Origin of the sequence: Pseudomonas sp. PWP3-1b2, assembly GCF_049896045.1 — a bacterium.
GTDB lineage: Bacteria > Pseudomonadota > Gammaproteobacteria > Pseudomonadales > Pseudomonadaceae > Aquipseudomonas > Aquipseudomonas antarctica_B.
The window spans coordinates 1-54,685 of record NZ_JAFCTN010000014.1; the positions used below are offsets into that span (position 1 = coordinate 1).

Below are 54,685 nucleotides of genomic sequence, written 5' to 3' on the forward strand. Positions count from 1 at the left end.
ACCCGATCCTTAACACCATCAAGGACCTGTCCGAGCGCTCCGAAACTATTCGGGGGTATCTTTGACTACGATCAAAAGCATGAGCGTCTGACCGAAGTCAATCGCGAGCTTGAAGATCCGGCTGTCTGGAACAAACCTGAATACGCCCAGGAGCTGGGCCGCGAGCGCGCTGCGCTGGCGCAGATCGTCGACACCCTCGACGAACTGAACACCGGTCTGGGCGATTGCCGCGACCTGCTGGACATGGCCGTTGAAGAAGACGACGAAGGCGCAGTGGGCGATGTCGTCGCCGAGCTGGCCCGTCTCGAGGAAAACCTCGCCAAACTCGAATTCCGCCGCATGTTCAGCCATGAAATGGACCCGAACAACGCCTACCTGGACATCCAGGCCGGTTCCGGTGGCACCGAAGCCCAGGACTGGGCCAACATTTTGCTGCGCATGTACCTGCGCTGGGCCGACAAGCGCGGTTTCGACGCGACCATCATGGAATTGTCGGCCGGTGAAGTCGCCGGTATCAAAGGCGCGACCGTGCACATCAAGGGTGAATACGCCTTTGGCTGGCTGCGTACCGAAATCGGCGTACACCGCCTGGTGCGCAAAAGCCCGTTCGACTCCGGCAACCGTCGTCACACCTCGTTCAGCGCGGTGTTCGTCTCGCCAGAGATCGACGACAAAGTGGAAATCGAGATCAACCCGGCGGACCTGCGCATCGACACCTACCGCTCTTCCGGTGCCGGTGGTCAGCACGTAAACACCACCGACTCGGCCGTACGTATTACTCACGTACCGACCAACACCGTGGTGAGTTGCCAGAACGAGCGTTCCCAGCACGCGAACAAGGACACCGCCATGAAAATGCTGCGGGCCAAGTTGTACGAGCAGGAAATGCAGAAGCGCAACGCCGCTTCCCAGGCGCTGGAAGACACCAAGTCGGATATCGGCTGGGGCCACCAGATCCGTTCTTATGTGCTTGATGCGTCGCGGATCAAGGATCTGCGCACTAACATCGAACGCAGCGACTGCGACAAGGTGCTCGACGGCGACATCGACGAATACCTGGAAGCCAGCCTGAAATCAGGCCTGTAACCCTCTGTAGGAGCCGGTACGCCGGCGATTCCCAGGCCGCAGGCCTGGGGGCAACGAACCTGTGATGGAATTTCAAAAGACATGAGCGACCAACAACTCGACCCGCAAGCCCTGCAACAGGAAGAAAACTCCCTGATCGCCCTGCGCAAGGAAAAGCTGGCCGCTGAGCGCGCCAAGGGCAATGCCTTCCCCAACGACTTCCGCCGCGAAAACTACTGCGATGCCTTGCAGAAGCAATACGCGGACAAGACCAAGGAAGAGCTGGCAGACGCGGCGATCCCGGTCAAGGTGGCAGGTCGCATCATGCTCAACCGTGGCTCGTTCATGGTGATCCAGGACATGACCGGTCGCATCCAGGTCTACGTCAACCGCAAAACCTTGCCTGAAGAAACCCTGGCCTCGGTGAAAACCTGGGACATGGGCGACATCATCGCTGCCGAAGGCACCCTGGCCCGTTCCGGCAAGGGCGATCTGTACGTGGAAATGACCAGCGTGCGCCTGCTGACCAAATCCCTGCGCCCGCTGCCGGACAAGCATCACGGCCTGACCGACACCGAGCAGCGCTACCGCCAGCGCTACGTTGACCTGATCGTCAACGAAGACGTGCGTCAGACCTTCCGCGTGCGTTCGCAAGTCATCGCGCACATTCGCAGCTTCCTGATGAAGCGTGACTTCCTGGAAGTGGAAACGCCGATGCTGCAAACCATCCCCGGTGGTGCTGCAGCCAAGCCGTTCGAAACCCACCACAATGCGCTGGATCTGGAAATGTTCCTGCGCATTGCGCCGGAGCTGTACCTCAAGCGCCTTGTTGTCGGCGGCTTTGAGAAAGTGTTCGAGATCAACCGCAACTTCCGTAACGAAGGCGTTTCGACGCGTCACAACCCTGAATTCACCATGTTGGAGTTCTACCAGGCGTACGCCGACTACGAAGACAACATGGACCTCACCGAAGAACTGTTCCGCGAGCTGGCGCAGCTGGTGCTGGGCAGCACCGACGTGCCGTACGGCGACAAGGTGTTCCACTTCGGCGAGCCGTTTGTGCGTCTGTCGGTGTTCGACTCGATCCTCAAGTACAACCCTGAGCTGACTGCCGACGACCTGAACGACATCGACAAGGCCCGCGCCATCGCCAAGAAAGCCGGCGCCAAGGTGCTGGGCTTTGAAGGCCTGGGCAAACTGCAGGTGATGATTTTCGAAGAGCTGGTCGAGCACAAGCTGGAACAGCCGCACTTTATTACCCAGTACCCGTTCGAAGTGTCGCCACTGGCCCGTCGCAACGATGACAACCCGAACGTCACCGACCGTTTCGAGCTGTTCATCGGCGGCCGTGAAATCGCCAACGCCTACTCTGAGTTGAACGACGCGGAAGACCAGGCCGAACGCTTCATGGCTCAGGTGGCCGACAAGGACGCCGGCGACGACGAAGCCATGCACTACGACGCTGACTTCGTTCGCGCGCTGGAGTACGGCATGCCGCCGACGGCCGGTGAAGGTATCGGCATCGACCGCCTGGTGATGTTGTTGACCAACTCGCCGTCGATTCGGGATGTGATCTTGTTCCCGCACATGCGGCCACAAGCGTAAGCGTAGCGAAATCCGAAGCCGCCTTTTATAAGGCGGCTTTTTTGTGTGGCGTATTCAGCCGTCAGGCGTGATCGTTCCCACGCTCTGCGTGGGCATGCATCTCGTGACGCTCTGCGTCACCAACGGGCGCGGAGCGTCCAAAGCGGTATTCCCACGCGGAGCGTGGGAGCGATCATTCATCGGTGTATAGGAAGGTCCGTTTGAACCGCGTAATGGCTCAAGAAGGCGCCGCCGGCATTGCTGCAGCCGTGGCTGAAAGTGTCCAGTACCAGGGCCGCAAGGCCAGTCGCCGGGGCAGCGAACAGCGCCGGCAAGAAATTCTCGATGCGGCCATGCGCATCGTGGTGCGTGATGGCGTGCGGGCCGTGCGCCATCGCGCAGTGGCGGCGGAGGCCGGGGTGCCGTTGTCGGCCACCACCTACTATTTCAAGGACATCGATGATCTGCTCACCGATACCTTCGCCCAATACGTCGAACGCAGCGCTGCCTTTATGGGCAAGTTGTGGGTGCGCAACGAGGGCCTGCTGCGCGAGATGGTTGCCTACGGCGATGGCAGCCCGCAGTCGCGCTCACAGTTGGCCGATGACATCGCACGGCTGACCGCTGACTACGTGCAGCGCCAACTGATCAACCGCCGCGAGCACCTGATGGCCGAGCAGGCCTTCCGTCAGGAGGCGTTGCTGAACCCGCGCCTGGCCGAACTGGTACGGTCCCATCAACAGATCCTGCTGCAAGGCACCGGGCAATTTTTCCAGATGCTGGGTTCCCGCGAGCCACAACAGGATGCCAAAGTGTTGACGGCGATTATCGGTCGGATGGAATATCAGGGCCTGCTTGGCGGCCCAGAGCCTCTGACCGGGGAAGACATGCTTGAGATCCTCAAGCGCTACATGCATTTGGTACTGGCCTCGGTCTAGCCCTGTGCGCACTCTGCTTTAGGTGGGACCTGGCTTGCCTGCGATAGCATCACCTCTGTCTGCCAGAAGTACCGAGGTGCCTGTATCGCAGGCAAGCCAGCTCCCACAGCTATGGGGTATTGGATGAAAACCTGGCGTGTGTTTGTAATCACCTTGTCATTCCTGTTGCTCAGCGGTTGTCTGGTGACATTTAAAGACCCATTGCCAGCCAGCCAAGCTGCGCCCGACGCCTTGATCGGCCGCTGGTCGAGCAAAAACGCCTGGGGCGAACCGCTCAACCTGCAGATTACCCGCGCCGGTGAGCACCGCTACAAAGCCGTGAGCTACCCTAAGGCCAAACCGGGCCAGCGTGACGAGTACCTGTTTACCGTGTCGCACCATGGCGGCCGCTGGTATCTGTCGGCGCCGTTGCCGGCCAAACTGGGTGGGCATTTCATCCTGGCCGGTTTTGAATTCGACGAAAAACGCGAATTGGTGGTCTACAACCTGGACCTGGAACAGATACAGCAAGCCATAGGCCAACAGTCATTGCACGGCAGTACCTTGGAAACCGTCGAAGGCGACGGCGTACTGGTCGATAGCCCCATGAGCCAGGTGTTTGCCTACCTGGATGATCCGGCCAATGCCGATGTGTTCGTTGAAGCCGTGCGCTACAAGCGTACGGGCCAATAACGTTTAAAGAGGAAACACCGGGTGGACGATTACCAGCAGACGATACGCACTTTGTCCGATCGCATTGTGCTGGCGCAAACACCGATTCGCGTCCTCGACGCCGTGAAGTGGGACGAGAATATTCGTCAGGGTTTCCTCAAGGCCAAGGGCAAGGAAATGCCTGCCGTGAGCCGCGATTACTACCTCAACCGGCCTTTGTCATTCGACTCCAGCGCGGTGAAACTGGAGTTCCAGAACATCGAGCGTGACATCACCCGCCGCCTCGGCCAGTTCAGCCCGGTGGGGCAGATCATGCGCCGCATGTGCCGGGAATACCGCATGGTGGTGCGCATGCTCGAAGCGCGCGGCACCGAGGACTTTGGCCTGATCTCGCAAGAGCTGTACGGCGCTGCTTCCGATGCGTTTCACGCCGGCGACCCGACCCTGGCCGACTTGGGGCTGATGCTTTCCGACTACTTGAATAACATCGACGGCCGTGGCGACCTCAAAGACGAACCCAAGACCCTCACCGCCAAAGATGCCGTCGCGTTGCTGCAAACCCGTTTGAACAAGGTGTTTGGCGAGGCTGAAGAAACCATCCGCGTGTTTGAGTCCGATGGCATTGTTGCCGACGCCGCGGCGGGCGCCGACTACATCAAGATCCGCGCCGACGCGATGTTCAACGACCGTGACGTGCGCGCCCTCGAAGTGCATGAGGGCCTGGTGCACGTCGGCACCACGCTCAACGGCCAGAACCAGCCGATCTGTACGTTCTTGTCCAAGGGCCCGCCGTCGTCCACCGTGACTCAGGAAGGCCTGGCGATTCTCATGGAGATCATCACCTTCGCTTCCTACCCGAGCCGCCTGCGCAAACTGACCAACCGCACCCGCGCCATCCATATGGTGGAAGAGGGCGCCGACTTCCTGCAGGTGTTCGAGTTTTTCCGCGAGCAAGGTTTTGAAATGGCTGAAAGCTACGGCAACGCCAGTCGCGTATTCCGTGGCTCAGTGCCGAACGGTCTGCCATTTACCAAGGATTTGTCCTACCTCAAGGGCTTTATCATGGTCTACAACTACATCCAGCTCGCCGTGCGCAAGGGCAAGCTGGAACAGGTGCCGCTGCTGTTTTGCGGCAAGACCACGCTGGAAGATATGCGTACCCTGCGCCAATTGGTCGACGAAGGTTTGGTGGTGCCGCCCAAATATTTGCCGGAGCAGTTCCGCGACATGAACGCGCTGGCGGCATGGATGTGCTTTTCCAACTTCCTTAATCACCTGAGCCTGGACCGGATCGAAGCGGATTACTCGAATATCCTCTGAAGAAACCGGGTTCAGAATGTGGGAGCTGGCTTGCCTGCGATAGCTCACTATCAGTTGATACATCTGTGACTGATACACCGCCATCGCAGGCGAGCCAGCTCCCACATTGGAATCTCTGTCACTCTGAAAAACAGCGAGGCTTCAACGGATGAGAATCCTCGGCATTCTTTGCCTGCTACTCACATTGAACGGTTGCAGCTCTCTGCTGTTCTACCCCGAGCCCGGCCTGCCGTTCACGCCGCAAAAAGCTCACCTGGCGTATCGCGACGTCACCCTCACCACCGCCGACGGCGTAAAACTGCACGCCTGGTGGCTGCCGGCCAAGCCCGGCGTGCCGCTCAAGGGCACGGTGCTGCACCTGCACGGCAATGGCGGCAACCTCGCCTGGCACCTCGGCGGCAGTTGGTGGTTGCCGGAGCAGGGCTACCAAGTGCTGCTGCTGGACTATCGCGGCTACGGGTTGTCGGAGGGCAAGCCGTCGTTGCCGGCGGTCTATCAGGACATCGACGCCGCCTTCAGCTGGCTCGATAAAGCCCCGGAAACTCAGCATCAGCCTTTGATCGTGCTCGGCCAAAGCCTGGGTGGCGCATTGGCGGTGCATTACCTGGCGGCCCATCCCGAGCGCCAAACCCAGCTCAAGGCGCTGGTGCTGGACGGCGTGCCCGCCAGTTATCGTGACGTAGGACAATTCGCCCTCAGCACCTCCTGGTTAACATGGCCGTTTCAGGTGCCCCTGTCGTGGCTGGTGCCCGATGGCGACAGCGCGATTAACGCCATGCCCCGGCTGACCGGTGTGCCCAAATTGTTGTTCCACAGCCTGGATGACCCGATCGTGCCGCTGGCCAATGGCATCCGCCTATACCAGGCCGCGCCGCCGCCGAGGGTGCTGCAACTGACCCGTGGCGGGCATGTACAGACGTTCGCCGACAAAACCTGGCAGACCGTCATGCTGCGCTATCTGGACGATCCGCAGCACTTCAACGGCCTGCGCCGCCTGGGCGAAATTCCGAATTATCCGACTCCAAAAGTTGATTCATCAGAGAGCCCGCAATGAGCGAAGAACGCAACATGATCCCGCTGATCCTCACTGGCATCGGTACCATTATCGGCACGGTAGGTTGCCTGTGGTTCTACGGTTACCTGCATTTTGCCAAGCCTGAAGACGCGTTGCTGCTCAGCGAGTTCACCATGCTCAAGACCGTGCCGGGCGAGGATTACAAGGTCTCCCTGACCCCGGCCGCGCAAGTGGCGCAATGCGTCGACGGCGTGCTGGTGATGTTCGACACCGAGCAAAAAGGCTTGAGTGGTGTGCTGGTCAATAGTCGCAAGCAGGCCGTGCGTTGCATGGGCCAGGAAACACCGCAATTGCAGCAATAACCTTCGGGTTGGAAATATCTGGAACCGTATCCCGTAAGAAGCCACTGACTGGGTTGTCAGCGTTGCTGATAGCCAACTTACGTAGTGCGAATCTGGGAGCGGGATCATGGATATTGCTGCAATTGGCAAGATGTTGGGCATGGCCAGGGGCCAAAGCGAACTGGATCAGGGTGGCGCTCAGGAAGTTGAGCAGCAGGAAAAACAGGAACCCGACCTGATCAAGAGACTGATGGAAATGTTGTCAGTCGCTGGTGCTCAAGGCGCCGGTGCCTCAGGCTCTGATTCTTCGGACAGTCAGAAGAGCCCCGAGGAGCTTGAACAACTCGCCGCGGGTCGCCAAGGCCTGGAGGCCATGATGCCGGGCAATGATAACGGTCGCCAAATCAACGTCTGACCGGCAATAAAAAACCCCACCATGAAGGTGGGGTTTTTTTATCCAGCGTCAATCAATCAGTTGGCCATCGACGAACGTGGCTTAACCGGCTGGTTGTCGTTGGAGATGGTCACTTCAACGCGACGGTTCATGGCACGGCCCGACACGCTGCCGTTATCGGCAACCGGGTATTCCTTGCCGTAACCCTGGGTCACGATGCGCGAGATATCCACGCCTTGCTGAGCCAGTGCACGTTGGACGGAAGCCGCACGACGCTCGGACAGGCTCTGGTTGTAAGAGTCTGAACCGGTGCTGTCGGTGTAGCCTTCGACGATCACTTTACGGTCCGGGTTGTCGCGCAGGAACTGAGCCAGCTTGGTGATGTTAACCAGGCCGGTGGATTTCAGGTCGGACTTGTTGGTGGCGAACAGTACGTCACCGAACGTTACCAGCGTGCCGCGCTCGGTCTGCTTGGCGTTCAGGCTGTTTTGCAGTTGCTTGATCTGCGCATCACGGGCGTCAAGCAGTGCACGGGCGCGTTCGTCACCGGCGTTTTTCAGCTTGGCTTCGGACTCGCGCAACACGATGGTGTCTTTCGCCACTTCAACGCGCTGGTTGGTCAGGTAAGCGAGTTGGTCGACTTTCTTCTCGTCTTCCTTGTCGCGGTAAGCCTTGTCAGCCTTGTCCAGCCAATCGCTGGCGTCTTTGGTTTCCAGGGCCGCAAGCTTGGTGGCTTGTGGGTTGGTTTGCAGGGCCGAGTAGTTGGTCCGTGCGTTTTCCAGGTTCGCGTTAGGCGGGGTGGAGCAGGCCGCCAGGGCAACGCTCATCGCCAGCAAAGCAGGGATCATCACTTGTTTACGCATAATCGTGTCGTCCTTTCAATTCGTTATCAGGTGCGATGCAGTCAAGAGGCAGTGGCTTATTGCTGTTGGATAACAGCAGGGCGCATGCCTTCCTTGCGCAGCTCATCGACGGCTTTCTGAGAATCTTTTACCGCCTGTTGAGCCTTGGCGGCCTGAGATTTGCGCTCAGCGACGCGAGCATCCCACTCGGCCTGTTCAGACAGCTGACGGGCCTTTTCGTAGTTCTTGTCGTGCATGGCGATTTCGGCTTCTTTGAACTTGTCCTGAGCCGACTTCATTTCTACAGGTGCGTACTCGGTGCCGCCGGCGCTGACTGCGCTGTTCACCGCAGACTGGGTTACAGCGTACTGTTCGGTTGGCGGGTTGCCGGCGCAGCCTGCCAAAACAAAGCTGGTGCCGATTGCCAGCGCGGCCAACTTAAGCCCGCGCAGATGGTTAAACGAGGATTTGGCAGTGCTGGTCTTCATCGTCTTCAACTCCATTAGATAACTCCTGAAAAACATCAAAATCCATCTGGATGGGGGCGGTTGCGGGTCCGGCGGTTAAGCACATGACGCCTATTCAAACGGCCGTTCCAATGTGATGGCTTACCTGCTGTGACCGGAGGCTTTTTTCAAAAGTTCAGCGAAGATGGCGAATTGCCTAAAAAAATATCTGACTGAATGGTCAGCATAATTTCGGAGGAACTTTTGCCGTGCGAAAAGGTACGCCGATTCCCCGCGAGGCCCGGAATATTTGGGTCGAATCGGCTTTTTGGGTGTTTATCAACGGCTCTTATCCTCTGCACTGTCTGACAAATCATGCAGATAGCGGCGCGATAAAGTCAGAAAGCGCGGAGTAGGGCCGACGTCTTCGTACAGCGGATCGCCTTCTTCATCCGTCGCAACCACATGCTGGCCCTTAACGTACGGAAAGCTCGCTTCAAGCTCTTCAAGCGCGGCGCCGATCAGCTCGCCGAGCAGCTCATCGGTGGTGCGCTTGGGGTACATCTCGGAGATGGCGGCCAGTCGCGCGGCGGACTCCACATCCAGATGAATCGCGTATTCGGTTTGGGTCAGGCGACCCTTGGCATTTTCTTCCCAATGCTGGGCCAGCTCTCGAATTTTCATGGCAACCTCAGTTAAGCCCACAGGTTGCGGGCGATGATGAGTGACCAGCCGCTCGCGTGCATAAACGCGGCGACTCAGTATTGAGACTAGCGGTAAGTCACAAGGTTTAAAGTCTTGTCAGAAATGGAAGCTGGCGGCACTCTGAACCCCCTGCGCGTCCCGGATTTCTGGCTGGAGATTGGCTGATGAGTGATATCGATGCACGCTTGCGTGAGGATGTTCACCTGCTGGGTGAGCTGTTGGGCAACACCATTCGAGAACAGTACGGCGATGATTTTCTCGACAAGATCGAGCAGATCCGCAAAGGCGCCAAGGCCGACCGGCGTGGAACCGACTCGGAGAAAGCCGCTGGCGATGAGCTGAGCGCGAGCCTGAATCAGTTGCAGGAAGACGAGCTGCTGCCGGTGGCGCGGGCTTTCAACCAGTTTCTCAACCTGGCTAACATCGCCGAGCAGTACCAGTTGATTCATCGGCGCGATGAGTCGCAACCGGCGCCGTTTGAATCCCGCGTCTTGCCGGAGTTGCTGGCCCGCCTGCAAAGCGAAGGTCACAGCGATGAATCCCTGGCCCGGCAGTTGGCGCGGCTGGAAATCGAACTGGTGCTCACTGCCCACCCCACCGAAGTGGCGCGCCGTACCCTGATCCAGAAATACGATGCGATTGCCGCGCAACTGGCGCTGCAGGATCACCGTGACCTTACCCCAGCCGAGCGCGAGCAAATCCGCGAGCGCCTGCAACGGCTGATCGCCGAAGCCTGGCACACCGAAGAAATCCGCCGCATCCGGCCCACTCCGGTGGACGAAGCCAAGTGGGGCTTTGCGGTGATCGAGCATTCGCTGTGGCACGCCATCCCCAATTACCTGCGCAAGGCCGACAAGTCCCTGCATGCTGCGACGGGCCTGCGTTTGCCGCTTGAGGCAGCACCGATTCGCTTTGCCTCGTGGATGGGCGGCGACCGTGACGGCAACCCGAATGTCACCGCCCCGGTCACCCGCGAAGTGCTGTTGCTGGCGCGCTGGATGGCGGCAGATTTGTATTTGCGCGACATCGATCACCTGGCCTCCGAGCTGTCGATGCAACAGGCGAGCCCGGCGTTGCAAGCCAGGGTCGGCGACAGCGTCGAGCCTTATCGCGCGTTGCTCAAGCAACTGCGTGAACGCCTGCGCGCCACCCGCCAGTGGGCCCACGCTTCATTGACCGCCAGCACCCCGGCACCGGCGGAGGTGTTGCAGGACAACCGCGACCTGCTCGACCCGCTGGAGCTGTGTTTCCAGTCGCTACACGAATGCGGCATGGGCGTGATCGCCGACGGCCCGCTGCTCGATTGCCTGCGCCGCGCCGTGACGTTTGGCCTGTTCCTGGTGCGCCTGGATGTGCGTCAGGATTCCAGTCGTCACTCGGCGGCCATGACCGAAATCACCGATTACCTGGGCCTTGGTCGTTATGAGGACTGGGACGAAGAGGCGCGTATCAGCTTCCTGACCCAGGAACTGGCGAACCGCCGACCGTTGTTGCCCGGTTACTTCAAACCGTCGGCAGACACCGCCGAGGTGTTGAACACCTGCAAGGAAGTCGCCGCTGCGCCTGAGGCCTCATTGGGCTCGTACGTCATTTCCATGGCGGGCGCCGCGTCCGATGTGCTGGCGGTGCAACTGCTGCTTAAAGAGTCGGGCGTGCAGCGGCCGATGCGGGTGGTGCCACTGTTCGAAACCCTGGCCGACCTGGACAACGCAGGGCCGGTAATGGAGCGCCTGCTGCAACTGCCGGGCTACCGCGCGCGCTTGCAGGGCCCGCAGGAAGTGATGATCGGCTACTCGGACTCGGCCAAGGACGCCGGCACCACCGCTGCGGCCTGGGCGCAGTACCGCGCCCAGGAACGTCTGGTGGATATCTGCCGCGAACAACAAGTGGAACTGCTGTTGTTCCATGGTCGCGGCGGCACCGTCGGCCGTGGCGGCGGCCCGGCCCACGCGGCCATTCTGTCGCAGCCGCCAGGCTCGGTGGCGGGGCGTTTCCGCACCACTGAACAAGGCGAGATGATTCGTTTCAAATTCGGCCTGCCGGACATCGCCGAGCAGAACCTCAACCTTTATCTGGCAGCCGTGCTCGAAGCCACACTGTTGCCACCGCCGCCGCCCGAACCGGCATGGCGTCATTTGATGGACGAATTGGCGGCAGACGGTGTCAGCGCTTACCGCGCCGTGGTGCGGGAAAATCCGCAGTTCGTGGAATATTTCCGCCAGTCCACACCGGAGCAGGAGTTGGGCCGGTTGCCGCTGGGCAGTCGCCCGGCCAAGCGGCGTGCTGGCGGTATTGAAAGCCTGCGCGCGATTCCGTGGATCTTCGGTTGGACCCAAACCCGCCTGATGCTGCCAGCCTGGCTGGGTTGGGAAGCCGCACTGAGCAAGGCGCTCGAACGCGGCGAAGGTGAGCTGTTGGGGCAGATGCGCGAGCAGTGGCCGTTCTTCCGCACGCGCATCGATATGCTGGAAATGGTGCTGGCCAAGGCGGATGCGGATATCGCGCGCCTCTATGACGAGCGCCTGGTGCAGCCTGATTTGCTGCCGTTGGGTGCGCACTTGCGCGACCTATTGTCGCAGGCATGCGGCGTGGTGCTTGGCCTGACTGGCCAGTCGCAACTGCTGGCCCACAGCCCGGACACCCTGGAGTTCATCCGCCTGCGTAACACCTACCTCGACCCCTTGCACCTGTTGCAGGCCGAATTGCTGGCGCGCTCGCGTGAGCAGCAAGCGGCGCAGGACAGCCCTCTGGAACAGGCGCTGCTGGTGTCCGTGGCCGGTATTGCCGCAGGGTTGCGCAACACTGGTTAAGGTTTTCTGCGTAATCTCAAAGGCTTGCAGCTGAACCGCGATGGCCGCCCTGAAATGGGCGGCCATTGTTTTTATGGCCGGGTTGCGCCTGGAGACACCCCGGCAATGGGCAGGCACAGCATGGGTTCCTGCGACTTTCGGCGGCTTGTGTGGTTTGGGCCTGCTGTGTATCTTGATCAGCCTTTGGCCGTTTGATCGGCCTGGACCCATATTTACGAGATTTGCCCCCATGCGGTGAATCCGAGCGTCATCTCTATAAAAAATTGAGGAGCACATCAATGCGCGTCATTCTGCTGGGAGCTCCCGGGGCCGGTAAAGGTACTCAGGCAAAGTTCATCACTGAAAAGTTCGGCATTCCACAAATCTCCACCGGCGACATGCTGCGTGCGGCTGTAAAGGCTGGCACCGAGCTGGGCCTGATCGCCAAGAGCGTGATGGACAGCGGCGGCCTGGTTTCCGATGACCTGATCATCAACCTGGTCAAGGAGCGCATCAGCCAGGACGACTGCAAAAACGGTTTCCTGTTCGACGGCTTCCCTCGCACCATTCCCCAGGCTGAAGCCCTGGTGAAAGCGGGCGTTGAGCTGGACGCAGTGGTCGAAATCGCGGTTGAAGACGAAGAAATCGTTCAGCGTATCGCTGGCCGTCGCGTTCACGAAGCCTCGGGCCGCGTGTACCACACCGTCTACAACCCGCCAAAAGTGGAAGGCAAGGACGACGTCACCGGCGAAGACCTGGTGCAGCGTAAAGACGACACTGAAGAAACCGTGCGTCATCGCTTGTCGGTCTACCATTCGCAGACCAAGCCACTGGTGGATTTCTACCAGAAGCTGTCCGCTGCCAATGGCAAGCCGAAGTACAGCCACATCCCAGGTGTTGGCTCGGTGGAAGCAATCACCGCAAAAGTAATGCAAGCACTCAGCTGATTCAGTAGTCAGCGGTGTACACAACGGCCCGCTTGCGGGCCGTTGTTGTTTATACTGGCGCACTTTTTTTCGACTTGGACACCCACACCGATGAGCACCCTGCTGGCCCTGGACACCGCGACTGAAGCTTGCTCCGTTGCCCTGCTGCACGATGGCAAGGTCACGAGCCACTACGAGGTGATCCCGCGCCTGCACGCGCAGAAGCTGTTGCCGATGATCAAGCAATTGCTCGAAGACGCAGGCACTACGTTGTCTGCCGTGGATGCTATCGCCTTCGGCCGTGGCCCCGGCGCGTTTACCGGTGTGCGCATCGCCATCGGCGTGGTGCAGGGGTTGGCGTTCGCGCTGGAGCGCCCGGTGCTTCCGGTCTCCAACCTGGCGGTGCTGGCACAGCGCGCGTTGCGTGAGCACGGCGCTGCGCAGGTTGCGGCGGCGATTGATGCGCGCATGGATGAAGTCTATTGGGGCTGCTACCGCGAAACCGCTGGCGAAATGCGCCTCGTGGGCGTGGAGGCCGTGCAGCCTCCGGAGTCTTCCGTGCTGCCTGCGGACGCCAGCGGTGACTGGTTCGGCGCAGGCACCGGCTGGGGCTACGGCGAGCGCATCGGTGTGAACCTCGCTGGCCAGGACGCTGCCATGCTGCCACACGCCGAAGACCTGCTGACCCTGGCGCGATTCGCCTTCGAACGTGGCGAAGCCATCCCGGCCGATCAGGCTGCGCCCGTGTACCTGCGTGACAAAGTTGCGCAAACCAAGGCCGAACGCGGCCTCTAAGTGTCGCAAGCGCGCCTGTTGTGGCGAGCGGTCTTGCTGTGGCAGGCAGGCTTGCTGTGGCGAGCGGGCTTGCCCCGCGTTGGGCTGCGAAGCAGCCCCAAAAAAGACGCCTGCGGTAAGTCAGGTATACATAATTAGCTGATTCAGGGCCGCTTCGCAACCCAACGCGGGGCAAGCCCGCTCGCCACAAATAATCGCCAATCGTCAGAATTTGCCCGCGCGCTTAAACCTTTTTCAAAATATGTGTTCTAGTTATCACCAGAGCATTTGCGCACTATGGATTGCGCCACTAAAATGCCATTACTGATACCGAGTTTGTGTCCATGCGTATAGATGGCTTTTCCTCACAGTCCTACCCTATCAAGCGTAAGCCGCGTAAGGCGAACGTCACGGTAGACGAGTCCGTTGAGGATTCGCCGGACTTCATCGAGGTCCATTCCGATGCGCAAGCTTCTACTCAAGCACGTATCAGCGGTCTTCCTGCCCGCCAGCAAGACATGATCTTCCCCCGCTCCATGAGCAAAAGCGTTGCCACCGCCCTGGCCAGCTACCTGACCACCGCCGGCTTTGTGGAATGGGATATGGAAGTGCTGGGTCTCGACATCCATATCTGATGCGCCTGCCTTACTTTATTGGTTGCCCGTCCTGGAGTGAAAACGCCTGGCGCGAGTACCTGTACCCGGCCGATGCACGCTCCAGCGATTACCTCGCCCTGTATTCCCACGTCTTCAACGCCGTTGAAGGCAACACCACGTTTTATGCTCGACCCTCGGCCGCCACGGTGCAGCGCTGGGCTGAAGTCATGCCCGACCATTTTCGCTTCACCGCCAAATTCCCCGGCGACATCAGCCACGGCGGCGACCTGCGCGAGCAGTTGCCGGCTGCCGAGAGTTTCATCGGCTTGATGAGCCCGTTGGGGGAGCGCGTTTCGCCCCTGTGGCTGCAACTGTCGGCGAAGTTTTCGCCGCAGCGCCTCGGCGAATTGGCAGGCTTTATTGATGGCCTTGAACGCCCAATGGCGGTGGAAGTGCGCCACCCGGAATTCTTTGCCAAAGGCGATGCCGAGCGCACGCTCAATCGCCTGCTGCGTGACCGTTGTGTCGAACGGATTTGCCTGGACTCGCGCCCGTTGTTCAGTTGCACCTCTACGTCGGCGGCGGTGCTGCATGCTCAATCGAAAAAACCCAAGGTGCCGCCGCGTCCTGCAGCGTTGACCCTGTTTCCCCAAGTGCGCTTCATTGGTCACCCCGAACTGGAAGCCAATGACCCGTTCCTTATCCCCTGGGTGGAAAAAGTGGCCGGCTGGATCGAAGAAGGCCGCACGCCTTATGTGTTCCTGCACACCTCGGACAACCGCCTCGCCGCACAACTGGCGCTGCGCTTTCATGACAAGCTGATGGCGCGCCTGCCAGGCTTGCCGCCATTGCCGACCCTGCATCGAGAACCCGAAGCGGAGCAACTGGGGTTACTCTAAGGCTCCTTTTTTCGCCAGGAGTCAGTCATGGATGCCCAAACCCTTCGCGCCGAAACCTTCAAGGCCCTGCATGAACGTGATCGTGCGTTCGTGATGCCCAACCCGTGGGACGCGGGTTCCGCCGTCATGCTCGCCAGCCTGGGGTTTGAAGCGCTGGCCACCACCAGTGCGGGTTTTGCGTTCAGCCTGGGGCGGCCGGACGCGGAAGGGGCGTTGTCGCTGGAGGACACCTTGGGCAATGCGTCTGCGATTGTTCGAGCGACCGCGCTGCCGGTGGCGGCCGACCTGGAAAATGGCTTCAGCGACACCCCGAAGGCTGCGCCCAGACCCTACTGCGCGCGGCGGCCACCGGGATCGTCGGTGGCTCGATCGAAGACGCCACGGGTATTGCCGTCGACCCGATCTATCCCTTTGACCTGTCCGTCGAACGCGTGGAAGCCGCCGTTGCCGCCGCGCGCAGCTTGCCGTTCGCTTTCACCCTGACCGCCCGCGCGGAAAACCTCCTGCACGGTCGCCTGGATTTGCCTGACACCATCCGCCGCCTGCAGGCCTACGCCGAAGCGGGCGCTGACGTGCTGTATGCGCCAGGTCTGCGCAGCGCCGAAGAAGTGTTGGCGGTGGTCAAGGCGGTCGCGCCAAAGCCTGTGAACGTGTTGATGTCCGGCGGTTTGAACCTCAGCGTGGCGCAATTGAGTGAGATGGGCGTGCGGCGCATCAGCGTGGGCTCGGCCATGGCCTTGGCGGCCTATGGCGAGTTCTACCGCGCGGCGCAGGAGGTGTATGAGTTGGGCACGTTCAGCTTCACCGACCGCAAGATGCCGTTCAGTCAGGCCAACGCGTTCTTCAAGGGCTGAGGCGTGCGCTTTATCAACGCAGTGGGCGTGCTGCTGTTGCTGGCCGGAGCAGGCGCCGTGGGTGTGTGGCGCGGCTGGGTACCGCTGCCGGCTGAGTGGAACCCTTGGGCGCCGCTGGATGTGCGCGCCAGCCCGAACCTGCTGACGCGCTTCAAGCTCAGCCGCTTGCAGGATGATCCGGCGCTGTGCGACCAAGTGCTGAAAACCTCCGGTTTACGCGTCAGCCATCAAGCGGATACGCCCGCCAATGTGGCCTGCCCGTTGAGCAATATTTTGCGCGTACAGGGTGCGGACGTGGCCTTGAGCAGCAGTTTTCTCGCCAGTTGCCCACTCGCCGTAGCGTTTGCCCTGTTCGAGCGCCACAGCCTTCAGCCGGCGGCACAGGCGGTGTTTGGCCAAGCGGTGACGCGGGTTGATCACTTGGGCAGCTTTGCCTGTCGCAATATCTATAACCGCGCCGAGGGGCGACTCAGCCAGCATGCGTCGGCCAACGCCCTGGATATCGCAGGCTTTCGGCTCGCGGATGGGCGCAGCATCAGCGTGCTCAAGGATTGGCCAGGGGAGGGTGCCAACGCACGCTTTTTGCGGCAAGTCCGTGATGGCGCCTGCGATGATTTCAACGTGGTGTTGAGCCCGGACTACAACGCGGCTCACCGCAACCATTTCCATCTGGACATGGGGCGCTGGGGCGTGTGTCGCTGAGGCTCAGGCAGCCAGGCGCAGGTTGTTGATGATCAACGGGCGCGCCCAGTGGCAGTCGAAGTCCAGGGCTTTCTGCTGCGCAGCCAGCGCTTCAGTCGGGTATGGAACGGCAGCCGGTGGCAACAGGTCCAGTTCAAATTCGGCAATCGGAAGGTGCAATGGGCGGGGTTCCGGCGCGGGGCCAGGCTCCGGCAGCGGCTGGCCTGCGGTCAGTACGATCGGGCGTACCCAACCGCTTTCGAAATTCTGCTGGCGCTGCTGGGTGACGATTTCTTCCGGCGGGAGGGGCGCAGCGGCCGGTGGCAGCAAGTCGGTTTCGAGTTCGGCAATGGGCAGGAACAGCGGTTCAGGCGGAGCGATCTCGGTGTCTTTGACGTCGCATTCACGCTGAGTGAGGATCTGCGACAGCAGGTCGGCGCCTTCGCTGGGCTCAACCGCCGGGTCCGCCGGTGCCGGCGCCTTGGCGGCGAGCGCCTCTGGCGTGCCGCCGAGCTGCTCGGCCAACGCACGGGCGAAGAAGTCCTGCCACACATGACTCACCCCGGCCAGCGCTTGAGTATTGCGCAGGCCGTAGTGGTTGTGGGTCGGCAGTACACCGATGGTTAGGGGAAGAATGTCTGACATTTTTTTCGGTCGACGCTCAGCTCTGGCAAAATACCTGACTGTTGTTTTTATCGGCCGTTATTTGCCGATCCTTAATATTTTTGAGCGTAGCTATTGATGAGCGAACAACCAGCGGCCAGCCGCATTCGGGTCGAGGCTTTGGCCGACGGTTTCCAGGCGCGCGCCGAGCAGTGGGCTGACCAGCTTGGCTTGCCTTTACAGCTGGATGCGGCGGACTTTTCCCTGCAAGTCGGGGAACACGGCCTACAGCTGCAACAGCTGGGGCCTGACGCGCCGGGGCCGGTGCGGGTGGATTTTGTTGAGGGTGGTGCGGCCCATCGGCGGTTATACGGCGGTGGCAGCGGGCAGATGATTGCCAAGGCTGTTGGCGTTGCTCAAGGTGTGCGCCCGCGTGTGTTGGATGCTACGGCGGGGCTCGGTAAGGACGCGTTTGTGCTGGCGAGCCTGGGCTGTGAGATGAGTTTGATTGAGCGTCAGCCGTTGATTGGCGCTCTGCTTGAAGATGGGCTGGCACGCGGGGCGGATGACTTTGAGGTGGCGCCGATTGTGGCGCGCATGAAGCTGCTCAAGGGTAATTCCATTGAGGTGATGCTGAGCTGGGAAGGGGAGCCGCCTCAGGTGATCTACCTCGACCCGATGTTTCCGCACCGCGAGAAGACTGCGCTGGTGAAGAAGGAAATGCGCTTGTTTCGGCCGCTGGTAGGTGATGATCCGGATGCACCGGCATTACTGGCGGCTGCTCTGGCACTGGCCAGTCATCGAGTGGTGGTGAAGCGGCCGCGTAAGGCGCCTTGCATTGAAGGGCCCAAGCCGAGTCATGCGTTGGACGGGAAGTCGAGTCGGTATGATATTTACCCGAAGAAGGCGTTGAAGTCCTGAGCCCTCATGGTTGTTCAAGGCCTCATCGCAGGCAAGCCAGCTCCCACATTGAAACGCGATTCCCTGTGGGAGCTGGCTTGCCTGCGATGGCGTCAGTTCAGGCAGAGCAAGGCTTCAGGGCCGATAAGCCCGCATAAACAACCCCACCACCTCTTGCACATGCGCCTCAGCCGCTTCCTCGCTCAACTGCCCGCCGCAGCCGTACAGCAAGCAAAAATTCGCCGTGCCCTTGAGCAGGCAAAAGAAGTGCTCGGCCGCCGTAAACGGTTTTTCGATGCTCAGCGCGCCACTCTCGTCGATCTTGCTGAGCAACCGCTCCATGCCCTGCAGCATGCGCATTGGCCCGGCTTCGAAGAAGATCTGTGAGAGTTTCACGTCCTGATTGCCGGTGGTCATCATCAGGCGATGCAGGTTCACCGACTCCTCACTGTTGATCAGCCGATGAAAGCCGCGCGCGATGTTCAGCAGCACGGTTTCCACCGGCATGCCCACGGGCAGTTCGAAGTACATCACCGGCAATTGCTCCTCGCACTTGGCCACTACGGCGGCAGTGAACAAGGTCTCTTTGTCGGTGAAGTGGCTGTAGACGGTCAGCTTCGACACGCCAGCCTCGAGCGCCACGGCATCCATGCTGGTGCTGGCGTAGCCATTGCTCAGAAACAGGGTTTTCGCGGCTTCGAGGATAGCCTGGCGTTTTGCCATGTCCTTGGGGCGCCCGGGGCTATTGGTGTTTACGGAATTGTCGGACATTTTCACCTTTAATACTGGACTGGTGAGTTTGGTATTAATAACATACCCGCCAGTATAATAATTCCTAGCTCCATTAGCGAAAGGTCCTTCAGCATGCGCAGCACTTTCCTGCCTTTTGCGTTGCCTGTCAGCCTGATCTTCCTGTTGGCCGCCTGCGGCCATGAAGAAGCGGCCAACACCACGATCCGTCCGGCCATGGTGGTGCAACCGCAGCCTTCGGTGCAGGCGATGGACAGTTACCCTGGCGAGGTGCGTGCGCGTTATGAACCGGACCTGGCTTTTCGCATTGGCGGCAAAGTCAGTAAACGTCTGGTAGAGGAGGGCGAGCGAGTCAAGGCCAATCAGCCGCTGGCAGAACTCGACCCACAGGATGTGCGCCTGCAACTGGAAGCCACCCGCGCCCAGGTCGCCGCCGCCGAGGCCAACCTGAGCCTGGTGCGCGCCGAGCGTGACCGCTACAAGACCCTGATGGACCGTCAGATGGTCAGCCGCTCGCAGTACGACAATTCCGAAAACCTCTACCGATCCGGTGAAGCACGCCTCAAGCAGATCAAGGCCGAGTTCGACGTGTCCAGTAACCAGGCCGGTTACGCCGTGCTGCGTGCGCCCCAAGACGGCGTGGTCGCCAAGCGGGCCGTGGAGGTTGGCCAAGTGGTGTCGGCCGGGCAGACCGTATTCACCCTGGCCACTGATGGCGAGCGTGAAGTGCTGATCAGCCTGCCCGAGCAAGGCTTTGGCCGCTTCAAGATCGGCCAGCCGGTGTCGGTCGAATTGTGGAGCCAGCCAGACCAGCGCTTCACCGGGCGTATTCGTGAACTGTCACCGGCAGCCGATCCGAAATCACGCACCTTCGCCGCCCGAGTCGCCTTCACCGGCGGCAAAGTCCCGGCCGAACTGGGCCAGAGCGCCAGGGTGTTCATACACGCTGACGGCGTGATCCCGTTGTCGGTGCCGCTGTCTGCCCTCAGTGCGGAGAACGGCGCGTCCTACGTCTGGCGCGTACAACCCGACAACACCCTCAAACGCACCCCGGTACGAATCGGCGCGTTTGGCGAAAAAACCGTGCCGGTATTGGAAGGTTTGACCCCCGACGACTGGGTGATCGCAGCGGGCGTGCACGTGCTCCATGAGGGCCAGCGCGTGCGCCCGGTGGATCGCTCTAACCGCGTGGTGAATCTGGCGGCGATCAAGGAGTAGTCCCCATGGGTTTCAATCTTTCCGAATGGGCGTTGCGTAATCGCCAGATCGTACTGTTCCTGATGATCCTGCTGGCAGTGGTTGGCACCTTGTCCTACACCAAGCTGGGACAAAGCGAAGACCCGCCGTTCACCTTCAAGGCCATGGTGATCAAGACCAACTGGCCCGGTGCCACGGCGCAGGAAGTCTCGCGTCAGGTCACCGAGCGTATCGAGAAAAAACTGATGGAGACCGGCGACTACGAGCGCATCGTCTCCTTCTCGCGCCCTGGCGAATCCCAGGTCACCTTTATGGCCCGCGATTCGATGCACTCGGCGCAGATTCCGGACCTGTGGTACCAAGTGCGCAAGAAGATCAGCGACATTCGCCAGACCTTGCCGCCGGACGTCCAGGGGCCGTATTTCAACGATGAGTTCGGCACTACTTTTGGCAATATCTACGCCCTGACCGGCGACGGTTTCGACTACGCCGTGCTCAAGGACTACGCCGACCGCATCCAGATTCAACTGCAACGCGTGCCGGATGTGGGCAAGGTCGAGTTACTTGGCCTACAGGACGAGAAGGTCTGGATCGAACTGTCCAACCTCAAGCTCGCCACCCTCGGCTTGCCGTTGGCAGCGGTGCAGCAGGCCTTGCAGGAACAGAACGCGGTTTCCACCGCAGGCTTTTTTGAGACGCCCACCGAGCGCGTGCAATTGCGTGTATCGGGTAACTTCAAAACCGTCGAGGAAATCCGTCATTTCCCGATCCGGGTAGGTGATCGCACGTTCCGCATTGGCGACGTCGCCGACATCCACCGTGGCTTCAACGACCCACCGGCACCGCGCATGCGCTACATGGGCGCGGACGCCATCGGCCTGGCTGTGGCCATGCGTGACGGCGGCGATATCCTGGTGCTGGGCAAGGCGCTTGAAAGCGAATTCGCACGCCTGCAAAAGAACCTTCCGGCAGGCATGGAGCTGCGCAAGGTGTCGGACCAACCCGCAGCGGTGAAAACCAGCGTCGGAGAATTCGTGCAAGTACTCGCCGAAGCCCTGGCCATCGTGTTGCTGGTGAGTTTCTTCTCTCTTGGAGTGCGCACCGGCATGGTGGTGGCGCTGGCGATTCCGCTGGTGCTGGCGATGACCTTTGCCACCATGTATTACCTGGGCATCGGCCTGCACAAAATCTCCCTCGGCGCGCTGGTTCTGGCGTTGGGTTTGCTGGTGGACGATGCGATTATCGCCGTGGAGATGATGGCGATCAAAATGGAGCAGGGCTACGACCGGCTTAAGGCCGCGAGTTTCGCCTGGACCAGCACGGCGTTCCCGATGCTCACCGGCACGCTGATCACGGCGGCGGGTTTTCTGCCGATCGCCACCGCGCAATCGAGCACCGGCGAATACACCCGCTCGATCTTCCAGGTGGTGACCATCGCGCTGCTGGCCTCGTGGGTCGCTGCAGTGGTGTTCGTGCCGTATTTGGGGGAAAAGCTCCTGCCGGACCTGGCGAAAATTCATGCAGCCAAACACGGCACCGATGGGCCTGATCCCTACGGCACACCCTTCTACCAGCGCGTGAGGCGTTTGGTCGAATGGTGCGTGCGTCGTCGCAAGACCGTGATCGTGCTGACCCTGCTGCTGTTTATCGGCTCGGTGGCGCTGTTCCGTTTTGTGCCGCAACAGTTTTTCCCGGCGTCCGGTCGCCTGGAACTGATGGTCGACCTGAAACTGGCCGAAGGTGCCTCTTTGAGCAACACCGCAGATCAGGTCAAACGCCTGGAAGCCTTGCTGAAGGACCACGCGGGCATCGACAACTATGTGGCCTATGTCGGCACCGGCTCGCCGCGTTTTTACCTGCCCCTCGACCAGCAACTGCCGGCCACCAGCTTTGCTCAATTCGTTGTACTGGCCAAAACCATCGAGGAGCGCGAAAGCCTGCGCACCTGGTTGATTGAAACCCTGAACGAACAATTCCCTGAACTGCGCTCGCGGGTCACGCGCCTGGAAAACGGCCCGCCCGTGGGTTACCCGGTACAGTTCCGTGTGACCGGCGAGCACATCGAAGAAGTCCGCGCCCTCGCTCGGAAAGTGGCGGCCAAGGTTCGCGAAAATACCCACGTGGTCAACGTGCACCTGGACTGGGAAGAACCGAGCAAGATCGTCTACCTGAACATCGACCAGGACCGCGCCCGTGCCCTCGGCGTGAGCACCGCCAACCTGTCGAAGTTTCTGCAAAGCTCCCTGACCGGCTCCACCGTCAGCCAATACCGGGAGGACAACGAATTGATCGAAATCCTCCTGCGCGGCACTGTGCATGAGCGCACTGAACTGTCGCTGCTGCCAAGCCTGGCGGTGCCGACGGACAACGGCAAAAGCGTAGCGCTGTCGCAGATCGCCACCCTCGAATACGGTTTTGAAGAGGGCGTCATCTGGCACCGCAATCGTCTGCCGACGGTGACCGTCCGCGCCGACATTTACGGTAAGGAACAACCGGCGACGCTGGTCCAACAGATCCTGCCGACCCTTGACGGTGTGCGCGCCGAATTGCCGGATGGCTACCTGCTCGAAGTGGGCGGCACCGTGGAAGACTCAGCCCGTGGCCAAAACTCGGTGAAGGCGGGTGTGCCGCTGTTTATCGTGGTGGTACTGACCTTGTTGATGCTGCAACTGCGCAGTTTCTCACGCACCGCGATGGTCTTTCTGACGGCCCCGCTGGGCTTGATCGGGGTGACCTTGTTCCTGCTGATATTTCGTCAGCCGTTTGGTTTTGTGGCCATGTTGGGGACGATCGCCTTGTCGGGGATGATCATGCGCAACTCGGTGATCCTGGTGGACCAGATCGAACAGGACATCAAGGCCGGTCTGGCGCCATGGCAAGCGATTATCGAAGCCACTGTCCGACGCTTCCGCCCGATTGTTCTTACGGCTCTGGCGGCTGTACTGGCGATGATCCCGTTGTCGCGCAGCGTATTCTTCGGGCCGATGGCCGTGGCGATCATGGGCGGTTTGATTGTGGCGACGGCGTTGACACTGTTGTTTCTACCGGCCCTGTATGCTGCGTGGTTTCGAGTGAGGAAGGACGTCGCCTAATCATGCTGGCCACTGTTTCAGCCCTGATGCTGTTATTGCTCGCCCCCGGCCCGACCAACACCCTGCTGTTTCGCGCCGGGCTGTTGTTCGGGTTTCGAGCCTCAATGACGCTGGCCCTGGTCGAGTGCCTGGCGTACCTGTTACAGGTGTCGCTGTGGGGCGTGGCGTTGTTTTATCTGGCCGCCTTTTCGCCATGGGCGTTGAAAGCTACGCAACTGCTGGCGGCGTGTTACCTGTTGTATGTGGCGTATTCGCTGTGGCAGCGCAAAAACGCTGATATCGACCCCGGAAAGGATCGTTTTTCCGGGCTGTATTTTTTCTGGCTCACCGTGTTGAACCCCAAAGGCTTGCTGATTGTTTCGTTTATCGCACCGGTCGGCGCCTTCGCCACAGTGCAGGGCTACATCGGGTTTATGGCAACCCTGGCGCTGGTGGTTTTACCGGTCGGCGCTGCCTGGATTGTGTTGGGCAGCCGCTTCGAGGGAGTTCAGAGAGCCTGGCTGACACCGTTGAAGATCAACCGCGCGACGTCGCTGGCGATCTGCTGCTTTGCCACGCTGCTGATGGGGCGCCTGGCTGAGTCGGTTCTGCACTGATCGGGTGCTCGCCGTATTTACATGCGGATGCAAACCTCGATCGATACAGGCGGAACGTTCCTCTTTTTCACTCCACTCAGAAAAGCCTGATGGACAGGCACGGGTTTCGTCTTTGCCAATAAGCGGACGAGCCTGTATTCACTGAGTTAACGGAGTGCCATATGTCGTTTTTTAATGCCATTGTAAATTTCAAGTCTGCGCTTTTAGAGGCATTGCTGGGCAACCATTCACCTCGCCCGGAATTTGAATCAGCGAAGCCGCAACGGCCAGGGTATGGCAATTCCGGCCATCGCCATCATCGTCCTCACACAAGCCAGCCGGCGTATAACTGCCCCCAACCCGCCAAGCCGATTCATCACACGCCACACACTCACCCGGTCACTGAGCATCAATGGCCCAGCAGGCCGGTGTATCACGTGTGTTCATTGCAGCGCTAAGCGCTAGTCAGAGGCAACTGCGCCCAGGCCCGCAAATGCGGTCTGGGCGCAGTAAGGGGGAGGGAAGGGTTACAACGCGCCAAACACTTTTTTCGCCAAGCTGGTGGCCGCAGCCGCCGGGTTCTTGCGAATAGTCTCTTCCTGTTGGGCGATCATCTTGAACAAGCCGTCCAGTGCTTGCTCGGTCACGTAGTTTTCGACGTTGGCACTTTTTGCATCCACTGCACCAAAGGCCGCGGCTTTGCCGGCCAGGGCGTTGTATTGCTGGGCGACGCCGACCTTGTCGGTGGCTGCCTTGACGATGGGCAGGAACTTGGCGCGGATCTCTTCGCGGCTGCTTTTGTTCAGGTACTGAGTCGCCGAATCCTGACCACCGGCGAGGATGCCCTTGGCGTCAGTCACGCTCATGTTTTTAACCGCATTCACCAGAATTGGCTGAGCCTGGGTCACGGCGGTTTCTGCCGCCTTGTTCATGCTGGTTTCCAGCTGCGTGACCTGATCACCCATGCCAAACAATTTCAGTTTGTCGGCGACTTTGCCCAACTTGCCTGGCAGGCCGATTTTCACTTCAGGGTTATTGCTGAAACCACCGGGTACGCCCAGTTGCTTCACGGCGATTTGTGCGCCTTGGGTCAGTGCGTCCTTGAGGCCGCCGGAGGCATCGCCCTGGGACAGGCTGGCAAGGTCCAGCGCCATGGCGTTGGCACCGAGCAACAGGCCGGCGCACAGGGCAGTCAAGCGAAGGGAGTTACGCAGCATGGGTGATTCCTTATAGTCGAATTCAGTGGGCTACAGCGTCCACGCGCAGGCGCAGCGGTTGTGGGTCCTGGCTGTTGAGTTTTACAGCGTGCCGTTCGGTGGTGATAAACAGTAGCTTGCCGTCCAGCTCGATGCGAGCGCTCACCGAGTAAGTGTGGCCCGGTTTGATCTGGGCCGGGTCGTAGCTCAAATGAAACGGCAGCGGCACCTGGCCTTTGACCGGGCCTTTTTGTTCGGCGAGGGTCACGGCTGGCGCGTCCATCAGAGACACGTCCTGCAGGCTGACGCTCAAGATGGCGGCAGGCGGCAGGGCAATGCGTTGCAGGTAGAACACTTCGCCGTCGAGGCTGGCCTTCGGGGCAGGGTTCATCGATTGGCAGGCTCCGAGCAGGGCGGTCAGGCCCAGCAGGATGATCTTTTTCATGGTGCAGCTCCTTGTCAACGGCGCCGGCATCCAACCGGCGCCTGTTTAAATCTAGTGGCTTTGTTCAGGGTTGACCGGCTCAGGTTCAGCGGGTGTTTCTACCGCGCCATCGACGCGGTGCAACGCCACCTGGCGAATCGACAGGCGAATATCCGCTGGCAACACGCGTTTCGCCGCGCCTTCCGCCAGTTCGCCGAGCAGGTCGTGGTAGCTCAACTTGCCGGCCTCATCGCGGCGCAGCACATCTTGCTCCAGCAACGTCTGGATAAAATGTCGGAAAAGGCTCTTGTCGAAGAACTCCGGGGCATTCAGGCCATGCAGGATCGACAGGCGCTGGGCCATGATCGTGCACAGGTCTTCCAGCTCTTCGGCGCTGATGCTGTTCCGGCCGCTGTTGAGCAGCAGCGAGATCGCCATATAGAAGCGCTGCAGGGTTTGCGCGATGCTCTTGGACAGCAGCGTCAGCAGTACAAAGTGCCGCGAACTTGGCGCCGGGCGCAGGTACACCGCGTTCTCGAAGCGCAGCAGGCCTTGTTCGACAAACGCCTCCAGCCACTGGTCGACCACCGCGTCCAGATCGTCCAGCGACCATCGAATAAACAGCTCTGATTGCAGGTACGGGTACAGCGCGCGGGTGTAGCGCAGGATCTGTTCGCGGCTCATGCGCGAGCTGCTCTGGAAGAAACTCGCCAGCAGCGCAGGCAGGGCGAAGATGTGCAGCACGTTGTTGCGGTAATAGGTCATCAGGACGGCGTTCTGCTCGTCCAGGTACAGAATCTTGCCCAGTGCATCGCTCTGTTCCGAGAGCAGGTCCATGTCCTTCACGTGCTTGATCAGCGCCAGGCCATCGCCTTCCGGCAAGGTGGTATGGGGCGAGTAGGGCACGCGGCGCAACAGCGCCAGGTACAGGTCCAACTGGCGCGCCATGGCTTGTTCATCCAGGGCCAGACGCGTGGTGGACAACAGCGCCAGGGCCACCAGATTGACCGGGTTTACGGCGGCGGCTTCGTTCAAGTGGCGCGCCACCTGCTCGCTGAGGCGATTGGTGGTTTCGTTGAGCCAGGCGGGTTTGTAGTTAGGGCTCAGGTCCTGGGTGCGCCAGTCCGGTTGCTCGGCGTCGAGGAACTGCGCCAGCTTGATCGGCTCGCCAAAGTTGACCGCGACTTGGCCGAAGCGCTGCTTGAGCGCGCCGACCACTTTGAAAATATCGAAGATCGATTCTTTCTTCTTGGTCGCACCGCGCAACTCGCCGAGGTAGGTGCGGCCTTCCAGCACGCGTTCATAGCCGATATACACCGGGACAAACACGATTGGCATGCGCGAGGAGCGCAAAAAGCTGCGCAGGGTGATCGCCAGCATCCCGGTTTTCGGTTGCAGCATGCGCCCGGTGCGTGAGCGTCCGCCTTCTACGAAATACTCCACCGGGAACCCCTTGGTGAACAAGGTGTGCAGGTATTCGTTGAACACCGAGGTGTACAGCGGGTTGCCCTTGAAGGTGCGGCGCATGAAAAACGCACCGCCACGGCGCAACAGGCTGCCGATCACCGGCATGTTCAGGTTGATCCCGGCGGCGATGTGCGGCGGGGTCAGGCCGTTTTTGAACAGCAAATAGGAGAGCAACAGGTAGTCGATATGGCTGCGGTGGCAAGGCACGTAGATCACCTCATAACCCTGGGCAACCTTTTGCACACCTTCGATGTTATTGACCTTGATGCCGTCGTAGATCTTGTTCCAGAACCAGCTCAGCACCACTTCCAGAAAGCGGATCGCGGTGTAGGTGTAGTCCGAGGCGATTTCGTTGCCGTAGCGCAGGGCATGAGCCTTGGCTTTTTCCGGGGAGATTTTTTCCCGTTCGGCCTCTTCCGCGATGGCCTGGCGCACCAGCGGCATGTTGACCAGGCCTTTCACCAGGTTGCGCCGGTGGGACAGGTCGGGGCCAATCACCGCGGTCTTCAGGTTACGAAAGTGCACACGCAAGATGCGCTGGGCCATGCGCACGGTACGTTCGTGACCTTTATTGTGCTCGATCAATTCACGCAGGTTGATAGGCGCGGAGAATTGCACACGGGTCTTGCGGCCAAGGATCAGGATGCTCAACAACCGGCGCAAGCGCCCGGTGACGGCCCAGCTGTCGGCGAACAGCAGTTTCCACGGGCTGGACTCGCTCTCGGGCGACTGCCCCCAGAACACGCTGACGGGAATGATTTGTGCATTCTCTTCAGCGTGATCGGTCAGGGTGTTGACCAGGCGGATCAGGGTCGGCGGTGCGCCGCGCTTGTCTTGACGGCCCAGCCAATCGGGTTCCGGGGTGAGGTAGAAGAATGCCGCGGACTCCATCAGCGGGCCAACCGCTACCGGCAGCACCGGGCGCGGCAGGCCGGCCTTGGTGCACTCTTTATCAACCACCGCCAGTTCGCTGAGGGAGGGTGATTGCAGGACGTAGAACACCGGCCGGCTGCGGTCCAGGTTGAGGGTTAGGGACGACTGGTTGATCGTCTCCGAGCGAACCCAGAGGTACAACAGTCGGCGCAAGGTGCCAAACACCAGACGGCGGAACGGGGAGCGGGTCATAGGCGAGCTGCTTCAAGTGGAAAAAACCGAGCAGACGCTCGGGCGGGTAGTGTGCCGTATTCGCCGAAAATCGGCAAAAAAGCAGCGATGTAAACTTGAGTTGATCGTTTTTGAGCCTGTCTTATACTCGGCAGTTCAATGCGACCCCTCAACAATAAAAATGCATGTGGGAGTAAGACAAATGGCAACGCGCGAAACCGGCAATGTGAAGTGGTTTAACGATGCAAAGGGCTATGGCTTCATTCAACGCGACGACGGCAAGGATGTGTTTGTGCACTACCGCGCCATTCGCGGTGATGGCCACCGTTCCTTGGCCGAAGGTCAGCAGGTGGAATACGCCGTGGTGACGGGCGAGAAGGGGTTGCAGGCGGAGGATGTGGTGGGTCTGTAAGGCCGGATCGGCCTTGAGTTGGTAACCCGATCAAGGTGGGAGCTGGCTTGTGTGGGAGCTGGCTTGCCTGCGATAGCATCACGCTGGTCTGCCTGACAGACCGAGGTGCATGCATCGCGGGCAAGCCCGGCTCCCACACAAGCCAGCTCCCACAGTTGATTGGGTTCACACTTCAGGCTTATGCAGTTTTCCAGGTGATCTGCTCTTCACCGTCTGCGCTGATGCGAATCCAGGTGTCGGCGCTTTCCTCTCCTTCTTCCTCAACCCACGTCCCCGGCGCGCAGCGCACTTCAACGTTCAGCGCGGCAAAGGCGGCGCGGGCGCAGGCTATGTCATCGTCCCACGGGGTTTCATTGCTTTCCAGGAACAGGCTGTTCCATTTGCCTACAGCCTTGGGTAACCAGGTCACCGGCACTTTGCCGGCCTTGCACTTATACGTTTGGCCCTTCTGGACCCAGTCGGTGCAAGTGCCCAAGGCAGCGCCCAGCCAGGCAGCGATGGCCTTGTGGTCGACGTCGGCGTCCTTCAGGTAAATCTCGATATCAGGTTGGCGCATGGATGTTCCTCGTTGCGGGATTCGAAAATCCATTCGCGGATGCTTAAAGTCGGTTATTGAAGCACGAAATAATCGTAGCGCATCGACACCGTGACGATCAGCGGCTCGGCCGCCTCAATCACCTGTGCACGGCGCTCGGCGCTGGCGCGCCAGCCGTGAGGCGTCATCGCCAGCAGGTTGGCGCGGTCTGCGGGCTCGGCCAGGCTCAGCGTGAACTCAAGGGTCTCGCTGTGCGCCAGGCTCATGCCGTCCGGCACCAGGGCCAAGTGCTTGTCGTCGGTGTACTCGCGCACTTCGTCGTACAGGCGTTCGCGCAATTGCATCAGGTGGCCGCTGGTGGGTCCGACTTTCATCAAACCGCCGCCAGGGCTGAGCAGGCGCTTGGCCTCTTCCCAGTCCAACGGGCTGAACACACTGGCCAGGAATTGGCAGCTGGCATCGGCCAATGGCACACGGGCCATGCTGGCGATCAACCAGGTCAGCGCCGGGTTGCGCTTGCATGCACGCTTGACCGCTTCTTTGGAGATATCCAGCGCGTAGCCATCCGCGTGGGGCAGGGCGTCGGCGATTTGCGCGGTGTAGTAACCCTCGCCACAACCGATATCCACCCAGCGCGCCGGGGCACGTTCAGCAGCCAGTTCAGCCAGGCGCCGGGCGACCGGGGCGTAATGCCCGGCGTTGAGAAAGTCGCGACGCGCCTCAACCATGGCCAGGTTATCGCCCGGATCGCGGCTGTTTTTGTGCTGCACCGGCAACAGGTTCAGGTAACCCTGGCGCGCGCGGTCAAAGCGGTGCCCGGCCGGGCAGGCCACGCCGTTGTCCACCGCGTTGAGCGGTGCGCTGCATAGGGGGCACGCGAGCATCAGGCGAGCAACTTGATCAGGGTTTGGTAGTAGATTTCGGTCAGCACATCGAGGTCGCTGGCGAGGATGCGCTCGTTGACCTGATGGATCGTCGCGTTGACCGGGCCGAGTTCGACCACTTGGGTACCGAGGGTGGCGATGAAGCGCCCGTCGGAGGTACCGCCACTGGTGGATGCCTTGGTCTCGCGACCCGTGATCGCCTTGATGCTGGCGGACACCGCATCCAGCAGAGCGCCCGGCTCGGTGAGGAACGGCAGGCCCGACAGCGCCCACTCCACGTGCCAGTCCAGGCCGTGCTTGTCGAGGATCGCCGCAACGCGGTGTTGCAGGGCTTCGACGGTGGACTCGGTGGAGAAACGGAAGTTAAACACCGCTGTCAGGTCGCCCGGAATCACGTTGGTGGCGCCGGTACCGGAATTGAGGTTAGAGATCTGAAAGCTGGTTGGCGGGAAGAAGGTGTTGCCGTCGTCCCAATGCTCGGCGGCCAATTCGGCCAGGGCCGGAGCCGCGAGGTGGATCGGGTTCTTCGCCAGGTGCGGGTAGGCCACGTGGCCTTGCACGCCGCGCACTGTAAGGGTGGCGCCAAGGGAGCCGCGACGGCCATTCTTGACCACGTCGCCCACCAGCGTGGTGCTCGACGGTTCGCCGACGATGCACCAGTCCAGACGTTCTTTACGGGCGGCGAGGCGCTCGATCACTGCCTTGGTGCCGTGGTGCGCCGGGCCTTCTTCATCGCTGGTAATCAGGAAAGCCACCGAGCCCTTGTGGTCCGGGTAGTCAGCGACAAAACGCTCCGAGGCCACCAGCATCGCCGCCAGGCTACCTTTCATGTCCGCCGCGCCACGGCCGCAGAGCATGCCGTGTTCATCGATCAGCGCGTCGAACGGGTCGTTCTGCCAGGCCGTCACCGGGCCGGTCGGCACCACGTCGGTGTGACCGGCGAAGCACAATACCGGGCCTTCGTGCTTGCCGTGGGTGGCCCAGAAGTTATCCACATCTTCAATGCGCATAGGCTCAAGCTTGAAACCGGCGTCGCCCAGGCGCTGCATCATCAGCTTCTGGCAGTCGGCGTCGATCGGCGTCACTGAAGGGCGACGGATCAGGTCGATAGCGAGTTGAAGGGTCGGCGAAAGGTCGGCGTGGGCCGTCATGGGAAAACTCCGGAAAGCGTGTGATGGGCGCAGGACGAAATTGGAATACGGAGCCTATGTGGGAGCTGGCTTGCCTGCGATGCAGACGCCGCGATCCGGCAGGTACACCGCGGCGATGCTATCGCAGGCAAGCCAGCTCCCACACAGACCTGCTCCACATGAAGCATTGGCGCAGGCCAAGTCTTGCAAAACGGCCGTTATCTTATAGCAAAACGGCGGCCAGAGGCCGCCGTTTAGTGCATTGCGCAAGTTTTTACACGACTGGCGCAGGCTCCGGAGCCGGCGCTGGTTTGGGCAGCGACGACAGGAACGCCATGATCAGCGCCGCCACGTACGGCAGCGACTGCACCAGCAGCATCACCACCCAGAAGCGCATGTCATTGCTCGGCAGGCCCTGCACCAGGTAAATCCCCAATGCGGCGCCCCACAACAGCAGCATGATGAACATCTCTTCGCGGGCTTCGGAAATGGCGACCCAGAAGCCGTGGTTATCGGCGTTTTTCGGCGTACGAAAGAACGGAATGCTGGTGGTGAAGAAGCCGTACAGCACCGCCTTGGCGATGGTGTGCGACAACGCCAGCCCGGCCAGGGCCGCGCAGAACGCATCTTTCAGATTAACGCCCACCGCACGGCGGTAGAGGAAGATGATCTTGCCCACTTTGAACACAAACAACGCCAATGGCGGGATAGCGAAAATCAGCAACGGCGGATCAACCCGCGTCGGCACGATGATCATCGCCGCCGACCACAACAGCGCGCCGACGGTGAAGAAGATGTTCATGCCGTCCGCCACCCACGGCAACCAGCCCGCGAGGAAGTGGTAGCGCTGGCCACGGGTCAGCTCGGTGTCCTTGCCGCGCAAGAGGCTGGCGGTGTGACGCTTGATGATCTGAATCGCACCGTAGGCCCAGCGGAAACGCTGTTTCTTGAAGTCGATAAAGGTATCCGGCATCAAGCCCTTGCCGTAGCTGTTGTGGTAGTACGCCGCCGACAGGCCTTTCTCGAACACGCGCAGGCCAAGCTCCGCGTCTTCGCAGATGCACCAGTCAGCCCAGCCGAGTTCTTCAAGCACCGAGCGACGGGTCATGGTCATGGTGCCGTGCTGGATGATCGCATCGCGGTCGTTACGGGTGACCATGCCGATATGGAAGAAGCCTTTGTATTCCGCGTAGCAGAGCTTCTTGAAGGTGCTTTCGTTCTGGTCGCGATAGTCCTGCGGTGACTGCACCACGGCGATTTTCGGGTCGGCGAAGTGCGGCACCATGTGCTTGAGCCAGTTCGGCGAGACGCAGTAGTCCGAGTCGATCACCGCGATCACTTCGGCGTCCTTGGCGGTGTGCGGCAGCAGGTAGTTCAACGCGCCGCCCTTGAAACCGGCCAGGGGCGAGACGTGGAAGAACTTGAAGCGCGGGCCGAGGATCTCGCAGTAGTCGCGCACCGGTTCCCACACAGCCGGGTCTTTGGTGTTGTTGTCGATGATCAGGACTTCAAAGTCCGGATAATCCAGGGCCGCCAGAGCATCGAGGGTCTGTTTGACCATTTCCGGCGGCTCGTTGTAGCACGGCACGTGAATAGACACTTTCGGGCGGTAGTCCGAATCCCCCTCGACCGGCAGGAATTCACGCCGGCGCTTGTGGGTCCACACCGCCTCGGCCAGTTCGTGGGCCTCGGTCAACAACACGATAAACACGCCCATGGCGCCGAGCGCCAACAGGAAACCCACCGTGAGGCTGAACCAGGTGCTGTATTGCTGGCTGTAGTCGTAACCGATCCACACCAGCACCGAACCGCAGAGGAACGCGATAAAGGTCAGGAAGGTACGGCCCCGCTGGCGCAGGGCCGAGCCGTCGATCATCAGCAGCGTCAGCGACAGCAGCGCCAGCACTACCGAACCGATGGCCAGCACGCGCCATTGCGGAATCGCGACCACAGGCCCTTCAAAATTGAATTTTTGCTGACGTGCGGCGTTGAACACGCCCCAATAAGCGCCCGCCGAGCCTTCGTCGCTGACTTTCCACGGCTGATCGAATGCCTCAATCACGAAGTAGTTATAGCCCTGACGGTTCAGCTTGTTTACCAGGGTGCGCAGGTAAATCGCCTGGTCCGCCGGCGACGTTTCATTGCCACCGCGCATGCGCCCGTTACTCGGCCAGCCAACCTCCGACAGCAGCAGCGGCTTTTTCGGGAACATTTTTTTCAAGTCCCGGGCGCGGTCGAGTACGTACTGGCCGGCCTTGTCCATCGGGATAAATTCCCAGAACGGCAGGATGTGCGCGGCGATCAGGTCGACGTGCTTGGCCAGTTGCGGGTACTTTTCCCAAATGTGCCATTGCTCGGACGTGGTCACCGGCACCTTGACGGCGGCGCGCACGCGGTCCAGCAGCACAATCAGCGCTTCAGGGGTGATTTCTTCACGGAACAACGCTTCGTTGCCGACCACCACCCGCACCACGCTGCGCGAGCTGTTGGCCAGTTCGATGGCGCGCTGGATTTCGCGTTCGTTACGTTCCTGATCCGGGCTGATCCAGATACCGAGGGTCACGCGCAGGCCGAACTCTTCCGCCAGCTTGGGGATATCGCCCAGGGTGCCGTCGACCGAGTAAGTACGGATGTTGTCCGTCAGCTTGCTCATGATCGCCAGGTCCTGACGCATCTCGTCGTCGGAGGGGTACTGGTTTTTCTGCGGGAACTGGCCTTGCTGGAACGGCGAGTAGGAGAACCCGGAGATCTGTTCAGGCCAGTTAGGGGTGGTGACCGGGCGGTTGATCAGCGCCCAGAAGCCGGTGAACAGCGCGGCAATTGCCAGCACCACCACCAGGTTGAGTCCAAATTTACGCGATGACATGGCGATTTCGGGTTCCAAAGGGTGTGGAACGAAAAGAGGTGTCGGCATGCGCCGAACGGCGCGCATCCTACACCGGCCTCTCCCTGAGCGTACAGCAGACAGAGAAAAGCCGGACGTTAGTCAGTTAAAGACCATCTAAGTTCTTAACAGGTAACTTGTAGCTTAAAACTTGCCGCTGTGTAGCCCATAATGCGCGCCGGTTTTTGGGGTATTGGTCATGAGCACAGAAGATCCACGGTTTGCAGGCGTCGCCCGCTTGTATGGCATTGTAGGCCTGGAACGCTTGAAAGCGGCCCATGTGGCGATCGTCGGCGTCGGCGGCGTGGGTTCGTGGGCGGCGGAAGCCATCGCCCGTTGCGGGGTTGGCGAGATTTCGCTGTTCGACCTGGACGACGTCTGCGTCAGTAACAGCAACCGTCAGTTGCATGCGCTGGACAGCACCGTGGGCAAACCCAAGGTTGAAGTGATGGCCGAACGCCTGCGCGGTATCAACCCGGACTGCACGGTGCATGCGGTGGCAGACTTCGTGACCCGCGACACCATGGCCGAGTACATCACGCCGAACATTGACTGCGTGATCGACTGCATCGACGCGGTAAACGCCAAGGCCGCGCTGATTGCCTGGTGCAAGCGCCGCAAGATCCAGATCATCACCACCGGCGGCGCAGGCGGGCAGATCGACCCAACGTTGATTCAGGTGTGCGATTTGAACCGCACGTTCAACGACCCGCTGGCCTCGAAAGTGCGCTCCACACTGCGCCGCGACTACGGGTTCTCCCGCACTGTGACCCGCCATTACAGTGTGCCGTGCGTGTTTTCCACCGAGCAACTGCGCTACCCGAAGCCGGACGGCAGCATTTGTTTGCAGAAAAGTTTTGTCGGGGATGGTGTGAAACTTGACTGCGCGGGCGGGTTTGGTGCGGTGATGATGGTGACTGCCACGTTCGGCATGGTCGCGGCGACCAAGGCAGTGGACAAGATTGTGGCCGGGGTGCGCCGGCCGTCGGAGCGGGTCAAACCCGCCTGACGGTAAAGCGGGGCTTGTGTGGGAGCTGGCTTGCCTGCGATGCAGGCACCTCGGTTCATCAGTCAAACCGGGGTGATGCTATCGCAGGCAAGCCAGCTCCCACATTTAGTGGGGTGTACGGCTCAGGTCTCGCATCCGCTGCAGGACTGCGTTCAGACCATTGCTGCGCGATGGTGACAGTTGGCGGGACAGCCCCAGTTGAGTGAACCAGTCGGGCAAGTCCACAGCCTCTAAGTCAGCCGCAGACAACCCATTAACCCGCGCCAACAGCAACGCCACCAACCCCCGAATCATCCGCGCGTCACTGCTCGCCGCAAATTGCCAATGGCCGTCCTGCAAACGCCCAACCAACCACACCAGGCTTTCGCAGCCGTGCACCAGGTTGGCCTCGACCTTGTCTTCATCCGCCAAGGGCGGCAGGCGTTCGCCCCATTGCATCAGCATGCGCGCGCGTTGCTCCCAACTGCCGACCGCCTGAAAAGCTTCCAGCGCGGCCGCTGCCTCCAATGGCAAGCTCATCGCAACATGTCCAGTGCCTGATCCAGCGCTTCAAAGAAACGCTCCAGATCATCCGAATCGTTGTACAGCGCCAGTGACACACGAATCGCCCCCGACAACTGCATCGCCTTGAGCAGCGGCATCGCGCAATGGTGCCCGGCCCGCACGGCAATCCCTTGTTCGGTCAGCAGGTGCGCCAGGTCGGCGTTATGCACGCCATCCACCACAAAACTGGCCAACGCCACCTGCGGTGAACCCAATACGCGTATGCCGGTGCGCGCTGTCAGCCCGCGCAACAGGTAGTCATGCAGCGCCGCTTCATGGGCGACCACCGCCGGCGCGTCCAGCGAACTCAAGTAATCCAGGCTGGCGCCCAGGCCGATCACACCGGCGATGGGTGGCGTTCCGGCTTCGAAACCCAGCGGGGCAGGGCGGAAGCTGGCGCTGTGATAGTCCGCCTGTTGCACCATCTCGCCACCCAATTGCCAGTGGCGCAGGTGACGCAACGCCTCGTGGCGGCCATACAGCACGCCGACGCCGTCAGGGCCGTAGAGTTTGTGACTGGAAAAAACGTAAAAATCGCAGCCCAACGCCTGCACGTCGTGGCGGCCATGGACGATGCCTTGTGCGCCATCGACCACCGTCAAGGCGCCGTGAGCTTTGGCCATTGTGATCAGCGCCTCCAGCGGCTGCCAGGTGCCAAGCACGTTGGACAACTGGCTCACCGCCAGCAGGCGCGTGCGCGGGCCTATCAACTCGGCGGCGGCGTGCAGGTCAATCACGCCATCGTCGTCGAGGGGCAACACTACCAGCGTCAGTGCGCGGCGTTTGGCCAATTGCTGCCAGGGCAACAGGTTGGCGTGGTGTTCCAGGGCGCTGATCACAATCTCATCGCCCGCATTGAATAAGTGCTCCAGGCCATAGGCCAGGAGGTTCAGCGCAGAGGTCGCGCCGTGGGTAAACACGATGTGCCCGCTGTCACCCGCGTTCAACCACTGCGCGACCTTGCTGCGACTGTCTTCAAACGCCTGGGTCGCATGGGCACCCGGCAAATGCTGGGCACGGTGCACATTGGCTGCGCCACTGGCGTAGTAATGGCTGATGGCGTCCAACAGGGCCTGGGGTTTTTGCGTGGTGGCGGCGTTGTCCAGATAGGTCTGGTCTTGCCGTTGCAGGGTGGCGATGGCCGGGAAATCGGCGCGCCAGGGGGAGGGCACAAGCATGGTTATCAAGACTCGTATAAGCGAGCCCCAGGGGCGGGGCCCGCCAGTGCATCGAGTGGCTGCTTAGTTGTGAGCGTGCAGCGCTTCGTTCAGTTCGATCGCCGATTTGTGGGTTTTGCACTCCACGGCACCGGTTTCGGAGTTGCGACGGAACAGCAGGTCCGGCTGGCCGGCCAGCTCGCGCGCCTTGACCACTTTGACCAGCTGGTTCTTCTCGTCCAGCAGTGCAACCTTGGTCCCGGCCGTTACGTACAGGCCCGATTCCACAGTGTTGCGGTCGCCCAACGGAATGCCGATACCGGCGTTGGCGCCGATCAGGCAGCCTTCGCCAACCTTGATCACGATGTTGCCGCCGCCCGACAGGGTGCCCATGGTGGAGCAACCGCCACCCAGGTCCGAGCCCTTGCCGACGAACACGCCAGCCGACACACGGCCTTCGATCATGCCCGGGCCTTCGGTACCGCCGTTGAAGTTGACGAAACCTTCGTGCATCACGGTGGTGCCTTCGCCCACGTAGGCGCCGAGGCGGATGCGTGCGGCGTCAGCGATACGCACGCCGGTCGGGACCACGTAGTCGGTCATTTTCGGGAACTTGTCCACCGAGAACACTTCCAGTAAGTCGCCACGCAGGCGCGCTTCCAGTTGGCGTTCGGCCAGTTCGTTGATGTCGATGGCGCCCTGGCTGGTCCAGGCCACGTTCGGCAACTGCGGGAACACACCGGCCAGGTTCAGGCCGTGCGGCTTGACCAGGCGATGGGACAGCAGGTGCAGCTTGAGGTAGGCCTCAGGCGTGGAGGTCAGTGCAGCGTCTTCGGCCAGCAAGGTTGCGACCAGCGGAGTATGGCTTTCAGCCAGGCGGTTGAGCAGTGCGGCTTGGGTAGCGTCGACGTTCTTGAGCGCATCCGCCAATTGCAGTGCTTGGCTAATAGTGAACGTGATTGCCTGGTTACCTTCGGTGTAACCCAGGATCGGCGCGATGGCGGCGATGATTTCGGCCGATGGGTTAAGCAACGGTTGTGCGTAAAACACTTCCAGCCAAGCACCTTGGCGGTTCTGAGTGCCGACGCCGAAGCCCAGGCTGAACAGGGAATTGGACATGCTGTTACCTCTACAAAAATGGAAGGCTGGCCTACTTCAGGGCCGCCGAATAACTATCTGGCTTGAAGCCAATCAGGGTTCTGTCACCGAGATCGAGCACTGGGCGCTTGATCATCGAGGGCTGTGCGAGCATCAATTCAATGGCTTTCGACTGATCGAGATCGGCTTTGCGTTCGTCTTCGAGTTTGCGAAAGGTGGTGCCCGCACGGTTCAAAACCACCTGCCAACCGTGCTCATTGCACCATTGGGTCAAGTGTTCACGGTCGATACCGGCCGTTTTGTAGTCGTGAAATTCATAGCTCACCGCGTGCTCATCGAGCCAGGTGCGCGCCTTTTTCATGGTGTCACAGGCTTTAATGCCAAAAAGGTGCAACGTTTTGCTTGAAGCGGTCAAGGAATTGCCCCCCTCTGAACGGATGTCGTGTACGAATGAAAACGAAAGGTTACGGATTATGCCACGCCCAGCGGGTTTGGGTGCCGCTCGTCATGCCCATCGCTGAACCGATGCGACTTTTGTGCAAAAGCCATCGCGCAGCATAGGTGGTTAACATAGCCGGGGAATATGGCACTTCAACGGCAAGATGTTGCCTGAGGTGTCTTATTGCAAGTCGATAGTCCGGGAATTCCGCTTTATGCAAACCGCCTACACCGTTCTTATCATGCTGATGCTGGTCAGCGTTTCGCGTCTTGTCGGGCGTGTCATTCCCCTGCCGTTACCCTTGGTGCAGATAGCGGCCGGGGCATTGTTGGCGTGGCCCACGCTGGGGCTGCACGTGGCACTGGACCCGGAGCTGTTCCTGTTTTTGTTCCTGCCGCCGCTGTTGTTCTCTGACGGCTGGCGCATGCCCAAGCGTGAATTGTGGCGTCTCAAAGGCCCGATATTGACGTTGGCGGTCGGGCTGGTGCTGTTTACCGTGATCGGCGCCGGGTATTTCATTCACTGGTTATTGCCGACGATCCCGCTGCCGGTCGCCTTCGCGCTGGCGGCTATTTTGTCGCCGACAGATGCCGTGGCAGTGTCGGCCATCGCCCAAAATCGCCTGCCCAAGCCTTTGATGCATATGTTGCAGGGCGAGGCGCTGATGAATGACGCGTCGGGCCTGGTGACCTTCAAGTTCGCCCTGGCGGCCGCGCTGACCGGGGTGTTTTCCCTGGCCGATGCAAGCTTGACCTTTGTGCTGGTAGCCGTCGGCGGTTTGGCCGTTGGTGTGGCACTGAGCTGGCTGGTCGGGCGCTTGCGGGCCTGGATGATCGCCCGCGGCTGGGACGACCCGGCGACGCACGTGGTGTTCATGTTATTGCTGCCGTTTGCCGCTTACGTATTGGCCGAGCGACTTGGAGCGTCGGGCATCCTCTCGGCCGTGGCGGCGGGCATGATGCAAAGCTGGCTCGACTTGCTGCCACGTCAGACCAGTACGCGACTGCTCAATCGCAGCGTATGGTCATTGTTGGAGTTCGCCTTCAACGGCCTGATATTCCTGCTGCTGGGCCTGCAGCTGCCGGACATTATCAAGGCGGTGGTCAGCCATGAACCGACGTTGTGGCCAAGCCTGCTGTACCGCTGCCTGGACGTGATCGCGATCTTTCTGGTGCTGGTGGTGTTGCGGTTTATCTGGGTGCAGAGCATCTGGCGCCTGTCAGGCCTGATCCGCCGGCTGCGGGGGAAAAGCGAGCTGACGATGGTGCCGACCGCCCGTTCCTGCTGGCTGCTGACCGTCGGCGGCGTGCGCGGTGCGGTGACCCTGGCCGGTGTGATGTCGGTGCCTTTGCTGCTGGCGCCGGGGCAGGAGTTTCCTGAGCGTGACCTGCTGATCTTCATAGCCGCCGGGGTGATCCTGTTATCGCTGATCGCCGCCTGCATTGCCTTGCCGCTGCTGTTGCGCGGCATCGAAAAAAGCCCGGATGAAAAGCGCCATAACGAAGTGCGCGAAGCCTGGAAGAAAACCGCCGTGGCCGCCATTCATGCACTGGAAGCCGAGGAACCGGCAGAAACCGAGACCCAGGACGCCGCACAGGCGGCCTTGGCCACTGAGCTCAAGGCGCGCCTGATGTCTGAATACCGCCATCAGTTGGAAGTGTTCAACGACTCGGCCGAAGCCCAGGCACTGGCGCAGCAGATGGACCTGCTTGAACGCAGGTTACGGCTCAAGGCCCTGCGCGCGCAGCGCTTGGAGCTATACAGTTTGAGCCGCCATCACCAGATTGGTGATGACGTGCTGCGAGAGGTGTTGGCAGATCTGGACATGAGTGAAGCAAACCTGGGCGCCGTAAAATAGGCGACCCACGTCATGCGCTGAGTTCCGCGGAGCGGGGTGTATATAGCCGTCTGACAGCGTCCTGATCGCACTGGGACAGGTGAGTGTTTTCAGGGATGGTTTGCCCGCTGTTTCGCACGTGAGCTGGCACGTTGTGCTCGCGAAGGGTTGTTGCCTATTCGTGGCGAGCTGAGAGGTTTGGTTCCGCGTTGCTAAACCCCCTGCACTGCGTTGCGCAGTGCGGGTAATGAAACGGCTACGAAATACGGATCCGACGGCTTTGTATGAATCCAGGCGGATAAATGCGTGCGATCATTTGCTTGTCGCCTTCCGATATATCCTCGTTAAAGCCCACTTCATATCCATCAGTGGTTAGCTGCGGTGTAACTTCGTAGTGCATAACCGACTTCGAATCGTAGTCCGAGGTAATTACGCTTTTTTTATCGATGGTATCCAGGATGTTTCCGTCGATGCTCGGTTTGTCCTCACCAAGTTTACCAATCACCTCGTACACGGCTTCCTTGTTCCACTTTATGGGGTGATTGGGATGCTGGTGTTCATGCATCAGTCCAAGTGCGTGCCCAAACTCGTGCCGTATTGCATGATTGAGAGCGCCTATTGTTATATCGAACGTATTAATGTGCATTGTGGGGTCGCTACTGTGCACGTCTTTTGCGTCTGTGCCTATCTTGGACCAGTTTCCTGAATTGTCTTTTTTACCCGAAATTCGAATGTCGCCGCCGGTCTCGACAAAGTTGAATTTCAAGTTGACATGGGGTTGCCAAAGATTAATGTTTTTCTTTAAGTAGTCTTTGCCTTTATCCGTTATATCTGAAAATGAAATAGTAATCGTTGAACCTTGGCGCCATAGGTTTTTGGTAAGCGCGACGCCGCGTTTATGCCTGACGGAGGCGGGGGGATCTATTGGGGCGTGATTGAATTCGGGACGGGTGTAGGAAAGGGGCGATAGAGTATTGATCATCAATGTTCCAGGTCGGTCGTTGGCAGGCGATAGCATCCATTCAGTGTGTACGTCCGCCCCTTGGGTGGTGAGTGCTGAGTGAACGGTTCCATGTGGCGCTGATCAACAAGCCACAGTTTTAGCCGTCATCACCAGAGGGGGTGATGACGTGCTGCGAGAGGTATTGGCGGATCTGCACATGAGCGGGGCGAATCCGGGCCTCAAGAAATAGCGGGTATCGTTTTTGGGTAGGCCTTTTCTGCCCAGGCGATGTCGCCGTCGCTCAGCGACCAGGTTTCAGACTGGCCCCAGTCCCCGTGGGTCACGGCATAAGGGACTTCATAGTGCATGACCGAGTCGCCATCGTAGGGCAGGAAGTCGTATTGGCTGGAACGAGGCAGAGGCAGAATATTGTTTTGCACCGCTTGTCGATCCATTCCTGCAATGCGACTGTAGCCTTCATAGACTTTGTCCATATCCCACGGAATATGGGAGTCCGGATGTTGGTGGGCATGATGAGCCCCGAGCATGTGTCCGAATTCGTGCATGACGACGAACTTGAATCTGGGGTGCTTATGATTTTCTGGTAACGACATGGTCGGGTAGCCGGGAGACACATCGAGTGCTTCTGTCCCGAGCGCCGAGGCGCCCCCTCCGTTGTTGCCTATATTCTGTGTGATGCGTACGTCGCCTTCCTCACCAGGTACGAATTCGAACTTTAGATTGATATGCGGCAGCCATTCGCTGGCGGCTTGTTTGACGGCCAACACGTATTCGTCATCCATGTCGTATTCATACATGGCTATCTTTAGCGTGCTGTTTTGCGGCCAGTATTTGGCCGGTTCGCTAACGTTGCGCCGGCTTCGGGAAAGGGGTTGTCCGGAGTCTGCAGCATTTTCGCTGACGGGGGCGGAGAGTTGGGGCTGAAAAACAGCAAGGGGAATGGTGCTTATCATGTGTTATTTCCTGCGCTGAGTGAGAACGAGTGTTTTGATGTATTCGTTCAAATCGCAGGAAAGTTCCGATCACACTGTACGAAGTTGTAAGCCTGCGTTTACCTGAAGCAAACGCAGGCCGGACACTCAGCGGCGACGTTGAATAAAGTCCCGAATCCGCTCGGCCGCTTCCACGCATTCCGCCAGCGGGGCAACCAAAGCAAGGCGCACACGCCCGGCACCAGGGTTGACGCCGTCTACTCCGCGTGAAAGGTACGAGCCCGGCACCACGGTCACGTGCTCCTCCACGAACAAGTCGCGGCAAAAAGCGGCATCGTCACCATTCACGTTTGGCCATAGATAGAACCCGCCATCCGGGCTTTGTACCTCCAGCACCGGCTTGAGGATCGCCAGCACGGCGTCGAATTTTTCCCGGTACAAGTCGCGGTTAGCCAGAACGTGGGCTTCGTCCTGCCAGGCGGCAATACTCGCCAGCTGGGTTTGCACCGGCATCGCGCAGCCGTGGTAGGTGCGGTACAGCAGGAAGGCCTTGAGGATGTTGGCGTCGCCGGCCACAAAGCCCGAGCGCAGGCCCGGCAGGTTGGAGCGTTTGGAGAGGCTGTGGAACACCACGCACCGCTTGAAGTCCTGGCGGCCCAGTTCGACGCAGGCGCTGAGCAGGCCTGGCGGCGGGGTTTGTTCGTCGAAGTAGAGTTCGCTGTAGCACTCGTCGGCGGCGATGACGAAGTCGTATTCGTCGGCAAGGGCGATGAGCTTTTTCAGCGTCTCGACCGGGATCAGCGCGCCGGTCGGGTTGCCGGGGGAGCACAGGAACAGAATCTGGCAGCGTTTCCAGATGTCCGGCGTCACCGCGTCGAAGTCCGGGTTGAAGCCGTTGCTGTCCAGGCACGGCAGGTAGTGCGGCTTGGCACCGGCCAGGAACGCTGCGCCCTCGTAGATTTGGTAGAACGGGTTCGGGCTGACGACCAGCGCATCGTCGCCACGGTTAACCACGGTCTGGGTGAAGGCAAACAGGGCTTCACGGGTGCCGTTGACCGGCAGAATGTTGCGCGCCGGGTCAAGCCAGCCTTTGGGCACGTTGAAGCGACGCTCGCACCAGGCACCGATGGTTTCGCGCAGTGCCGGGATGCCCAGGGTGCTTGGGTACACGGCCATTTGGTCGAGGTTGTCAGCCAGCGCCTTGGCAACGAACTCCGGGGACTTATGCTTGGGCTCGCCGATGGACAGGGCAATCGGGCGTTTATCCGGGTTCGGTGTGACGCTGCCGAGCAGGGCGCGCAGTTTCTCGAATGGGTAGGGCTGCAGTTGGTTCAGAGCGTTGTTCATGAAAGCCTCTATCACGTTGGGCACAGACCCTGTGGGAACTGGCTTGCCTGCGAAGGCATCACCTCGGTGTGCCAGCGACACTGTGGCGCACGCATCTCAGGCAAGCCAGCTCCCCACCGGGGTCGTGTTTACAAGGTTAAATAATCAAATAGTCAGGCGCGTCAGCTCGACGCCCGCCTCTTGGGTCACGCTCAACTGCTCGACGATGGCTTCCTGCAAGCGCAGACACAGTTCCGGGTCTGACAGCGGCTGGTTGTCGGCGTCGGTAATAAAGAACACGTCTTCCACGCGCTCGCCGAGGGTCGCGATCTTGGCATTTTGCAACGACAGGTCGAACTCCAGGAAAATCCCGCCGATGCGTGCCAACAACCCTGGGCGATCCGGCGCGCTGAGTTCCAGCACGGTAACCGGACGTTGGGCGTCGTTGGAAATGGTCACCTGGGGCGCAAACGCAAAGTGCTTGAGTTGGCGCGGTACCCGACGCTGGATGATGGTCGGGTAGTCGTCAGGGTTGCGCAGGGCCTCGGTAAGGCCTTCACGGATTTTTTTCACGCGTGCCGGGTTGTCGCCAATCGAGTCGCCGTCAGTGTCGAGCACGATGTAGGTGTCGAGGGTGAACTGGCTGCTGGAGGTGATAACCCGCGCGTCATGAATGTTCAGGTTGAGCTGGTCCATCGCAGCCACGGTCACCGCGAAGAAGTCGTGCTGGTCCGGCGCGTAGATGAAAATCTGCGTGCCGCCTTCGAATTCGCGCTGCGTGGTTTCCTTGATCAGCACCAGCGGGCCGCCATCAGCGGGCTGTTGCAGGATCGCGTCACTGTGCCAGGCAACGTCGCCAGCGGTGTGGCGCAGGAAGTAATCGTCGCCCAATTGCGACCACAATTGCTCGACATCGTCCGGGTCGTTACCGCCACGCACGAGGATATCCAGGGCCGCGCTTTGGGTGCGGCGGATCTGCTCTTCGCGGTCCACCGGGTTTTCCAGGCCACGGCGCAAGGCGCGCTTGGTTTCGGTGTAGAGCTGGCGCAACAGGCTGGCGCGCCACGAGTTCCACAGCGTCGGGTTGGTGGCGTTGATGTCGGAAACGGTCAGCACGTACAGGTAGTCGAGGTGGGTTTCATCGCCGACGATCCCGGCGAAGTCGTGGATCACCTGTGGGTCGGACAAGTCCTTGCGCTGGGCAGTGGTGGACATCACCAAATGGTTTTGTACCAGCCAGACGATCAGGCGGCTGTCCCACACGGGCAATTGGTGGCGCTGGCAAAAGGCTTCGGCGTCGACCGCGCCGATTTCCGAGTGGTCGCCATGCCGGCCCTTGCCGATGTCGTGGTACAGGCCGGCCAGGTAGATCAGCTCCGGCTTGGGCAGCCTGGCCATTAGCTTGCTGGCCAGCGGGAATTTCTCTGACACCTGGGTGTACTGCAACTTACGCAGGTGTTTGATCAGATTCAGGGTGTGGGCGTCCACGGTATAGATGTGGAACAGGTCGTGTTGCATTTGCCCGACAATAAAGCCGAATTCCGGCAGGTAGCGCCCGAGTATGCCGTAACGGTTCATGCGGCGCAGGTTGCGGTGAATGCCGATCCTGCACTTGAACAGCTCGATAAACAGGCTGGTATTGCGGATGTCGTTGCGAAAATCGTCGTCGATAAGGTGGCGATTTTCTCGCAGCAAACGGATGGTATCGGCGCGCACGCCTTTGATTTCCGGCTGCTGGGCCATCAGCACGAAGATCTCCAGCATGGCGAACGGGGTGCGGCGGAACACGTTGTCGTTGCGCGCCTCGATGTAGCCGTCGTGCAGCTGGAAACGTGAGTTGATCGGCTGCGGTGGCGCCTCGTCTTCGGGGGCCAGAATCACTTCTTCGAAGTGCTGGATGATCAGGTCGCTGAGCTGGGCAATGCTCATGACCACCCGGTAGTACTGCTGCATGAAGCTTTCGATGCTGGACTTCGCGTCTTCGCCTTCAAACCCCAGCAGTGTGGCGATGGAGCGCTGATGGTCAAACAGCAGGCGGTCTTCAGAACGCCCGGCGAGCATGTGCAAGGCGTAGCGCACTTTCCACAGGAACTCCTGGGAAGAGGCCAGCAGCGCGTTTTCGCTCTCCACCAGGAAGCCTTCACCCGCCAGGGCGCGCAGGTTCAGGGTGCCGTATTGACGACGGGCAACCCACAAGATCGTCTGAATATCCCGCAGCCCGCCGGGCGAGCCTTTGACGTTGGGTTCCAGGTTGTATTCGGTGTCGTTGTACTTGTGGTGCCGGGCCTTCTGTTCGGCGCGCTTGGCCAGGAAAAACTCCTTGCTTGGCCACATGTGCGCGGTGCTGGTGACTTCGAGCATGCGTTGACGCAGGCGCTCGGGGCCGGCAATGGTGCGGCTTTCCATCAGGTTGGTGATGACGGTCAGGTCGGCGCGGGCCTCTTGGGCGCATTCGTCCACCGAGCGTACGCTCTGACCGACTTCCAGGCCGATGTCCCACAGCAATGTGAGAAAACGCTCGATGGAATCGCGAAAGATCTCATGATCGGCGCTGTCCAGCAGGATCAGCAGGTCGATATCCGAGTAGGGATGCAGTTCGCCGCGACCATAGCCGCCGACCGCCACCAGAGCGATATCAGCGTCTTCGCTCCAATTGAATTGTTCCCAAGCCTTTTGCAGGATGTTGTCGACGAACCAGGCGCGGTCCTCGATCAGCCGGCGGATGTCCCGCCCGCTGCGAAAGCGCGCATCGAGCACTTCGCGCGCCTGGCGGATAGCCTTCTTGAAGGCGAAAATAGGGCTCGCCTTCAAGGCCAGTTCCGCCTGGAACTGGCCACGGTCGAAGAGTTCGGGATCCACCTGGGGCATCGATCGGCTTTCCTTTCTATCTATCAGTCAGTCACAACACAGCGTTGGAAAACCAGGCCAGCCTTTAAGCCGAAACGCGTGGAATCGTGTCGTCGGCGCGCAGGGTGAAGATTTCATAGCCGGTTTCTGTGACCAGCAGGGTGTGTTCCCACTGAGCCGAGAGCTTGCGGTCCTTGGTGATGGCGGTCCAGCCGTCGCCCAGCACCTTGGTGTCGGCCTTGCCCTGGTTGATCATCGGCTCGATGGTAAAGGTCATGCCGGCTTTCAGTTCCATGCCGGTGCCGGCGCGGCCGTAGTGCAGGATCTGTGGCTCTTCATGGAATACGGTGCCGATGCCGTGGCCGCAGAATTCACGGACCACCGAGAAACCGTTCTTTTCGGCGTGTTTCTGGATCACTTCACCGATGTCGCCCAGGCGGCAGCCGGGTTTGACGATTTCGATGGCCTTGTACATGCACTCCTGAGTCACCTGGGACAGGCGCTCGGCCCACACCGGCACGGTGCCGACGTGGAACATGCGGCTGGTATCGCCGAAATAGCGGTCCTTGATCACGGTGACGTCGATGTTAAGGGTGTCGCCATCCTTCAACGGCTTGTCGCCGGGAATCCCGTGGCAGACCACGTGGTTGACCGAGGTGCAGATCGACTTGGGGAAGCCTTTGTAATTCAGCGGCGCAGGGATGGCTTTTTGTACGTTGACTATATAGTCGTGGCAGATCTGGTTCAGCGTGTCGGTGGTGACGCCTGGCTTGACATGCTCGGCAATCATTTCCAGCACGTCGGCAGCCAGTTTGCCGGCAATGCGCATGCCGGCGATGTCTTCGGCGGTTTTCAAACTAACGGTCATACAGGCTCTCTCTAGCGCGACGCGCTGAAATCAATACGGTTTGCGGGCGTGCGACAAAAGGTTACAGAATTCGCACAAGCCTCAAAAAACGCGATTCTAACAGACGATGGCCTCAAATCATGAGCCCCTGATGATCGCTTCTCTCTATAGGGTAGGGGCATGTTGGCTCTATTCAAGGGGTTACATCAAAGCGGCCGGCAGCGAATGTGAATGCGTGTTCCGTTTTCGAGGATCCTGTGGTATAAAATGCGCCGCTTTCCGGGGATACCCCGCAGAGCTTAAATCCACACACGTGTCGACACGATGACCTGGGTGCCGGAGGCTTGAAGCCGCTGGTTGGTCATTGGGATGCGTGGAGGCCAAACCCGACTTATTAAGGAACTATCATGTCCCAAGTCAACATGCGCGATATGCTGAAGGCCGGTGTGCACTTCGGTCACCAGACCCGTTACTGGAACCCGAAAATGGGTAAGTACATTTTCGGCGCGCGTAACAAGATCCACATTATCAACCTTGAAAAAACCCTGCCAATGTTCAACGAAGCTCTGACTTTCGTAGAGCGTCTGGCCCAGGGCAAAAACAAGATTCTGTTCGTCGGCACCAAGCGTTCCGCTGGCAAGATCGTTGCTGAAGAAGCAGCACGTTGCGGTTCGCCGTACGTCGATCACCGCTGGTTGGGCGGCATGCTGACCAACTTCAAAACCATCCGTGCTTCCATCAAGCGTCTGCGTGACCTTGAAGTGCAAGCCGAAGACGGTACTTTCGCCAAGCTGACCAAGAAAGAGGCGCTGATGCGCACTCGCGACCTGGAAAAGCTCGATCGTTCCCTGGGTGGTATCAAGGACATGGGCGGTCTGCCTGACGCACTGTTCGTTATCGATGTTGATCACGAGCGCATCGCGATCACCGAAGCCAACAAGCTGGGCATCCCGGTTATCGGTGTAGTCGATACCAACAGCAGCCCGGAAGGCGTTGACTACATCATCCCAGGCAACGATGACGCAATCCGCGCTATCCAGCTGTACATGGGTTCGATGGCTGACGCTGTAATCCGTGGCCGCAACCACGTTGCTGGTGGTACCGAGCAGTTCGTTGAAGAAGCTCCGGTAGCTGCCGCTGAGTAATTGACGCCCTGGCGTTGACTCAGTAAGCAAAAAGGGGGCTTGGCCCCCTTTTTGCCACCTCGAAAACCGTTTGTCGGCACTCACTTGCGGTAGCGCAACACAGCGACTGTAACGTGCGGCGGCCTACAACGGAGATTCGGGAAGAATTGATCGCCCGTTTGATCGGGTGGAATGGTTGAAAACCTATCCAAGAGGATTTTGAAATGGCAGAGATTACTGCAGCTTTGGTTAAAGAACTGCGTGAGCGTACCGGCGAAGGCATGATGGATTGCAAAAAGGCCTTGACCAAGGCCGGCGGCGACATCGAAAAAGCCATCGACGACATGCGTGCTTCGGGCGCCATCAAGGCTGCCAAGAAAGCCGGCAACGTAGCGGCTGAAGGCGCTATTGCTCTGGTTGAAGACGGTAAAAATGCCGTTCTGCTGGAAGTGAACTCGCAGACCGACTTCCTCGCTCTGCAAGACGACTTCAAGGCATTCGTTGCTGCCAGCGTCAAGAAAGCATTCGACGACAAGCTGACCACTGTTGAGCCGTTGATCGAAGCTCAAGAAGCGGATCGCCTGGTACTGGTCGGCAAAGTTGGCGAAAACGTCAACATCCGTCGCCTGGCTCGCGTTGAAGGTGATGTTGTTGGTGGTTACCTGCACGGCAACAAAATCGGCGTTGTGGTTGCCCTTAAAGGCGGCGACGTTGAACTGGCCAAAGACATCGCTATGCACGTAGCCGCCAGCAACCCTGAATTCCTGCTGCCATCGGAAGTTTCCGCTGACGCAATCGAACGCGAGAAAGCCGTGTTCCTGAGCCTCAACGCTGACAAAATCGCTGGCAAGCCAGAGAACATCGTTGAAAACATGATCAAGGGCCGTATCAGCAAGTTCCTGGCTGAGGCTTCCCTGGTTGAGCAGGCGTTCGTCAAGAACCCTGAAATCAAGGTTGGCGAACTGGCCAAGAAAGCCGGTGCTGAAATCGTTTCCTTCACCTACTACAAAGTAGGCGACGGCATCGAGAAGCCGGTCGACGACTTCGCTGCTGAAGTTGCTGCCCAAGTTGCTGCTGCAAAGCAATAAGACGGTTTTTTAACTGTCGCCCGAAAGAGGCTGCCCGCTCACGCGCGCAGCCTCTTTTCAAATGGGAAGGCCGAATTTATTTGGATTCCTGTCGGAACTGGCTTACAAAGCCGTGTTCCGATGGCGCTGTGATAGCGTCCAGCTAGAGTAAACGCAAGCCGTAAACGGCTCGCCAAGAATTTTTAAAAATACGCCGCAGGAGAGATTCGCAATGGCTCAGCAGGGCAGTGGTTATCAGGCTCGCTATAAACGCATTCTACTCAAGCTTAGCGGCGAGGCCCTGATGGGCTCGGAAGAGTTCGGGATTGATCCCAAGGTACTCGACCGCATGGCGCTGGAAGTCGGCCAACTGGTTGGCATCGGCGTTCAGGTCGGCCTGGTTATCGGTGGTGGTAACCTGTTTCGCGGTGCTGCACTGAGCGCTGCGGGTATGGATCGGGTAACCGGCGACCACATGGGCATGCTGGCCACTGTGATGAACGCCCTGGCCATGCGCGACGCACTCGAGCGAGCCAACATTACCGCTATCGTCATGTCGGCCATTTCCATGGTGGGTGTGACCGATCACTATGATCGACGCAAAGCCATGCGCCACCTCGATTCCAAGGAAGTGGTGATTTTTGCTGCCGGTACCGGTAACCCGTTCTTCACCACGGATTCGGCAGCCTGCCTGCGTGGTATCGAAATCAACGCGGACGTGGTGCTCAAAGCCACCAAGGTTGACGGTGTTTACACTGCAGACCCATTCAAAGACCCGCATGCCGAGAAGTTCGATCATCTGACCTACGATGAAGTGCTGGATCGCAAGCTGGGTGTGATGGACCTGACGGCTATTTGCCTGTGCCGCGACCACAAGATGCCGCTGCGCGTATTTAACATGAACAAGCCCGGCGCCCTGCTGAATATCGTACACGGCGGCGCGGAAGGGACTCTGATCGAGGAAATCGAACAATGATCAACGAAATCAAAAAAGACGCTCAAGAGCGCATGCACAAATCCCTGGAGTCGCTGAACCACGCGTTTGGTCAGATTCGTACAGGCAAGGCACACCCAAGCATTCTGGGTAGCGTGATGGTGCCGTACTACGGCACAGACACCTCCATCACCCAAGTCGCTAACATCACCGTAAAAGACTCGCGCACCCTGCAAGTCGTGGCCTTCGAGCGCAACATGCTCGGTGCTGTCGACAAGGCCATCCAGAGCGCCGGCCTGAACCTCAACCCGACCAACCTGGGCGAGTTGCTGCTGATCTCCATGCCTGCCCTGACTGAGGAAACCCGCAAGGGCTTCACCAAGCAGGCGCGCAGCGCCGCTGAAGATGCGCGTGTTGCTGTGCGCAACATCCGTCGTGATGCGTTGGGTGACTTGAAGAAGCTGGTCAAGGACAAGGAAATCAGCGAAGACGAGGAGCGTCGTGCCATCGCTGATATCGACAAGCTGACCAAGGAATCCGAGGCCCAGATCACCAAGGCCACGGAAGAGAAAGAAAAGGACCTGATGGCCGTATAAGGGATCAGGACGCCTTCATGGAAAAGACCAAGCAGACTGTGCCCTCCGCGGTGCCGCGCCATGTCGCGATCATCATGGATGGGAATAATCGCTGGGCGAAAAAACGCTTTATGCCGGGTGTCGCCGGGCATAAAGCGGGTGTTGATGCGGTACGGGCAGTGATCGAGGTGTGCGCCGAGGCCAAGGTCGAAGTGTTGACCCTGTTCGCCTTCTCCAGTGAAAACTGGCAGCGGCCTGCCGAAGAAGTCAGTGCCTTGATGGACTTGTTCTTCAAGGCCCTGCGTCGTGAGGCCAAGCGCCTCAATGACAACAACATCAGCCTGCGTATCATCGGTGATCGCTCGCGGTTCCACCCGGAACTGCAGGCGGCCATGCGCGAAGCCGAGGCCATCACCGCCGGCGCCAACCGTTTTGTGCTGCAGATTGCCGCCAATTACGGTGGTCAGTGGGACATTGCCCAGGCTGCGCAGCGGCTTGCCCGCGAAGTGCAGGCCGGCCATCTGCGGCCGGATGACATCACGCCTGAACTCTTGCAGACGTGTCTGGTAACCGGCGACCTGCCATTGCCCGACTTGTGCATCCGAACCGGTGGTGAGCACCGCATCAGCAATTTCCTGCTGTGGCAGCTGGCCTACACCGAGTTGTACTTCTCCGACCTGTTCTGGCCGGACTTCAAACACGATGCCATGCGTAATGCGCTGGCCGATTTCGCTTCCCGTCAGCGTCGCTTCGGTAAAACGAGCGAGCAGATCGAAGCTGGAGCCCGGGTTTAAATGCTTAAACAACGAATCATCACAGCACTCATCCTGCTGCCGATTGCCTTGTGCGGGTTTTTCCTGCTCGACGGGTCCGGCTTTGCGCTGTTTATTGGCCTGGTCGTGACCCTGGGTGCCTGGGAATGGGCGCGCCTGGCGGGCTTCAACGCTCAGCTGCCGCGGGTGGTTTACGCCGCAGTCGTGGCGCTGTTGTTGTTCCTGATGCACACCCTTTCCAGCACTGTTGTGCCATGGGTACTCGGCGCTGCGGTGTTGTGGTGGGTGCTTGCCACCTTCCTGGTGCTGACGTATCCGCGTACCAGCGGCCATTGGTCGAGTGTTGCCAGCAAGCTGGTGATTGGCTTGCTGGTGCTGCTGCCGGCCTGGCAAGGGTTGGTTGAGATCAAAAATGCACCGATGGGCAACTGGCTCATCCTGGCTGTGATGGTGCTGGTGTGGGGCGCTGATATTGGCGCCTACTTCTCCGGTCGGGCGTTCGGCAAGCGCAAGCTGGCGCCGGCCGTCAGTCCGGGCAAAAGCTGGGAAGGGGTATACGGCGGTCTGGCATTGACGCTGGTGATCACCCTGGTTGTCGGGCTTGTGCGTGACTGGTCGCTGAAGGAAATATTCCTGGCCCTGCTGGGCACGGCCATTGTCGTGTTCATCTCGGTGGTGGGCGACCTTACTGAAAGCATGTTCAAGCGCCAGGCCGGTATCAAGGACAGCAGCAACCTGCTGCCGGGTCATGGTGGTGTGCTGGACCGAATTGACAGCCTTACCGCGGCGATTCCGATCTTCGCCGTGCTGTTGTGGATGACCGCTTCGTGAGCGGCTTGCAACAGGTCACCGTACTCGGTGCCACTGGTTCGGTCGGGCTGAGTACCCTGGATGTTATCGCCCGCCATCCCGATCGTTACCAAGTGTTCGCCCTGACCGGTTTCTCCCGCCTTAATGAATTGCTGGCCCTGTGCGTGCGTCACGTGCCCCGGTTCGCCGTAGTGCCCGAGGCAGTCGCTGCTCGAAGCTTGCAGGATGGCCTGCGCGCCGCAGGCCTTGCCACGCAGGTATTGGTGGGCGAGGAGGGCTTGTGCCAGGTCTCGGCTGACGCCGAGGTGGACACCGTGGTGGCCGCTATTGTTGGCGCGGCAGGTTTGCGTCCAACACTGGCCGCCGTCGACGCCGGCAAGAAAATCCTGTTGGCCAATAAAGAAGCGCTGGTGATGTCCGGCACGCTTTTTATGCAAGCGGTACGCAAGAGCGGCGCCGTTTTGCTGCCCCTCGACAGCGAGCACAACGCGATCTTTCAGTGCATGCCCGGCGATTTTGCCCGTGGCCTGAGTCAGGTGGGTGTACGCCGGATTCTTCTGACGGCATCCGGTGGCCCATTCCGGCAAACTCCGTTGGCTGAGCTGGAGCATGTGTCGCCGGACCAGGCCTGTGCACACCCGAACTGGTCCATGGGGCGCAAGATTTCCGTGGATTCGGCGAGCATGATGAACAAGGGCCTGGAGTTGATCGAGGCGTGCTGGCTGTTCGACGCACGGCCTGATCAGGTCGAAGTGGTGATTCATCCACAAAGTGTGATTCATTCGCTCGTCGACTATGTGGACGGTTCGGTGCTGGCCCAGTTGGGTAACCCTGATATGCGCACACCGATCGCCAATGCCCTGGCCTGGCCGGAACGGATAGACTCGGGTGTAGCGCCGTTGGACCTGTTTGCCATTGCCCGGCTGGATTTCGAAGCGCCGGACGAGCAGCGCTTCCCGTGCCTGCGCCTGGCGCGTCAAGCTGCGGAAGCGGGCAACAGCGCTCCGGCGATGCTCAATGCGGCGAATGAAGTGGCTGTAGCGGCGTTTCTCGAACGGCGCATCCGCTTTCCACAGATCGCGAGTATCATCGAGGACGTTTTGAGCCTTGAGCCGGTCGTGGCTGTAAATGATTTGGGTGCAGTGTTCGAGGCGGATGCAAAAGCCCGGGCCCTGGCCGAGCAATGGTTGAACCGCAACGCGCGTTAGTCTGTGGGCAGGTTTGCGCCTTCAGGCACTGGATTGGAATGCGGAGAAATTAGATGAGTGCGCTCTACATGATTGTCGGCACCCTGGTTGCTCTGGGTGTGCTGGTCACCTTCCACGAATTCGGCCACTTTTGGGTGGCGCGTCGTTGCGGCGTCAAGGTCTTGCGCTTTTCCGTCGGTTTCGGCATGCCGTTGCTGCGCTGGCACGACCGCCGTGGCACCGAGTTCGTGATTGCAGCCATCCCGCTGGGTGGTTACGTCAAGATGCTCGATGAGCGCGAAGGCGAAGTACCGGCAGATCAGCTGGACCAGTCGTTCAATCGCAAGACCGTCCGTCAGCGTATCGCCATTGTTGCCGCCGGCCCGATCGCCAACTTTTTGCTGGCGATGGTGTTTTTCTGGATCCTGGCCATGGTCGGTAGCCAGGAGATGCGTCCCGTCATCGGTGCTGTCGAAGTTGGCAGCATTGCGGCCAAGGCTGGGCTGACTGCCGGGCAGGAAATTGTATCCATTGATGGCGAGCCCACCATGGGTTGGCGCGATGTCAATCTTCGCCTGGTGCGTCGTTTGGGTGAGAGTGGCTCGGTCAATGTCGTGGTGCGCGATCAGGACTCCACCGCTGAAACGCCGCGCGAACTGGCGCTGGATCGCTGGCTTCAGGGTTCCGATGAGCCTGATCCAATCAAGTCTTTGGGCATCCGTCCATGGCGTCCGGCGTTGCCGCCGGTGCTTGCCGAGCTCGATCCGAAGGGGCCGGCTCAGGCCGCAGGTCTGAAAACCGGCGACCGCCTGTTGGCGCTGGATGGTCAGGCGCTCGGCGACTGGCAGCAGGTGGTTGACCTGGTGCGTGTACGCCCTGATACCAAAATTGTGCTGAAAGTTGAGCGCGATGGTGCTCAAATCGATGTCCCCGTGACCCTGTCGGTTCGTGGGGAGGCCAAGGCGGCCGGGGGTTACCTGGGTGCCGGCGTCAAAGGCGTCGAGTGGCCACCATCGATGTTGCGTGAGGTGAGTTACGGGCCGTTGGCAGCAATTGGCGAGGGTGCAAAACGCACTTGGACCATGAGTGTGCTGACGCTCGAATCCCTCAAGAAAATGTTGTTCGGCGAGCTCTCGGTAAAAAACTTGAGTGGACCGATAACCATTGCTAAAGTGGCGGGCGCTTCTGCCCAGTCGGGTGTCGCGGATTTCCTGAATTTCCTGGCTTATCTGAGTATTAGCCT

Annotated in this window: 50 protein-coding genes and 1 pseudogene; 30 read left to right on the forward strand and 21 right to left on the reverse strand. The window is 60.0% G+C overall.

Annotation, left to right across the window (positions count from 1 at the left end; genetic code table 11):
* The 8 genes from prfB to ACP7A2_RS11525 all read left to right on the forward strand — a co-directional run.
* Positions 1–1,086 (forward strand): peptide chain release factor 2 gene (prfB, locus tag ACP7A2_RS11490; protein ID WP_426134298.1). Its coding sequence is split into 2 segments (ribosomal slippage), with 1,085 coding nucleotides annotated over them: positions 1–62 and positions 64–1,086; the frame shifts between segments, so codons are not numbered across the junction. This gene is flagged as partial in the annotation.
* A gap of 81 nt (positions 1,087–1,167) precedes the next feature.
* Positions 1,168–2,670 carry a lysine--tRNA ligase gene (gene lysS, locus ACP7A2_RS11495; RefSeq protein WP_426134299.1) on the forward strand — a complete coding sequence of 501 codons (1,503 nt, stop codon included), beginning with the start codon at positions 1,168–1,170 and terminating at the stop codon, positions 2,668–2,670.
* A 200-nt stretch (positions 2,671–2,870) separates the two neighbouring features.
* Entirely contained in the window at positions 2,871–3,587 is a 717-nt protein-coding gene (locus ACP7A2_RS11500; RefSeq protein WP_348058335.1) for a TetR/AcrR family transcriptional regulator, read from the forward strand.
* Positions 3,588–3,710: 123 nt separating this feature from the next.
* A complete protein-coding gene (locus ACP7A2_RS11505; protein ID WP_426134300.1) occupies positions 3,711–4,259 on the forward strand; it encodes a hypothetical protein in 549 nt (182 codons plus the stop codon).
* A gap of 21 nt (positions 4,260–4,280) precedes the next feature.
* Positions 4,281–5,558, forward strand: coding sequence for a flavohemoglobin expression-modulating QEGLA motif protein (locus ACP7A2_RS11510; RefSeq protein ID WP_426134301.1), 1,278 nt, complete (start codon positions 4,281–4,283; stop codon positions 5,556–5,558).
* 148 nt (positions 5,559–5,706) lie between these two features.
* On the forward strand, positions 5,707–6,612 hold the full coding sequence (locus ACP7A2_RS11515) for an alpha/beta hydrolase (RefSeq protein ID WP_348058341.1): 906 nt from the start codon (positions 5,707–5,709) through the stop codon (positions 6,610–6,612).
* A complete protein-coding gene (locus ACP7A2_RS11520; protein ID WP_426134302.1) occupies positions 6,609–6,935 on the forward strand; it encodes a hypothetical protein in 327 nt (108 codons plus the stop codon). Before ACP7A2_RS11515 ends, ACP7A2_RS11520 begins: the two co-directional genes overlap by 4 nt.
* 106 nt (positions 6,936–7,041) lie before the next feature.
* Positions 7,042–7,329: a hypothetical protein gene (locus tag ACP7A2_RS11525; RefSeq protein ID WP_426134303.1), complete on the forward strand. Its 288-nt coding sequence runs from the start codon at positions 7,042–7,044 to the stop codon at positions 7,327–7,329.
* Positions 7,330–7,385: 56 nt separating this feature from the next.
* Here ACP7A2_RS11525 and ACP7A2_RS11530 read toward each other — a convergent pair whose 3' ends face one another.
* The 3 genes from ACP7A2_RS11530 to ACP7A2_RS11540 all read right to left on the reverse strand — a co-directional run bounded on the left by ACP7A2_RS11530 (position 7,386) and on the right by ACP7A2_RS11540 (position 9,280).
* Positions 7,386–8,171, reverse strand: a complete 786-nt coding sequence (locus ACP7A2_RS11530; RefSeq protein WP_426134304.1) for an OmpA family protein — start codon at positions 8,169–8,171, stop codon at positions 7,386–7,388.
* A 56-nt stretch (positions 8,172–8,227) separates the two neighbouring features.
* Positions 8,228–8,653 carry a DUF4398 domain-containing protein gene (locus ACP7A2_RS11535; RefSeq protein WP_348058348.1) on the reverse strand — a complete coding sequence of 142 codons (426 nt, stop codon included), beginning with the start codon at positions 8,651–8,653 and terminating at the stop codon, positions 8,228–8,230.
* Between the two features lie 282 nt (positions 8,654–8,935).
* A complete protein-coding gene (locus tag ACP7A2_RS11540; RefSeq protein ID WP_426134305.1) occupies positions 8,936–9,280 on the reverse strand; it encodes a pilin assembly protein in 345 nt (114 codons plus the stop codon).
* A gap of 185 nt (positions 9,281–9,465) precedes the next feature.
* On the opposite strand from ACP7A2_RS11540, the gene ppc reads away from it, so the two are divergent.
* From ppc to ACP7A2_RS11575, 7 genes and pseudogenes are all read left to right on the forward strand, one after another.
* Positions 9,466–12,111, forward strand: coding sequence for a phosphoenolpyruvate carboxylase (ppc, locus tag ACP7A2_RS11545; RefSeq protein ID WP_426134306.1), 2,646 nt, complete (start codon positions 9,466–9,468; stop codon positions 12,109–12,111).
* 278 nt (positions 12,112–12,389) lie between these two features.
* Positions 12,390–13,037 (forward strand): adenylate kinase, encoded by a 648-nt coding sequence (gene adk, locus ACP7A2_RS11550; protein WP_426134307.1) that lies wholly within the window; start codon positions 12,390–12,392, stop codon positions 13,035–13,037.
* A 90-nt stretch (positions 13,038–13,127) separates the two neighbouring features.
* The gene (gene tsaB / locus ACP7A2_RS11555; protein ID WP_426134308.1) at positions 13,128–13,811 is read left to right on the forward strand and encodes a tRNA (adenosine(37)-N6)-threonylcarbamoyltransferase complex dimerization subunit type 1 TsaB; all 684 of its coding nucleotides are present in this window, start codon (positions 13,128–13,130) and stop codon (positions 13,809–13,811) included.
* 323 nt (positions 13,812–14,134) lie between these two features.
* A complete protein-coding gene (locus tag ACP7A2_RS11560; RefSeq protein WP_426134381.1) occupies positions 14,135–14,425 on the forward strand; it encodes a hypothetical protein in 291 nt (96 codons plus the stop codon).
* Positions 14,425–15,285, forward strand: coding sequence for a DUF72 domain-containing protein (locus ACP7A2_RS11565; protein WP_426134309.1), 861 nt, complete (start codon positions 14,425–14,427; stop codon positions 15,283–15,285). The genes ACP7A2_RS11560 and ACP7A2_RS11565 overlap by 1 nt, the downstream gene beginning before the upstream one ends.
* 27 nt (positions 15,286–15,312) lie before the next feature.
* Positions 15,313–16,139, forward strand: a pseudogene (locus tag ACP7A2_RS11570) (isocitrate lyase/PEP mutase family protein).
* 3 nt (positions 16,140–16,142) lie between these two features.
* The gene (locus ACP7A2_RS11575) at positions 16,143–16,841 is read left to right on the forward strand and encodes an extensin family protein (RefSeq protein WP_348058360.1); all 699 of its coding nucleotides are present in this window, start codon (positions 16,143–16,145) and stop codon (positions 16,839–16,841) included.
* A 3-nt stretch (positions 16,842–16,844) separates the two neighbouring features.
* Here ACP7A2_RS11575 and ACP7A2_RS11580 read toward each other — a convergent pair whose 3' ends face one another.
* Positions 16,845–17,465 (reverse strand): energy transducer TonB, encoded by a 621-nt coding sequence (locus ACP7A2_RS11580; RefSeq protein WP_426134310.1) that lies wholly within the window; start codon positions 17,463–17,465, stop codon positions 16,845–16,847.
* Positions 17,466–17,561: 96 nt separating this feature from the next.
* Here ACP7A2_RS11580 and ACP7A2_RS11585 point away from each other — a divergent pair, with 96 nt between their 5' ends.
* On the forward strand, positions 17,562–18,344 hold the full coding sequence (locus tag ACP7A2_RS11585) for a class I SAM-dependent methyltransferase (protein ID WP_426134311.1): 783 nt from the start codon (positions 17,562–17,564) through the stop codon (positions 18,342–18,344).
* A 114-nt stretch (positions 18,345–18,458) separates the two neighbouring features.
* Here ACP7A2_RS11585 and ACP7A2_RS11590 read toward each other — a convergent pair whose 3' ends face one another.
* Positions 18,459–19,094 carry a TetR/AcrR family transcriptional regulator gene (locus ACP7A2_RS11590; protein ID WP_426134312.1) on the reverse strand — a complete coding sequence of 212 codons (636 nt, stop codon included), beginning with the start codon at positions 19,092–19,094 and terminating at the stop codon, positions 18,459–18,461.
* A gap of 93 nt (positions 19,095–19,187) precedes the next feature.
* Between ACP7A2_RS11590 and ACP7A2_RS11595 the strand changes: the two genes are divergently transcribed.
* Genes ACP7A2_RS11595 through ACP7A2_RS11605 form a run of 3 tightly spaced genes read left to right on the forward strand, consistent with a single transcriptional unit; the run spans position 19,188 to position 23,958 of the window.
* Positions 19,188–20,291 (forward strand): efflux RND transporter periplasmic adaptor subunit, encoded by a 1,104-nt coding sequence (locus tag ACP7A2_RS11595; protein ID WP_426134313.1) that lies wholly within the window; start codon positions 19,188–19,190, stop codon positions 20,289–20,291.
* Between the two features lie 5 nt (positions 20,292–20,296).
* The gene (locus ACP7A2_RS11600; protein WP_426134314.1) at positions 20,297–23,362 is read left to right on the forward strand and encodes an efflux RND transporter permease subunit; all 3,066 of its coding nucleotides are present in this window, start codon (positions 20,297–20,299) and stop codon (positions 23,360–23,362) included.
* A 2-nt stretch (positions 23,363–23,364) separates the two neighbouring features.
* Positions 23,365–23,958: a LysE family translocator gene (locus tag ACP7A2_RS11605; protein ID WP_426134315.1), complete on the forward strand. Its 594-nt coding sequence runs from the start codon at positions 23,365–23,367 to the stop codon at positions 23,956–23,958.
* 506 nt (positions 23,959–24,464) lie between these two features.
* Here ACP7A2_RS11605 and ACP7A2_RS11610 read toward each other — a convergent pair.
* The 3 genes from ACP7A2_RS11610 to plsB are packed head-to-tail and all read right to left on the reverse strand — an operon-like array spanning position 24,465 to position 28,149.
* On the reverse strand, positions 24,465–25,154 hold the full coding sequence (locus ACP7A2_RS11610) for a DUF4197 domain-containing protein (RefSeq protein ID WP_426134316.1): 690 nt from the start codon (positions 25,152–25,154) through the stop codon (positions 24,465–24,467).
* Between the two features lie 22 nt (positions 25,155–25,176).
* Positions 25,177–25,578: a YbaY family lipoprotein gene (locus tag ACP7A2_RS11615; RefSeq protein WP_426134317.1), complete on the reverse strand. Its 402-nt coding sequence runs from the start codon at positions 25,576–25,578 to the stop codon at positions 25,177–25,179.
* A gap of 51 nt (positions 25,579–25,629) precedes the next feature.
* Positions 25,630–28,149 (reverse strand): glycerol-3-phosphate 1-O-acyltransferase PlsB, encoded by a 2,520-nt coding sequence (gene plsB / locus ACP7A2_RS11620; RefSeq protein ID WP_426134318.1) that lies wholly within the window; start codon positions 28,147–28,149, stop codon positions 25,630–25,632.
* A gap of 181 nt (positions 28,150–28,330) precedes the next feature.
* Here plsB and ACP7A2_RS11625 point away from each other — a divergent pair, with 181 nt between their 5' ends.
* Positions 28,331–28,540 carry a cold-shock protein gene (locus ACP7A2_RS11625; RefSeq protein WP_017738302.1) on the forward strand — a complete coding sequence of 70 codons (210 nt, stop codon included), beginning with the start codon at positions 28,331–28,333 and terminating at the stop codon, positions 28,538–28,540.
* A gap of 178 nt (positions 28,541–28,718) precedes the next feature.
* Here ACP7A2_RS11625 and ACP7A2_RS11630 read toward each other — a convergent pair whose 3' ends face one another.
* The 4 genes from ACP7A2_RS11630 to ACP7A2_RS11645 all read right to left on the reverse strand — a co-directional run bounded on the left by ACP7A2_RS11630 (position 28,719) and on the right by ACP7A2_RS11645 (position 33,955).
* Entirely contained in the window at positions 28,719–29,096 is a 378-nt protein-coding gene (locus ACP7A2_RS11630; RefSeq protein ID WP_426134319.1) for a hypothetical protein, read from the reverse strand.
* A 53-nt stretch (positions 29,097–29,149) separates the two neighbouring features.
* Complete coding sequence (locus ACP7A2_RS11635) at positions 29,150–29,959, reverse strand: putative RNA methyltransferase (protein WP_426134320.1); 810 nt, start codon at positions 29,957–29,959, stop codon at positions 29,150–29,152.
* Positions 29,959–31,110, reverse strand: a complete 1,152-nt coding sequence (gene dapE / locus ACP7A2_RS11640) for a succinyl-diaminopimelate desuccinylase (RefSeq protein ID WP_348062446.1) — start codon at positions 31,108–31,110, stop codon at positions 29,959–29,961. The genes ACP7A2_RS11635 and dapE overlap by 1 nt, the downstream gene beginning before the upstream one ends.
* Before the next feature lie 253 nt (positions 31,111–31,363).
* Complete coding sequence (locus ACP7A2_RS11645; RefSeq protein WP_426134321.1) at positions 31,364–33,955, reverse strand: glycosyltransferase; 2,592 nt, start codon at positions 33,953–33,955, stop codon at positions 31,364–31,366.
* A 217-nt stretch (positions 33,956–34,172) separates the two neighbouring features.
* On the opposite strand from ACP7A2_RS11645, the gene tcdA reads away from it, so the two are divergent.
* The gene (tcdA, locus tag ACP7A2_RS11650; RefSeq protein ID WP_426134322.1) at positions 34,173–34,982 is read left to right on the forward strand and encodes a tRNA cyclic N6-threonylcarbamoyladenosine(37) synthase TcdA; all 810 of its coding nucleotides are present in this window, start codon (positions 34,173–34,175) and stop codon (positions 34,980–34,982) included.
* A 105-nt stretch (positions 34,983–35,087) separates the two neighbouring features.
* Here the strand turns inward: tcdA and ACP7A2_RS11655 are convergent, their stop codons facing one another.
* From ACP7A2_RS11655 to ACP7A2_RS11670, 4 genes are all read right to left on the reverse strand, one after another.
* The gene (locus ACP7A2_RS11655) at positions 35,088–35,501 is read right to left on the reverse strand and encodes a SufE family protein (RefSeq protein ID WP_426134323.1); all 414 of its coding nucleotides are present in this window, start codon (positions 35,499–35,501) and stop codon (positions 35,088–35,090) included.
* Complete coding sequence (locus tag ACP7A2_RS11660) at positions 35,498–36,703, reverse strand: aminotransferase class V-fold PLP-dependent enzyme (RefSeq protein ID WP_426134324.1); 1,206 nt, start codon at positions 36,701–36,703, stop codon at positions 35,498–35,500. Before ACP7A2_RS11660 ends, ACP7A2_RS11655 begins: the two co-directional genes overlap by 4 nt.
* 63 nt (positions 36,704–36,766) lie before the next feature.
* A complete protein-coding gene (gene dapD / locus ACP7A2_RS11665; protein ID WP_348060616.1) occupies positions 36,767–37,801 on the reverse strand; it encodes a 2,3,4,5-tetrahydropyridine-2,6-dicarboxylate N-succinyltransferase in 1,035 nt (344 codons plus the stop codon).
* A gap of 31 nt (positions 37,802–37,832) precedes the next feature.
* Positions 37,833–38,141 carry an arsenate reductase gene (locus ACP7A2_RS11670; RefSeq protein ID WP_231982825.1) on the reverse strand — a complete coding sequence of 103 codons (309 nt, stop codon included), beginning with the start codon at positions 38,139–38,141 and terminating at the stop codon, positions 37,833–37,835.
* A 292-nt stretch (positions 38,142–38,433) separates the two neighbouring features.
* On the opposite strand from ACP7A2_RS11670, the gene ACP7A2_RS11675 reads away from it, so the two are divergent.
* A complete protein-coding gene (locus ACP7A2_RS11675) occupies positions 38,434–40,077 on the forward strand; it encodes a Na+/H+ antiporter (protein WP_426134325.1) in 1,644 nt (547 codons plus the stop codon).
* Positions 40,078–40,312: 235 nt separating this feature from the next.
* Here ACP7A2_RS11675 and ACP7A2_RS11680 read toward each other — a convergent pair whose 3' ends face one another.
* The 5 genes from ACP7A2_RS11680 to map all read right to left on the reverse strand — a co-directional run bounded on the left by ACP7A2_RS11680 (position 40,313) and on the right by map (position 46,993).
* Positions 40,313–41,038, reverse strand: coding sequence for a M12 family metallopeptidase (locus ACP7A2_RS11680; RefSeq protein ID WP_426134326.1), 726 nt, complete (start codon positions 41,036–41,038; stop codon positions 40,313–40,315).
* Positions 41,039–41,238: 200 nt separating this feature from the next.
* Positions 41,239–41,973: a M12 family metallopeptidase gene (locus ACP7A2_RS11685; protein WP_426134327.1), complete on the reverse strand. Its 735-nt coding sequence runs from the start codon at positions 41,971–41,973 to the stop codon at positions 41,239–41,241.
* Positions 41,974–42,099: 126 nt separating this feature from the next.
* Entirely contained in the window at positions 42,100–43,299 is a 1,200-nt protein-coding gene (gene dapC, locus ACP7A2_RS11690; RefSeq protein WP_426134328.1) for a succinyldiaminopimelate transaminase, read from the reverse strand.
* Between the two features lie 144 nt (positions 43,300–43,443).
* A complete protein-coding gene (locus ACP7A2_RS11695; RefSeq protein ID WP_348060605.1) occupies positions 43,444–46,146 on the reverse strand; it encodes a [protein-PII] uridylyltransferase in 2,703 nt (900 codons plus the stop codon).
* A gap of 64 nt (positions 46,147–46,210) precedes the next feature.
* The gene (map, locus tag ACP7A2_RS11700) at positions 46,211–46,993 is read right to left on the reverse strand and encodes a type I methionyl aminopeptidase (RefSeq protein WP_016974402.1); all 783 of its coding nucleotides are present in this window, start codon (positions 46,991–46,993) and stop codon (positions 46,211–46,213) included.
* Positions 46,994–47,379: 386 nt separating this feature from the next.
* On the opposite strand from map, the gene rpsB reads away from it, so the two are divergent.
* The 8 genes from rpsB to rseP form a co-directional block, all read left to right on the forward strand.
* Complete coding sequence (gene rpsB / locus ACP7A2_RS11705) at positions 47,380–48,117, forward strand: 30S ribosomal protein S2 (RefSeq protein ID WP_003219330.1); 738 nt, start codon at positions 47,380–47,382, stop codon at positions 48,115–48,117.
* A 203-nt stretch (positions 48,118–48,320) separates the two neighbouring features.
* Positions 48,321–49,184, forward strand: coding sequence for a translation elongation factor Ts (gene tsf, locus ACP7A2_RS11710; protein ID WP_426134330.1), 864 nt, complete (start codon positions 48,321–48,323; stop codon positions 49,182–49,184).
* Between the two features lie 211 nt (positions 49,185–49,395).
* Positions 49,396–50,139, forward strand: a complete 744-nt coding sequence (pyrH, locus tag ACP7A2_RS11715; protein WP_375068170.1) for a UMP kinase — start codon at positions 49,396–49,398, stop codon at positions 50,137–50,139.
* Entirely contained in the window at positions 50,136–50,693 is a 558-nt protein-coding gene (gene frr, locus ACP7A2_RS11720) for a ribosome recycling factor (RefSeq protein ID WP_348061077.1), read from the forward strand. The genes pyrH and frr overlap by 4 nt, the downstream gene beginning before the upstream one ends.
* Before the next feature lie 17 nt (positions 50,694–50,710).
* Entirely contained in the window at positions 50,711–51,466 is a 756-nt protein-coding gene (uppS, locus tag ACP7A2_RS11725; protein ID WP_426134331.1) for a polyprenyl diphosphate synthase, read from the forward strand.
* A complete protein-coding gene (locus tag ACP7A2_RS11730) occupies positions 51,467–52,276 on the forward strand; it encodes a phosphatidate cytidylyltransferase (RefSeq protein ID WP_426134332.1) in 810 nt (269 codons plus the stop codon).
* The gene (gene ispC / locus ACP7A2_RS11735) at positions 52,273–53,463 is read left to right on the forward strand and encodes a 1-deoxy-D-xylulose-5-phosphate reductoisomerase (protein ID WP_426134333.1); all 1,191 of its coding nucleotides are present in this window, start codon (positions 52,273–52,275) and stop codon (positions 53,461–53,463) included. Before ACP7A2_RS11730 ends, ispC begins: the two co-directional genes overlap by 4 nt.
* A 53-nt stretch (positions 53,464–53,516) precedes the next feature.
* A partial coding sequence (gene rseP / locus ACP7A2_RS11740; RefSeq protein ID WP_426134334.1) for an RIP metalloprotease RseP occupies positions 53,517–54,685 on the forward strand: 1,169 nt, incomplete at its 3' end.

Excerpts from the sequence above, each read along its gene's own strand:
- ACP7A2_RS11560 (WP_426134381.1), top strand. The coding sequence starts at position 14,135 with ATGCGTATAGATGGCTTTTCCTCACAGTCCTACCCTATCAAGCGTAAG.
- dapE (WP_348062446.1), bottom strand. The coding sequence starts at position 31,110 with ATGACGGCCCACGCCGACCTTTCGCCGACCCTTCAACTCGCTATCGAC.
- ACP7A2_RS11695 (WP_348060605.1), bottom strand. The coding sequence starts at position 46,146 with ATGCCCCAGGTGGATCCCGAACTCTTCGACCGTGGCCAGTTCCAGGCG.
- ACP7A2_RS11610 (WP_426134316.1), bottom strand. The coding sequence starts at position 25,154 with ATGCTGCGTAACTCCCTTCGCTTGACTGCCCTGTGCGCCGGCCTGTTG.
- tsaB (WP_426134308.1), top strand. The coding sequence starts at position 13,128 with ATGAGCACCCTGCTGGCCCTGGACACCGCGACTGAAGCTTGCTCCGTT.
- ACP7A2_RS11520 (WP_426134302.1), top strand. The coding sequence starts at position 6,609 with ATGAGCGAAGAACGCAACATGATCCCGCTGATCCTCACTGGCATCGGT.
- tsf (WP_426134330.1), top strand. The coding sequence starts at position 48,321 with ATGGCAGAGATTACTGCAGCTTTGGTTAAAGAACTGCGTGAGCGTACC.
- plsB (WP_426134318.1), bottom strand. The coding sequence starts at position 28,149 with ATGACCCGCTCCCCGTTCCGCCGTCTGGTGTTTGGCACCTTGCGCCGA.
- ACP7A2_RS11675 (WP_426134325.1), top strand. The coding sequence starts at position 38,434 with ATGCAAACCGCCTACACCGTTCTTATCATGCTGATGCTGGTCAGCGTT.
- ACP7A2_RS11590 (WP_426134312.1), bottom strand. The coding sequence starts at position 19,094 with ATGTCCGACAATTCCGTAAACACCAATAGCCCCGGGCGCCCCAAGGAC.
- ACP7A2_RS11680 (WP_426134326.1), bottom strand. The coding sequence starts at position 41,038 with ATGATCAATACTCTATCGCCCCTTTCCTACACCCGTCCCGAATTCAAT.
- ACP7A2_RS11625 (WP_017738302.1), top strand. The coding sequence starts at position 28,331 with ATGGCAACGCGCGAAACCGGCAATGTGAAGTGGTTTAACGATGCAAAG.
- ACP7A2_RS11585 (WP_426134311.1), top strand. The coding sequence starts at position 17,562 with ATGAGCGAACAACCAGCGGCCAGCCGCATTCGGGTCGAGGCTTTGGCC.
- ACP7A2_RS11605 (WP_426134315.1), top strand. The coding sequence starts at position 23,365 with ATGCTGGCCACTGTTTCAGCCCTGATGCTGTTATTGCTCGCCCCCGGC.
- dapD (WP_348060616.1), bottom strand. The coding sequence starts at position 37,801 with ATGTCCAATTCCCTGTTCAGCCTGGGCTTCGGCGTCGGCACTCAGAAC.
- ACP7A2_RS11655 (WP_426134323.1), bottom strand. The coding sequence starts at position 35,501 with ATGAGCTTGCCATTGGAGGCAGCGGCCGCGCTGGAAGCTTTTCAGGCG.
- ACP7A2_RS11530 (WP_426134304.1), bottom strand. The coding sequence starts at position 8,171 with ATGCGTAAACAAGTGATGATCCCTGCTTTGCTGGCGATGAGCGTTGCC.
- frr (WP_348061077.1), top strand. The coding sequence starts at position 50,136 with ATGATCAACGAAATCAAAAAAGACGCTCAAGAGCGCATGCACAAATCC.
- ACP7A2_RS11565 (WP_426134309.1), top strand. The coding sequence starts at position 14,425 with ATGCGCCTGCCTTACTTTATTGGTTGCCCGTCCTGGAGTGAAAACGCC.
- ACP7A2_RS11525 (WP_426134303.1), top strand. The coding sequence starts at position 7,042 with ATGGATATTGCTGCAATTGGCAAGATGTTGGGCATGGCCAGGGGCCAA.
- ACP7A2_RS11600 (WP_426134314.1), top strand. The coding sequence starts at position 20,297 with ATGGGTTTCAATCTTTCCGAATGGGCGTTGCGTAATCGCCAGATCGTA.
- ACP7A2_RS11630 (WP_426134319.1), bottom strand. The coding sequence starts at position 29,096 with ATGCGCCAACCTGATATCGAGATTTACCTGAAGGACGCCGACGTCGAC.
- pyrH (WP_375068170.1), top strand. The coding sequence starts at position 49,396 with ATGGCTCAGCAGGGCAGTGGTTATCAGGCTCGCTATAAACGCATTCTA.
- ACP7A2_RS11540 (WP_426134305.1), bottom strand. The coding sequence starts at position 9,280 with ATGAAAATTCGAGAGCTGGCCCAGCATTGGGAAGAAAATGCCAAGGGT.
- adk (WP_426134307.1), top strand. The coding sequence starts at position 12,390 with ATGCGCGTCATTCTGCTGGGAGCTCCCGGGGCCGGTAAAGGTACTCAG.
- ACP7A2_RS11730 (WP_426134332.1), top strand. The coding sequence starts at position 51,467 with ATGCTTAAACAACGAATCATCACAGCACTCATCCTGCTGCCGATTGCC.
- ppc (WP_426134306.1), top strand. The coding sequence starts at position 9,466 with ATGAGTGATATCGATGCACGCTTGCGTGAGGATGTTCACCTGCTGGGT.
- ACP7A2_RS11595 (WP_426134313.1), top strand. The coding sequence starts at position 19,188 with ATGCGCAGCACTTTCCTGCCTTTTGCGTTGCCTGTCAGCCTGATCTTC.
- map (WP_016974402.1), bottom strand. The coding sequence starts at position 46,993 with ATGACCGTTAGTTTGAAAACCGCCGAAGACATCGCCGGCATGCGCATT.
- rpsB (WP_003219330.1), top strand. The coding sequence starts at position 47,380 with ATGTCCCAAGTCAACATGCGCGATATGCTGAAGGCCGGTGTGCACTTC.
- lysS (WP_426134299.1), top strand. The coding sequence starts at position 1,168 with ATGAGCGACCAACAACTCGACCCGCAAGCCCTGCAACAGGAAGAAAAC.
- ACP7A2_RS11515 (WP_348058341.1), top strand. The coding sequence starts at position 5,707 with ATGAGAATCCTCGGCATTCTTTGCCTGCTACTCACATTGAACGGTTGC.
- ACP7A2_RS11580 (WP_426134310.1), bottom strand. The coding sequence starts at position 17,465 with ATGTCAGACATTCTTCCCCTAACCATCGGTGTACTGCCGACCCACAAC.
- ACP7A2_RS11685 (WP_426134327.1), bottom strand. The coding sequence starts at position 41,973 with ATGATAAGCACCATTCCCCTTGCTGTTTTTCAGCCCCAACTCTCCGCC.
- ACP7A2_RS11660 (WP_426134324.1), bottom strand. The coding sequence starts at position 36,703 with ATGCTTGTGCCCTCCCCCTGGCGCGCCGATTTCCCGGCCATCGCCACC.
- ACP7A2_RS11615 (WP_426134317.1), bottom strand. The coding sequence starts at position 25,578 with ATGAAAAAGATCATCCTGCTGGGCCTGACCGCCCTGCTCGGAGCCTGC.
- ACP7A2_RS11670 (WP_231982825.1), bottom strand. The coding sequence starts at position 38,141 with ATGAAAAAGGCGCGCACCTGGCTCGATGAGCACGCGGTGAGCTATGAA.
- uppS (WP_426134331.1), top strand. The coding sequence starts at position 50,711 with ATGGAAAAGACCAAGCAGACTGTGCCCTCCGCGGTGCCGCGCCATGTC.
- tcdA (WP_426134322.1), top strand. The coding sequence starts at position 34,173 with ATGAGCACAGAAGATCCACGGTTTGCAGGCGTCGCCCGCTTGTATGGC.
- ACP7A2_RS11635 (WP_426134320.1), bottom strand. The coding sequence starts at position 29,959 with ATGCTCGCGTGCCCCCTATGCAGCGCACCGCTCAACGCGGTGGACAAC.
- ACP7A2_RS11505 (WP_426134300.1), top strand. The coding sequence starts at position 3,711 with ATGAAAACCTGGCGTGTGTTTGTAATCACCTTGTCATTCCTGTTGCTC.
- dapC (WP_426134328.1), bottom strand. The coding sequence starts at position 43,299 with ATGAACAACGCTCTGAACCAACTGCAGCCCTACCCATTCGAGAAACTG.
- ACP7A2_RS11535 (WP_348058348.1), bottom strand. The coding sequence starts at position 8,653 with ATGGAGTTGAAGACGATGAAGACCAGCACTGCCAAATCCTCGTTTAAC.
- ACP7A2_RS11645 (WP_426134321.1), bottom strand. The coding sequence starts at position 33,955 with ATGTCATCGCGTAAATTTGGACTCAACCTGGTGGTGGTGCTGGCAATT.